The following is a 55,519-nucleotide window of genomic DNA, read 5'->3' as shown; positions in this document are numbered from 1 at the left end:
CTCGTGCGCGCCGACCGTACGCAGAGCCGCCACGCCGTTGGGCGCGAGGGCGAGGGTGCCGCCGATGCCGCTGGCCGTGGTCGGGTACGCCTCGTAGACGGTTGCGGTGATGCCGGCGCGGCGCAGCGCGAGCGCTGTCACCGGCCCGGCGATGCCACCGCCGACGACGATCGCGGTTCGTACCGTGGTCATGCTCTCTCCCTGGTGTGGTCGGTGGTGCGCGGCGCGCGGACCTGTCGTGGTCGGTGCGCGGGCGCGCGGACCTGGGAGGGAGCCCGGTTATCCTCGTGATTGCCGCTTCGGGCCGGGTGCCTTCCCAGGCGTCGGTTCGGGGTCAGGGCCCCGGTGAGGTGTTGGCGCACCTCGCCGGGGCCGCTCTTCAGCCGGTGCTGTCGGCTCTCCGGCTGCTGCTGTCGGGGCGTTCGGTGCTGTCGGGGCTGGCCTCCGGGGTGTGGGTGGTTGGGGTGTCGGGGTTGAACCTCGGGGTGTGCGTTCCCTCGGCCAACTCGGTCAGTTCGGCCGGCATCTCGCCGGTCTCGTGGAAGGCCCGCCAGGTGCTCAACCCGGGGTAGCTCCCCGAGGTCAACTCCGCGAGCAGTGCCCGCAGCCAGTCCGCCTCCGCGTCCCGCATGGCGAGGTCGTACTCCGACTCCACCAGGAACAGCCGCGGGATCTCCCGCAGGTGCGCGTCGAGGGTTTCGCGGTCCTGGCGGATCGCGGCCTCCAGCAGGTCGAGTCGTTGCCGCAGCAGGCCGGTGGCCTCGTCGGGATGCAGCGCGGCGAGCACTGACAACCCGGCCCGGAAACGGGGATGCTCCGCCATCGGGGTGGAGACCAGCTCGCGGGCCCAGTCGACCAGCTCCGCCCGCCCCGCGTCGGTGATCCGGTAGACGGTGCGTTCCGGGCGTCGGCCCTCGCGCACGCTCTCCACCGCCTCGATCAGGTGGTGTTTGTCCAGGTTGCCGATCACCGTGTAGAAGGAGCCCCACTTGAACTCCATGTCCTGGTCCTTGCCCCAGGCCCGCAGTGCGGTGGCGATCTCGTACGGGTGCATCGGCCGCTGGACGAGTGCGGACAGCACGGCCAGCGCCAGCAGGTTGCCGACCTTGCGCCGCTTCGGCACGATGACCCCCTCGCTCGTCGACGGTTACTCGTCGACGAATATACGCCGACGGCGAGAATGCGACGACCCCGCGCGCTGGACCGTGGGCCGGAGTGGGGTGACGTACGGCGGTGCCGGGCCGGGACGGTCGGCCACGGCGCTCGGCCTACGATCATCGGGTGGAGGAAGATATCCGGCGGATCGGGATCATGGGTGGCACCTTCGACCCGATCCACCACGGGCACCTCGTCGCGGCCAGCGAGGTGGCGGACCGGTTCGGCCTGGACGAGGTGGTCTTCGTGCCCACCGGCCAGCCGTGGCAGAAGGCCGACGAGCCGGTCAGCCCGGCCGAGGACCGGTACCTGATGACAGTGATCGCCACCGCCTCCAACCCTCGCTTCCAGGTCAGCCGGGTGGACATCGACCGTAGTGGGCCGACCTACACGGTCGACACGCTGCGTGACCTGCAGGCCGAGTACGGCCCGAAGGTGCAGTTGTTCTTCATCACCGGTGCGGACGCCCTGCAACGCATCCTTTCCTGGAAGGACCTGGACGAGATCTTCGAGTTGGCGCATTTCATCGGCGTGACCCGCCCCGGTTTCCCGCTGAGTGACAAGCACCTCCCGGCGGACACCGTCAGCCTGATCCAGGTGCCCGCGATGTCCATCTCGTCGACCGACTGTCGCGCTCGGGTCGCCCGAGGCGAGCCGGTCTGGTACCTGGTGCCCGACGGTGTGGTGCAGTACATCGCCAAGCGGAGCCTCTATCAGCGCTGAGCGCACCCGTTATGCCCAGGTTCGTGGCGCTAACCGACCAGAACTGGACGATCGGGGTGCCGGCGGGTATGAGACGCTTGGAGGATCGCACGCTTGATCGAAGGAGAACGGTGACGATTTCCGAACGCGCTCACGAGCTGGCTATCGCGGCCGCCCAGGCCGCCGCCGACAAGAAGGCGCAGGACATCACGATCATCGACGTCGGCGACCAGCTCGCCATCACCGACGCGTTCGTGCTCGCCGCTGCCCCCAACGAGCGTCAGGTGCTGGCCATCGTCGACGCCATCGAGGAGAGCCTGCTGGAGCTGCCGGACAAGGCGAAGCCGGTGCGGCGCGAGGGCGAGCGTGGTGGCCGCTGGGTGCTGCTCGACTACGTCGACATCGTGGTGCACGTCCAGCACACCGAGGAGCGCGAGTTCTACGGGCTCGACCGTCTCTGGAAGGACTGCCCCACCATCCCGTTCGTCGATCGCGACCTGGTCGAGGCCGACGCCAGCGGGTCCGCCGCCGCCGAATGACCCGGCTGATCGTCTGGCGGCACGGCAACACCGACTGGAACGCCGCCAACCGCGTCCAGGGGCAGACCGACGTACCCCTCAACGAGCTTGGCCGCGACCAGGCCCGCGCCGCCGCCCCGCTGCTCGCGGGGCTGCGGCCCGACGCCATCGTGGCCAGCGACCTGAGCCGCGCCGCCGACACCGCCGCCGCGCTCGCCGCGCTGACGGGTCTGCCGGTACGCACCGACGCCCGGCTGCGCGAGCGGCACTTCGGCCAGTGGCAGGGTCTGCACCTCACCGAGGTCGCCGAGCGCTTCCCCGAGGAGTACGCGCGCTGGCGGGCCGGCGACCCCGACCCGGGCGCGGATCTGGAACCCCTGCACGACCTCGGCGAGCGGGTCGGCGCCGCACTGCGGGAGGCTGCCGAGGCGGCAGCCGGCGGCACGGTGGTGGTCGCCACCCACGGTGGCGGGTCCCGGCAGGGCATGGGTCATCTGCTCGGCTGGGACACCCGGGTGCTGCGCTCCGTCGGCTCGTTGGCCAACTGCCACTGGAGTGAGCTACGGCACGACGACCGTGCGCCGGCCATCGGGCGTCCGCAGGACGTCAGCGGCTGGCAGTTGCGGGCGCACAACGTCGGCCTGATCACCGCCCCGGTCGCCGTCGACGCGGTCTGAGCACTCGCGCCTCGGCGTTCGCGGCCTCGATCGGCTAGCGTGCCGGGCATGCCCGTCGCGGTTGTCATCGACTCCACCGCCTACCTTCCGCCCGAGCTGGTGCAGGCGCACCGGCTGACCGTCGTGCCGTTGACCGTCGTGCTCAACGGCGCGGAAGGGCTGGAGGGGGTGGAGACCCAGCCGGCCGACGCCACACTGGCGCTGAGCGCCCGCCGGGTCACCGCGACCACCTCCCGCCCGGCACCCGAGCAGTTCGCCCGGACGTACCGCCGACTGCTCGACGCCGGCGCCGACGGGATCGTCTCGGTGCACATCTCCGCCGCGCTGTCCGGCACGGTGGAGGCCGCCCGGCTCGCCGCCGCCGACCTCGACGGCCGGGTCGAGGTCGTGGACAGCCGCTCGGCGGGCATGGGGCTGGGCTTTCCGGCCATCGCCGCCGCCACCGCCGCCGAGGCCGGCGCCGACCTTGCCGCTGTACGCGACGCGGCGCTGGCCGCCACCGCCCGCACCACAGTCTGGTTCTACGTCGACACGCTGGAGTTCCTTCGCCGGGGCGGCCGGATCAACGCGGCCGAGGCGTTGGTCGGCACCGCGCTGTCCGTCAAGCCGATCATGCACATGCCGGACGGGGCGATAGTGCTGCGGGAGAAGGTGCGCACCGCCAGCCGGGGAGTGGCCCGTCTCGTGGACCTGGCCGTCGAGGCGGCCGACGGCGACGACGTGGATCTCGGAGTGCACCACCTGGCCGCGCCGCAACGGGCCGAGGCGTTGCGGGCTGCGCTCACCGAGCGGTTCGGTGACCGGCTGCACGACACGTACGTCTCCGAGGCGGGCGCCGTCGTCGCCGCGCACGCCGGGCCTGGCCTGGCCTGCGTGGTCGTCCACCGCCGACCGGAGGGCTGAGCCGTGCCCACGTCGTGCGTGGTGACCGGAGGCGGTCGCGGTGTCGGCCGGGCCGTGGTGGAACGGCTGCTGGCGACCGGCGCCACCATCGTCGTACTGGAACGCGACGCCGACGCGGTCGACTGGTTGGCCGACCATCCGGCAGCCGATCGGCTCGTCGCGGTGATCGGCGACGCCGCCGACGAGCAGGTGGCCGAGCGCGCCGCCGAGCTGGCGGACCGCGCCGCGCCGCTGACCGGCTGGGTGAACAACGCAGCGGTCTTCCGCGATGCCACGCTGCACACCGCGTCGGCCGACACGGTGCTGGACCTGATCGGGTTGAACCTGCGCCCGGCCGTGGTGGGCGCCGCGGTCGCCGTCCGCCGCTTTCTGGCCCGCGCCGCCGGCGGCGCGATCGTCAACGTCTCGTCGCACCAGGCCCGCCGGCCGGTGTCCGGTGCCCTGCCGTACGCGACGGCTAAGGCCGCCGTGGAGGGGCTGACCCGGGCGCTGGCTGTCGAGTACGGGCGGCACGGCATCCGCGCCAACGCGGTAGCGCTCGGCTCGATCGCCACCGAGCGGCACACCGAATTCCTCGCCACGCAGGAGCCCACCCAGGCCCAGTGGATCGACGCCGAGCTGACCCGGCTGCACCCGGTGGGTCGCATCGGGCGGGCCGAGGAGGTGGCCGAGGCGGTCGCGTACCTGCTGTCGCCCGCAGCGAGCTTCGTCAACGGGGTGACGCTGCCGGTGGACGGCGGACGGGCCGTACTCGGCCTCGACCCAGAGACCCGCTGACCGCCTAGATCGCTCGGCTTCTAGCTGTCGGCGACGAACACGCCCTGCCCCTGCTGACCGTAGATCAGGTTTCGCTCGTGCAGCTCCTTGACGGCTCGATAGGCCGTGGAGCGTGCCACGTTGTACAGCTCGCCGATCTCGGACACCGATGGCAGTTGTTGGCCAGGCGAGTATTCACCTGAGCGAATCTTTTGCTCAATGTCATCCGCCACGCGGCGGTAGTGCGGTGGTCTCGTCGGCATGAGCGGCTCTCCCGGACTTCAGCGGAGATCATGTTTCCAGCCCGGGCGTGATCGAGACAAGGCGGCAACGCAGCAAAGTGGAGATAGTGAGAACTTGACTACACTGAGACAGTGGATACAGTGAGACAGTGACCGGGTGCTCCTGGACTTCAGCACTCCTGAGGTATCCGGTCTGCCCGCCCTGAGGGAGTTCATCGCAAGGTTTCGGCCCCCAGGGCGGGCTACTTCCGATCGCGCGGAGGCGTCGAACATGCCAATCGATGAACCGGTGTCCACGGCGACCGAACTGTTCATGGCCAAGCGGGTGCTGGATGCCCACTGGACCCGGGCGCTGGCGCTCGTGGCAGAAGTCGCCTCGGTCATGCTCCAGAAACGGTGAACGATCGGCTCCGCGCCGCTGTGTTAGCCTCCGTGCGCGCCCCAGATGGGCCTACCCCCGGAGGTTCTGGCTACTTCAGCCACCACGCCGAGATCGATGCGATGTACGCGTCTCTCGTGCGGGATCCGGGGCGTCGGTGCCCTCGGGGCTTCGTCATCTGTGTGGCTGGGTGAACGCTGTGGGCCTCCGGTCGGGTCTTCGGATCGACCGGGAAGAAGACGGTACGGATGACAGTCACGTTCAACCACACCATCATCGCCAGCAAGGACAAGAGCGCCTCGGCCGCGTTCTACCGGGAGCTGTTCGAGCTGCCAGAGGCGCCATCGTGGGGGCCGTTCGCCAACGTCCAACTGGACGAGGGTGTGCTGCTCCAGTTCGCCGAGCCGCCGGTGGACATCCAGATGCAGCACTACGCGTTCCTCGTCGACGACGAGTTGTTCGTGCGCTGCCTGGCGTTCGTCGAGGGACGTGGCATCACGTACTGGGCCGACCCGCAGTTGAAGCGGGAGGGGGAGACCAACACCGAGCACGGTGGCCAGGGCTTCTACTTCTTCGACCCGTCCGGCCACGCGATCGAAATCATCACCCGGCCGTACCTGTAGCAGGCGGCGTCGTTCGTCGAGGACGGTGTCGGCCCCGGCGGGCATCGGCCGGGCGGCGAGTCACGCAGCGGCGATGTCTGACTGAAACGGCGTAGCCGCCGTCTGCGGCCATAGCAGGTCGGGGCATGATCAGGGCGTTGTCCACAGTGGCGTTGGTTGTCCACAGGACGGCGTCGTCCCGCTCCGCCGTTCCGGCCACCGCCATAGCGTCGCGGTGTGTCGCACGACGAGGAGACAGAGGTACGCCAGCGCCTGCGCCGGCTGACCGAGGCGGCTGTCGCACCGCTGCCCCGGCCGGAGGTGCCGCTCGCGGGCGTACCCCAGTCGTCCCTGGTCGGCGCGCTGCCGGCGGACGTGCTGTCCTCCCAGCCCGCCGCGGAACCGTCGTCGGCGGGCCTTGCGGTCCCGCCCGAGTCGCGGTTGCCCGGCCCGTCGGCGTTCGACCCTGGGCGGCGGGGCGTGCGGGCGTTGGCGGTGGTCGCCGTGGTGGTGGTCGTGGGCGCGGCAGGTTGGGCCTGGCAGGCCCGGCCGCAGTCGGAGCCGGTCGTCCCACTGGCCAGCGAGGCCGCGTCGGCCGCGCCGGCCGGTGACCCGAGTGTGTCCAGCTCCGGCGAGTTGGTGGTGGCGGTCGCGGGCAAGGTCCGAAAACCCGGTTTGGTACGCCTGCCGGCCGGGTCCCGTCTCGCCGACGCGGTGCAGGCGGCCGGCGGCGCCCTCCCGGGGGTCGACGTGGCGCTGCTCAACCCCGCCCGCAAGGTCATCGACGGCGAGCTGATCGTGGTCGGGGTGACGCCACCGCCGGTGCCGGGCGGTGCGGCCGGGCCTGCGGCAGGTGGTGCGGCTCCCGTCGCCGGGCCGCTGAACCTCAACACCGCGACGCTGGCGCAGCTCGACGCGCTGCCCGGGGTGGGGCCGGTGCTCGCCCAACGGATCCTCGCCCACCGGGATCAGCACGGCGGGTTCAAATCCGTTGGCGACCTACGCCAGGTCGACGGGATCGGCGATGCCCGCTACGAGCAGCTCAAGGACCTGGTGACGGTGTGAGCGGGTTCTCCGTACCCGCTGACCCACCGGCCGGCGGGGCTCAGCTCGGGCCGCCGGATCTGCGACTGGCCGGGCTCGCCGTGGCGGCCTGGCTCACGGCGCTCGCCGGCCTGCACCTCGGCAGCCGCGCCACGCTGCTGGTGGCCGGCACGGCGGCCGGGCTGACGGCGATTGGTGCCGTACACCTGCTCGGCCGCCTCGGCCGTCCCCGAGCCGTGCTGCGACGCTACGGGTGGGTCGCCGTGGCGGTCGGCCTCGGTGTGGTCTGCGGTGGTGCGGGCACCGCCGCCCAGCTCGCCGTTCGCGACGCGCCGCCGATCCGTGTCCTCGCCGAGCAACGCGCTCCGGTCACCGCCGACCTGGTCGTCCGGGACGATCCGCGCCCGATCCGCAGTGCCGGGCGGCCAGGCATGTTGCTGGTCTCGACCGAGCTGGTCCGGCTCACCGGCCCGGATGGTCGGCGGATCCACGCGTCGGTGCGGCTACTGGTCCTGGCGACCGACCCGGCGTGGCGGGGCCTGTTGCCCGGGCAGCGCCTCACCGCCGACGGCCGGCTCGGCGTACCGCGCGGTGGCGACCTCACCGCGGCGGTGCTCAGCACCAACGGCCCACCGGATCGGCACGGTGCGCCGTCCTGGGCGCAGCGCGCCGCCGGGACGCTGCGTGCCGGCCTGCAACGGGCCTGCGCGCCGCTGCCCGACGACCCCGGTGGGCTGCTGCCCGGTCTGGTGGTGGGCGACACCAGCCGACTGCCACCCGCCGTCGAGGCGGACTTCCAGGCCACCGGGATGACCCACCTCAACGCGGTCTCCGGCTCCAACGTGGCGATCGTGGTGGGTGCGGTGCTGTTGCTGGCCCGGTGGTCGCGCGCCGGCCCGTGGCTCGCCGCCGCGCTGTGTGGGGTGGCGCTGGTGGGGTTCGTCATTCTCGTGCGCCCGTCGCCGAGCGTCGTACGGGCAGCCACGATGGGAGCGATCGGGCTTGCCGCGCTCGCCGCCGGTCGACCTCGGGCGGCGCTGCCCGCGCTGGCCGCCGCCGTGACCGTGCTGGTGCTCGTCGACCCCGAGTTGGCCGGGGACCCCGGGTTCGCCCTCTCCGTGCTGGCCACCGGTGGCCTGCTGCTGCTCGCGCCACGTTGGCGGGACGGGTTGCGTCGGCGAGGCGTCCCGCCCGGGCTGGCCGAGGCGCTGGCCGTGCCGGCGGCTGCCCAACTTGCCTGCGGCCCGGTCGTCGCCGGGATCTCCGGCACGGTGAGCCTGGTGGCGGTGCCGGCAAACCTCCTGGCGGTGCCGGCCATCGCCCCGGCGACCGTGCTGGGCGTGCTGGCGGCCATGGTGTCGCCGATCTGGCCGGCCGGCGCCGAGTTCGTCGCGTGGCTGGCGAGTTGGCCGGCCTGGTGGCTGGTGCTCATCGCCCGCCAGGGTGCTCGACTGCCGGGTGGCACCCTGCCGTGGCCGGGTGGGGTGCCCGGTGCACTGCTGCTGACCGGGCTGACCGTCGCGCTGCTGATCGCGGTGCGCCGGCCACTCGTACGCCGGCTGGTGGCGGTGGTCGGGGTCGCCGCCGTGCTGGGTGCCCTGCCGGTTCGGCTGGTGGCCGCCGGCTGGCCGCCCGCGGGGTGGGTGGTGGTGGCCTGCGCGGTGGGGCAGGGCGACGCCCTGGTGCTCCCGGTCGACCCCGGCCGGGCCGTGGTGGTGGACGCCGGGCCGGAACCGGGTGCGGTGGACGGTTGCCTACGTCGGCTCGGCGTACGGGAGGTGCCCCTGCTGGTGATCAGTCACTTCCACGCGGACCACGTGGGCGGGGTGGCCGGGGTGTTCCGGGGGCGGCGGGTGAGTGCCGTGCTGACGCCGTCGTCCACCGACCCGGAGAGCGGTCGGGACCTGGTTCGGGCGGTGGCCACCGGCGGGCGGGCCGCGCTGCTGACCACAGTGGCCGGCGCTCGCCACCCCGTGGGCGGGGTCGACCTGCTGGTGCTCGGCCCGCCGTACCCGCTGGCCGGGACCAGGTCCGACCCGAACAACAACTCGCTGGTGCTGCGCGCCACGGTGGCCGGGGTACGGATCCTGCTGGCCGGCGACGCGGAGACCGAGGAGCAGCACGCGATGGTGGCGCGGGCGGCCCCCGGCCAGTTACGGGCGGACGTGTTGAAGGTCGCGCACCACGGGTCGGCGTACCAGTACCAGGGCTTCCTCGACGCGGTGCGGCCGGCGGTGGCGCTCGTGCCGGTGGGCACGGGCAACACCTACGGGCACCCGAGTCCGGGACTGCTCGCCCAACTGGGCAGGGACGGCGTGCGGGTGCTGCGTACCGACACGGACGGCGACGTGGCGGCGGTCCGGACGGACGGCGGTCTGGCGGTGGCCCGACGAGGTGTGCCCGCGGGCCGACAGCCCTGAATAGGTCTTCGGTTAATCGAGCCAATTGCGGATTTAGCGAACAATTGAGTTGGATGTCTGGATTTGCGCTGTGTGCGGGCTGCGCCGATCAAGCAGCGAATGAGCAGGCACGATCCCGCCGCAGGCCGTGCGAATATGGGCGGCGTGACCCCCGCCAGCCTCGCCCCCATTCTGCTCGTCCTCGGTGACGAGGAACTGCTCGCCACGCGCGCGGTCACCGAAGCTGTCGCGAAGGTTCGCAGTGTGGACCCCGAGGTGGACGTCCGCGAGTACCAGGCCAGTGCGCTCACCGTCGGCGAGATCGCCGAGATGCTCAGCCCCTCGCTGTTCGGCGGGCGGCGGCTGCTGATCCTGCGTTCCGGCCAGGACGCCCGCAAGGATCTGGTCGCCGCGCTGTTGGCGTATGCGAAGAATCCCGACCCGGAGGTCCAACTGCTGGTGCTGCACCTGGGCGGTGCCAAGGGCAAGGCGTTCGCCGACGGCCTGCGGGCGGCCGGCGCGACGGTGGTCCCGGCCGCCAAGCTCAAGGGGCACCGCGATCGGGTGGCCTTCGTCCGCGACGAGATCCGGCGGGCCGGCGGAAGGTGCACCGACGACGCCGCCGAGGCGCTCATCGCCGCGGTCGGCAACGACCTGCGTGAGCTGGCCGCCGCCTGCTCCCAACTGATCGCCGACACCGATGGGCGGATCAGCGCCGAGGCGGTCTCCCGTTACTACCGGGGCCGGGTCGAGGTGACCGGCTTCACGGTGGCGGACGCCACGATGGTCGGCGACGTGCCGGCGGCGCTCGAGGCACTGCGCTGGGCCCTGCACGTCGGGGTCGACCCGGTGCCCATCGCCGATGCCCTGGCCGACGGGGTGCGCACTGTGGCCCGGGTGGCGTCGGCCGGGCGGGGTAGCCCGTACCAGCTCGCCAGCAGCCTCGGAATGCCCGCCTGGAAGATCGAGCGGGCGCAGCGGCAGGGGCGGGGCTGGACGCCGGAGGGCCTGGTCCGGGCCATGCAGGTCGCCGCCGAGTGCAACGCGGCCGTCAAGGGCGGCTCCGACGACCGGGCGTACGCCCTGGAGCGTGCGGTCTTCTCGGTCGCGGCGGCCCGGCAGGGCAGCGCCAGGTGACGGGGGCGAACCGCCCAGCGTGGGCCACCATTCCCGTGGACGAGGAGCGGTACCGGCCGCTCTACGCCCGGCTCCTCGGCCTGCGGTTCGTCAACCCCGGCGGCGTGCTGTGTTTCCTCTTCTTCGAAGGTGCCATCGCCCTTGCGGTGCTGCTCGCCCTCGCCGAGTTGGTCAGCTGGTGGGCGGTGCTGGTGCTGCCGGTAGTGGTGGCCGCCATGGTGAAGCTCAACGACATGGTGGCCGCGATCGTGGTCCGCTCCGCCGCGCTCGTGCCCGAGCAGGAACGGGACCGGTTTCGCCGGCAGATGGAACCGGTGGTCGGCCGAGCCCGGGTGGAGTGGGTCTCGCACAGCGTTCCCGGCGTCGTGATCACCGCCGACCCGTTGCCGCCGCCCCGGCGGACCAACCCGTCAGACTGAGCGCCGACCCCGTCGGAGCCCACCGCACAGGAACGGCCGGCCGGAGAAACGCGGCCGGCAGCACGCACAGAACGGCCGGCCCGGATAGACCCGGCCGGCCTCTGGACACGCGGAAACCCCGGGCCTGGGGCCCGGGGTTTTCCGAATCAGTCTGACGGTGAAGTCGTCAGGCGGAGAGCGACACCACGCGCTTCGCGATCGCGGACTTGCGGTTCGCGGCCTGGTTGGAGTGGATCACGCCCTTGCTGACGGCCTTGTCCAGCTTGCGCGAGGCGTCCAGCATGAGCGCGGTCGCCTTCTCGACGTCACCGGCCTCGGCAGCCTCGTGGAACTTCCGGACGGCGGTCTTCAGCGACGACTTGACCGACTTGTTGCGCAGCCGGGCCTTCTCGTTCTGCCGGTTGCGCTTGATCTGGGACTTGATGTTCGCCACGCGACAGCCTCGTCTTGATAGCTCGGGTTGGTCAGCTTATTGCGCGTGATGACGAACGTGCGTCATCGCTGCGCGAAGAGCCAGGTTACCAGGTCGCCCGGGACGAGCCAAAACGGCTCGGCCTTCGCGCGAACGGACCCGGCCCGTCGGGGACCAGGTTACGCCCTCGACCACGGTGGCGCCCCACCGCCAGCCCTGGGCAGCCGGTCTGCGTCACCGGGAGTCCAGGCTGCCCCAGGCCGGTCCGCGTCACCGCCAGCCCTGGCGGCGGGCCAGCCAGTCGAGCGACTGCTCGCCGCTCCACCGCTGGTGGGCGGGCAGGTGCGGCGAGGCCGTCGGCGGTGCCGCCGCAGCGCCGGTGAGGTAGTAGCCGGCCAACGCGGCCAGTGTCGCGTCCAGCGCGTCCGGGGGCGCGCCGGCGGTGGTCGGGTGCGCGGCGAAGAGCCGGTCCGCGTCCAGCCCGCTGGCGTACGCGGTGAGCAGCAGGCCGGCCAGGTCGAACCAGGCCGGCCCGGTGCAGACCCAGGTCCAGTCGCAGAACCAGGCTCGACCGTCCGGGCCGATCAGCACGTTGTCGACCCGCAGGTCGCCGTGGATCAGGCCGGTCGCGCCGGCGGCGTACCGGGGGAGGAGGGATTCCAACTCCACCAACTCGGGCAGCCGGTCCAGCAGCGGCGCGGGCAGTGGCGGGGTCGGCTCCCGACCGGCGGCGACCTCCTCCCACCAGAGGATGTCCGACCGGGCCAGATCGGCCAGGTGCGGCAGGCCGAGCGCGGTCAGCTCGGCCGGCGGGTCGGCCAGGGCGGCGGCGATCCGCGCGTACCCGGCGAGGGTGGCGTCCAACTCGGCGGGCACCCAGGGCAGGTGCGGTGTGTGCCCGTCGACGGCGTCGGTGCACAGCACGAACCAGCCGGCCGCGGAGAGGGTCCACCGGGGGCGGGGCGCCGGCAGGTCGGCCGGCAGCCGGTCGAGGATCGCGGCCTCTCGGGCGTACCAGTCGACCAGATGCGGTTGCTCGGCGGCGGGTGCGGCCTTGACGAAGGCCCGACCACCGTCGGCGGTGTCGAGCACGGCGGCGAACCCGCGGGTGAAGCCCGCGCCCGCGACCCGGGCGGTGACCACCGGCGCGCCGAGCCGGTCGGCGACCGCGGCCCGCAGCGCCGCCGGTAACGCCGGCCACGACGGGCGCAGGGCGCTCGCGTGGTACGGCACCGGCGGCAGCAGGGAAGGGGACATCCCACCATGCTGCCCCGGGGTACGTGCGCGACGCACGGCGACACTGCCAGACTGCCAAGCCATGAGGACCGAGGACTTCTGGCAGCTGATCGACGAGGCGCGGGCCGGCGGCGGGGGTGAGCCCGGCCCGGTCGCCGCGCGGGCCGTGGCGCTGCTCGCCGAGCGCGACCCGGAGGACATCATCGGGTACGCGCGGCACCAGACGCGGGTGCTGGCCGCGTCGCACAAGGCGGATCTGTGGGGTGCGGCGTACCTGATCAACGGTGGTGCCTCGGCTGACGGCTTCGAACACTTCCGGGGCTGGCTGATGACCCAGGGCCGGGCCGTCTTCGCCCGCGCGGTCGCCGAACCGGACTCGCTGGCCGAACTGCCCCAGGTGCGGGCGGCCTCGCTCAGCGGCGAGGAGTTCTCCGCCGAGCAGATGCTCTCGGTGCCCTGGGACGCGTACCGCAAGGCCACCGCTACCGAACTGCCGGCGGACCGCGACCCGGTGCGGACGCCGGATCTCAACGACTTCTGGGACTTCGACGACGAGGACGAGGCGCGTCGCCGGCTGCCCCGGCTGGCCGCGCTCTTCGTCGAGCCGCCGATGGAGTGAGGGATCCTCGGGCCGTTCCATCGCCCGCGCAGTGGGCGCACCCCGGCGGCGTGGGAACATAGAGGGGGTCGGCGGCGCGCCGGCCTGTTCACGTCAGCCGACCAGAACGGACCGCTGTGCCACCGAAGCTCGATCCCGGCGCGAACGCCCCTGGTTCCACCGACCCCGGTCGCATCCGGAACTTCGGCATCATCGCCCACATCGACCACGGGAAGTCGACCCTGGCCGACCGGATGTTGCAGCTCACCGGTGTGGTCGACCCCCGGCAGATGCGCGCCCAGTACCTGGACCGGATGGACATCGAGCGCGAGCGCGGCATCACCATCAAGAGCCAGGCCGTTCGCATGCCGTGGACCATCCGTGAGGGTGAGCGGGCTGGCGAGCACGCGGTGCTCAACATGATCGACACTCCGGGGCACGTGGACTTCACGTACGAGGTGTCCCGGTCGCTGGCTGCCTGCGAGGGCGCCGTGCTGCTGGTCGACGCCGCGCAGGGCATCGAGGCGCAGACCCTGGCCAACCTCTACCTGGCTCTCGAGAACGACCTGCGCATCATCCCGGTGCTCAACAAGATCGACCTGCCGGCCGCGCAGCCGGAGAAGTACGCCGAGGAACTGGCCCACCTGATCGGCGGTGACCCCGCCGACTGCATCCGGGTCTCCGGCAAGACCGGCGAGGGCGTTCCGTACCTGCTCGACGAGATCGTCCGGCAGTTCATCCCACCGGTCGGTGACGCCGTGGCGCCCGCCCGGGCGATGATTTTCGATTCGGTGTACGACGTCTACCGCGGCGTCGTCACGTACGTCCGGGTCATCGACGGCCGGATCAGCGCCCGCGACCGGATCAAGATGATGTCCACCGGTGCGGTGCACGAGCTGCTGGAGATCGGTGTCATCTCACCCGAGATGGTCAAGGCCGAGGCGCTCGGCGTCGGTGAGGTCGGCTACCTGATCACCGGTGTGAAGGACGTCCGGCAGTCCCGGGTCGGTGACACGGTCACCATCAACAGTCGGCCGGCGGCCGAGGCGTTGGGTGGGTACAAGGACCCGAAGCCGATGGTCTACTCCGGCCTCTACCCGATCGACGGGTCCGACTACCCCAACCTGCGCGAGGCGTTGGACAAGCTCAAGCTCAACGACGCCGCCCTCGACTACGAGCCGGAGACCTCCGGCGCGCTCGGGTTCGGCTTCCGCTGCGGCTTCCTCGGCCTGCTCCACCTGGAGATCATCCGGGAGCGGCTGGAGCGCGAGTACAACCTCGACCTGATCTCCACCGCGCCCAACGTCGTCTACCGGGCGATCACGGACGACGGCGAGGAGATCGTCGTCACCAACCCGAGCGAGTACCCCACCGGCAAGATCGCCGAGGTGTACGAGCCGGTGGTCCGGGCCACAGTGCTGACGCCCAACGACTACGTGGGCGCGGTCATGGAGCTGTGTCAGGGTCGGCGCGGCAACCTGCTCGGCATGGACTACCTCTCCGCCGACCGGGTGGAGCTGCGCTACACGCTGCCGCTCGCGGAGATCATCTACGACTTCTTCGACCAGTTGAAGAGCCGTACCAAGGGCTACGCCTCACTCGACTACGAGCCCACCACCGAGCAGGCGTCCGACCTGGTGAAGGTGGACATCCTCCTGCACGGCGAGCCGGTGGACGCGTTCAGCGCCATCGTGCACAAGGACAAGGCGTACAACTACGGCGTCACCATCGCCGCCAAGCTGCGCACCCTGATCCCGCGCCAGCAGTTCGAGGTACCGATCCAGGCTGCCATCGGCAGCCGGGTCATCGCCCGGGAGACCATCCGGGCGATCCGCAAGGACGTGCTCGCCAAGTGCTACGGCGGTGACATCAGCCGTAAGCGCAAGCTGCTGGAGAAGCAGAAGGAAGGCAAGAAGCGGATGAAGATGGTCGGCCGGGTCGAGGTGCCGCAGGAGGCGTTCATCGCCGCCCTCTCCTCCGACTCCGGCGACGGCAAGGCCGCCGGCAAGAAGTAGTTCGCGCCGCCGTACGCGCCCGGGTGCCATCCGCACCCGGGCGCGTCGCGTTTCCGGACGCCTCGCCCACAGTGCCTCCGCCGGGTCCCTTGGGCCGCAGAGACTGCCGGCCGAGCGCGCCGGTGGGGGAGTGTGACCGCCCGGTGCGGAAAACTTTTCCGTCGCTCTCGTGGGGCCGACGGGTCGACCAAACGGGCTCCGACCTGTGTGGACGTACTCACGCGTCAACCGACGCACCTCCCGAACATTGACGGTTGACGTTGTCGATTGAGATGAGTCGGTTTGGGCTTTCGGTGGGTCGGGCACTTAGCCGTCACGACAGGAAGCACACGCCTCGTGTGTCAGACATTCTTTGAAGGAGGGCGACCGTGGAGTTCACCGTGTGGGGCATCATCACTGCGATCGTTGTTGGTCTCATCGTCGGCGCGCTCGGCCGTCTGGTCGTCCCGGGCCGGCAGAACATGCCGATCTGGCTGCACATGCTGATCGGTATCGGCGCGGCCCTGCTGGGCACCGTCCTGGCGCGGGCCATCGGCATCGCGACCGAGACGAGCGGTATCGACTGGGGCGAGCTGCTGGTGCAGGTCGTGGTGGCCGCGATCGCTGTCGCGCTGGTGGCCGGTGTGGGTGGCCGCCGCCGCGTGACCCGGTAACACCACAGCACCAACTCGTACCACCGCGACACCCCCGATGGGCGCCCGGCCGACAGGCCGGGCGCCCATCGGCGTTCTGCCCGTCGCGAGGGCCGTCGCCGGTCCTGCTCGACGTCTCCGGCGGGCTGGATCGCGCTGATCGACTCGGCCCGTGCCTGCGACCGACGGGTTTGCCTGCGGTGGAACGTGCTCTTGTCGGCCAAGTCGTGATCGTTTGGTGAGTGAAGTCGGTTTGGATTTTCGGTGGGTAGGGCAATTAACGGTCACGACAGGAAGCACACACATCGTGTGTCAGACATTCTTTGAAGGAGGGTGGCCGTGGAGCTCACCGTGTGGGGCATCATCACTGCGATCGTTGTTGGTCTCATCGTCGGCGCGCTCGGCCGCCTGGTCGTCCCGGGCCGGCAGAACATGCCGATCTGGCTGCACCTGCTGATCGGTGTCGGCGCCGCGCTGCTGGGCACCGTCCTGGCGCGGGCCATCGGCATCGCGACCGAGACGAGCGGTATCGACTGGGCCGAGCTGCTGGTGCAGGTCGTGGTGGCCGCGATCGCTGTCGCGCTGGTGGCCGGTGTTGGTCGCCGCCGCAGCGTCACCCGATAACGACCCGGCATCATCTGGCGACACAGCACCACGGCTGGAACAGCACTACTGGAAAGGGCGCCCGGCCGAGAGCCGGGCGCTCTTTCGTGCTGAAAGGCCCGGCTTTGGCCGGATGTTGGAGTGCCGGTCGTCGGGCCGCTGCGGTACGGTCGCCACGCTTCGGCCAGTTCCGCCCACTGTCGTAAAGGAATTCTCCGTACTAGGGTGCGGCGGAGAAGGTTAGTTCCAGGCGGCGCGAGGGGAGAAGTGGCGTGAACAGGTGGAAGCGGCTGGCCCCGGTCACCGCCATGGTGGCCTCGGCCGCGATGGTGCTGACCGGCTGTGGAGGCTCCAGCGACGACGCGGCTGACGACAGCAAGCTCACGGTCTGGATGATGGGCGAGGGCGGCGACGCGCAGAACTCCTTCCTCGACGGGGTCGAGGCCGAGTTCCGCCAGAAGCACCCCGACACCGACGTGGTCGTGCAGTACATCCCCTGGCTGGAGGCGCCCAAGAAGTTCCAGGCGGCGCTCGCCGGCGGTGAGGGGCCGGACATCACCGAGCTGGGCAACACCGAGACTCAGGGCTGGGCCGCCCAGGAGGCGCTCGCCGACGTGAGTGGCCGGATGGGCGGCTGGGCCGACGGCAAGGATCTGTTGCCCGACCTGGTGCGCAACGCTCAACTCGACGGCAAGCAGTACGGCGTGCCCTGGTACGCCGGTGTGCGCGCCATCTACTACCGCACCGACTGGTTCGCCGAGGCCGGCGTGCAGCCCCCGAAGACCTGGGACGACCTGGTCACCGTGGCCAAGGCCGTGCAGGCGAAGAAGAAGGGCACCTACGGCATCGCCCTGCCCGGCAACTCCGAGCTGCCCTTCTACTCCTTCCTCTGGGGCGCCGGCGGCGAGATCGCCAGCAACCAGGGCGGCACCTGGAAGTCCGGCTACACCACGCCCGAGGCGCAGCGGGCCGTCAAGTTCTGGACCGACCTGGTGACCGTGCACAAGGTCGCCCCGCCGGCCGCGGCGGGTTGGAACGAGATCGACGCGCGTACCCAGTTCGCCACCGGCAAGGCCGCGATGGCCTTCGCCGGCAGCTGGCAGCAGGGCGCCATCAAGAAGGACAACCCCGAGATCGAGAAGGTCTGGGGTACGTTCCCGATCCCCGGCCCGGACGGCAAGGCGGCGCCCGGGTTCGCGGGCGGCTCGGACGTGGCGATCTGGAAGGACAGTGAGCGGCAGGACCTGGCCTGGGACTACCTGACCGTGCTGCTCAACAAGAAGAACGCACAGAGCTTCGCCAGCAGCCTCGGCTTCTTCCCGGTCTACCAGGACCTGGTCTCCGGTGGCGCGTACGCGAACGACAAGGTGATGGCGTCGTTCGCCACCACCATGCAGAACACCAAGCTCACGCCGCTCACCCCGAAGTGGGTGGAGGTCAGCCGGACGAAGACGGTGACCCAGGCGATGAACAGCTCGGTCATGAAGGGTCAGAAGACGGTCGAGAAGGCTACCGCCGACGCGGCCGGTGAGATGGAAGGCATTTTGAACAGCAAGTGAGCTCACAGACAAAAAGCCCGGAGACGGCCGCCGCGCGGGAGACCCCCGCGCGGCGGCGTCGCCGGGTGGACCGCCTGCCCTACCTGCTGCTCCTGCCCGCCCTGCTGATCATCGGGGTGCTGCTGCTCTGGCCGCTCGGCCAGGTGGTGGTGATGTCCTTCTACCGGCTGAACAGCGTCCGGCAACTGCGCGGCGATCGGGACTGGCCGTGGGTGGGGTTCGGCAACTACGTCGACATCCTCTCCGACCCGTTCTTCCTGACCGTGCTGCGCAACACGGTTCTTTTCGCCGCGGCCAACGTGCTGCTCACCATGGTGCTCGGCACCCTGGTGGGGTTGCTGCTCAATCGGCTCGGTCGCAAGATGGCGACGTTCGTGGCCAGCTGCGTGATGCTCGCCTGGGCCACGCCCGCGCTGACCGGCACCATCGTCTGGAAATGGATCTTCGACGACACGAGCGGCCTGGTCACGTGGCTGTTCAACGCGTTGCCGGACGGGCTCTCGAACGGCCTGTTCGGGCGCAGCGACTGGACCGGCTACGGCTGGTTCAACTCGCCGCTGCTCTTCTTCTCCATCCTCACCCTGGTGGTGGTCTGGCACTCGTTCCCGTTCATCGCGGTGAGTGTGCTGGCCGGTCTCAAGAGCGTGCCGAGTGAGCTGCACGAGGCGGCCCGGGTGGACGGCGCCAGCCCGTGGCGGGTCTTCTGGAAGATCACCTTCCCGTTGCTGCGCCCGGTCTTCGGGATCCTGATCGTGCTCTCCACGATCTGGGACTTCAAGGTCTTCACCCAGCAGTTCGTGCTGGCCGGCGGCACCCAGGACCGGCCGACGTTCATGCTCGCCATCTACTCGTACGCCGAGGCATTCTCCCCACCGCCCAAGTACGGGCTCGGCGCGGCGATCGCGGTGATCCTCACGCTGATCCTGCTGGCGGTCACCGGCTTCTACGTACGGATGGTGCTCAGGCAGGAGGACGAGTCGTGAAGAAAATCGCCCTCAACGGCGCCGGGCTGCTGGTCGCGCTCTTCGCGGCGTTCCCGGTCTACTGGATGATCTCCACCTCGCTGAAGCCGAGCAACGAGATCTTCTCGGCAACCCCGCAGCCGGTGCCGACCCACCCGACGTTGGCGCACTACCGGGAGATCCTGATCGGCAACCTGATCCCCGGCGTCAGCTTCCTCGACTTCTTCCTCAACAGCGCGCTGGTAGCCGTCTCCACCGTGGTGCTCAGCGGTCTGGTGGCGTTGCTCGCCGCGACCGCGGTGGCCCGGTTCCGCTTCAAGCTGCGGACCAGCTTCCTGATCATGCTGCTGGTGGTGCAGATGATCCCGCTGGAGGCGTTGGTCATCCCGCTGTTCCTGATGATCCAACGGCTCGGGCTCTACAACACCCTGCCCAGCCTGATCCTCACGTACCTCGGTTTCTCGCTGCCGTTCGCGGTCTGGATGCTGCGTGGCTTCGTCGCCGCGGTGCCCAAGGAGTTGGAGGAGGCGGCGGCGATCGACGGGGCCAGCCGGGCCCAGATCTTCCGCCGGGTGCTCTTCCCGCTGGTCGCGCCCGGCCTGGTGGCAACCAGCATCTTCTCCTTCATCACCGCGTGGAACGAGCTGATCTTCGCGTTGACGTTCATCAACGACCAGGGCAGCTACACGCTGCCGGTGGCGATGACCTTCTTCTTCGGTCGGGACGACACCAACTGGGGGCCGGTGATGGCCGCGTCCACCCTGTTCACCCTGCCGGTCATCATCTTCTTCCTGCTGGTGCAGCGTCGGATGGTCTCCGGCCTGGTGGCCGGCGCCGTCAAGGGCTGACCCCGCGCCGCGAGGGCCGACGCCGGTGTTGACCGCCGTTAGGCTGGCGGTCATGACGGGCAGGGTGGCAGCGGTGAACCTCGGCATCGTGACCGAGGCTGGTTGGGCCGGCGACGCGAGCGGTCGCAGCGGCATCGACAAGCGGCCGGTCGACGGCCCGGTGTCGCTGCTCACCGGCGGCGTGGCGGGCGACTTCATCGGCGAGCGGGCCCATCACGGTGGCCCCGACCAGGCGGTCTACGCCTACGCGGAGGAGGACGCCGCCTGGTGGGTGGCCGAACTGGGCCGCGCCATACCGCCCGGCGGCTTCGGCGAGAACCTGACCACCTACGCGGTCGACGTGACGGGTGCGGTGATCGGCGAGCAGTGGCAGGTCGGCTCCGCCCTGCTCCAGGTCACCAAGCCGCGCACCCCCTGCACGACCTTCGCCGGGTTCTGGGGCGTACCGGATCTGATCAAGCGGTTCACCGTCCGGGCGTCGCCCGGGGCCTATCTACGGGTGCTGCGCGAGGGGGAGGTCGGCGCGGGCGACCCGGTCGAGGTGGTGGACCGGCCGGCGCACGGTGTCACCATCGGCGAGGTGTTCCGGGCGAACAGCCTGGAGCCGGAGTTGCTGCCTCGGCTGCTGGACGCCGAGGATCTGCCGGCGCCGATCCGGGAGAAGGCTCGCCGACGCCTCGCCGCCCGGGGCTGATCGGCCCCGGCGGCATCCCCCACGGCGCCACGGCGCCACGGCGCCGCGACGCCGCGACGCCGCGACGCCGCGACGCCGCGACGCCGCGACGCCGCGACGAGCATCGACGCGCTCGGCGGATTCGACCTGGAAGAACCCCCGATGACGGGCTCAGCGCCGGACTTGCCCGTATTGTCCCCACGGAGGGCGTGCGGCGGGGACCGGGTGGAGCGCGATGTCGATGACGACGGACGGCGGTGTCGCGGCGGCGTCATCCCCCGATCCGGGCCTGGAGCGTCCGGCGTTCCTGGAACTCTTCTTCGACCTCGTCTACGTCTTCGCGCTGGTCACCTTGGCGACCGTGCTGGCCGACGACCTGACCTGGACGGGCGTCGCCGAGACGCTGGTGCTGCTGCTCGGGTTCACGATGATCTGGGCGCTGACCGTGTGGACGGCGGACAGCGTCGACCTGACCCGTCCGGCCGGGCAGGGGCAGTTCATCTGGGTGGCGGCGGCCAGCCTGCTGTTGGCCGCGCTCGCGGCCGACGCGTACGGCGATCACCGGCTGCTCTTCGCCACCACGTACGTGGTCATCCACCTCAGTACCGCGGCCTACTACCTCCTTGTGGTCTCGCTCAGGAGGCCGCCGCGTCGCAGCATCCGGATCCTGATCTGGGAGGCCGTCGCGGGCATCGGCTGGATCGGTGGGGCGCTCGTCGGCGGTTCGGGGCAGCTGGCGATCTGGGTGCTCGCTGTCGTCGTCGAGTATGGCGCGGCGGCGCTGGGCTGGCCGGTGCCTGGGATCGGCCGCTCACGACCGCGCGACTGGCGGCTGGTCGGCGCGCGGGTGGCCGAGCGTTACCGGCAGTTCGTCATCGTCGCGCTCGGTGTCGCGATCTTCGTGACCGGTACGACCTTCAGCATGAGCGAGTACACGCTGGAGCGATCCTGGGCGCTACTGGTGGTGTTCACCACCATCGTGTTGATGTGGCGGATCTACATCTACCGTGCCGGTGAGCTGCTGACCGACGCGATCGGCCGGTCGTCCAACCCGGCGCTGCTCACCCAGTCCGCCGCGGTCACCCATCTGATCATGGTGGCCGGAATTGTCGGTGCGGCGGTCACCAGCCGGCTCGTGGTGAGTCGCCCGTTGGGCGAGACCCCGCCCTCTTGGGCCGCGGTGATCCTCGGCGGACCCGCGTTGTACCTGGTCGGCCGGGGCGTCCTCGACTTCACCGTGTTCGGGCGAATCTCGCGGTCCCGGTTGGCCGGGCTGGTGCTGCTGGCGGGCATGGCACCGACCACGCCCCTGCTGCCGCCGGTGCTGGTCGCTCTGCTCGCCATGACGGTGCTGCTCCTGATCGCCGTGGCGAACCTGGTGAGCACCCGGCGACACGCGCGTACGCCGGCGCCGCCGATGCTGCGCTGACCTCGCACGGCGGTCGCGGACTGCCCTTCATCACGATGGCGCGGCGGCCCCGACCGGGCGTCGGCGCGCGGCCAGCCCTTCGCCGACCAGGGTGATCAGCAGGACCAGGTTCGCCAGCATCAGGGCGGCCAGGGGCGGAAGCATGAGTGTGGCGGGCGCTGTCAGGGCGCACAACACCACGATCGCCAGCACCCGGGACCAGAGGGTCCGCCCGGTCACCACGGCATCGAACAGGACGCTGCCGAGCAGGAACAGGACCGGTCCACCGAGGGTGGCGACGATCAGCTCGACCGGGGCGCGGCCGAACGGCCGGTCGATGACCAGCGAGGTGCTGGTCGAGACCAGCACCACCCCGGCCACCATGACCAGATGGCTGTACGAGGTGGAGGTGCCGGAGCGGACCCGTTCCACGGTTGCGACGCTCGGTGGTGCCAGGATCCGCTGGACCCGCTGGAAGTAGAGCTGGAACAGCAGGACCGCGCTGACGAACGCGACAGCGCCGGTGGCCACCGCGCCGGCCGTGAATCCGCTGCCGGCCAGCCCTGTGCCGGTGCTCAGGATCAACTCGCCGAGCGCGACGATGAAGATCGCCCGATGCCGCTCGGAGAGATGCACCCCGGTGAAGATCTGGCTGGCAAGCTCGGTACGCCCCAGCCTCGGCGTCGGCCAACCGATCCGGGCCGAGCCGAGGTCGACCGCCACCGCGAGAGACCAGAGCACCAGTCGGGCCGTCCCGTCCACGAACACCCCGGCCACCCAGGGCGTCACGGTGACGCCGAACCAGAAGAACACCCGGATGCTCCTGGCCTGGATCGGCTGGTTCACCCGGGTGCCGGGGATCAGGACGGCGTCGCGGACCAGGTGGATGCCGAAGTAGGCCGCGACGAAGAGCCACCCGTACCGACCGAAGGCGTACGGCGTCGCGATCGCCATCAGCAGGGTGCCGAGCATGACCAGCAGGGCGGTCGCCTGGATGATCGGCAGTCGGGGATTGAACAGGTCGGTGAGCCACGCGGTCAGCACCCAGACCCACCAGGCGGCCAGCAGCAGGACGGCGGTCTGCGCCGCACCCCGGACGGTGAGGTTCTCGGCCAGGCTGGCAGCGAGCCGGGAGAACATGAAGATGTAGACGAGATCGAAGAAGAGTTCCAGGAAGGTCGGGTGTTCCGGCTCGCCGCGGCGGCGGAGGATCCGGGGGAGCGGAGCGGATGTCACTGCGCTGCCTCCTGTGCCACCCCACGCCCTGCCCGACCTGCGCACCCGCCACGCTACCGACAGTGCGGTCTCCGGTGGCCGGAACCGGCTCGGCCCGAACGGTCGGGGCCGCGGACGTGAAACGGCCCCCCGCCAACGCTGAGCGTCGGCAGGGGGCCGTCCTACGAGCAGTGGATCAGCGGAGCCAGGGGATGTTGCGGTCGAGCAGACCGCGCTCCTTGAGCTCCTTGCGCAGCGGGATCTCGTCGTCGACGTACCCGTCCCAGTTGATGCCCCAGTAGTTGGCGGTGTGGGTGCCCTCGCCGATCAGCTGGCGCTGAACGGGGGTGCGGTTGCGGTACCACTCGCCGTTCACGTCGGGGTGCAGCTCGTCCAGCGGACGGATCCACCGGTAGGTGTAGCCGACGAAGAGCATCTTGCGGGTGATGGTCGACAGGTTCGTCGACCGCGAGTGCCACTGCCGGCGGTCGAAGATGAAGGCGTCGCCCGGGTTGGCGGTGATCTCCACCGTGCCCTCCGGGTCGGGGTTCTGCACTGTGAGGTCCGCCGGCCGGGGCAGCGAGTTCTTCAGGTGGCTGCCCGGGATGACCTTGGTGGCGCCGCGGCCGGTCTCGGAGAGGTCCGACAGCACGTACGCGACCTTCAGCGAGAACATCGGCCGAGGCAGGTTCGGGTCCATCGTCTCCGGGTCGGAGTTCTGCCGGTACCCGTCCTGGTGCCAACCCCAGTACGGCTTCTCCGGCTCGGCGGCCGGCGGGGTGACGTCCAGGTGGTTGTGGTGGGTGTAGATGTTCCAGCCGGCCAGCCCCCACATGTACGGGAAGGCGATCGGGTGGGTCAGCAGCTCACCGAAGAGCTCGTCGCGCTCCAGGAAGCCCAGCAGGTGCAGGGTGCCGTCCTTCTTGGTGGTGCCCTTGGCCTGCTCCTCCGCGTAGACGCGGTCGACCGCCGCCTCCAGCGCCGCCCGGTGGTCCTCCGTCAGGACGTTGCGCAGCAGGAGGAAACCCTGCTCGTGGAACTCCTTGCGGTCAATGTCGCTGATCGGTTCGTAACCGGTCCGGTCGCCGTAATCGAACACCGCGTCGTACCCCTCCCCATGAGGTGAAACCTTTTCTGGCACAGGCCGCCGATCGTAACGCGGCGGCCCAGGCATCGGGGAGGGTGTGGTGCGGGATTGGGCCACGGCGGGACCCCACGCAGCGAGAGAAACGCACAGAGTGAGATCGGAGTGATCAATAGTGCGATTCGGTGGGCATTGCCCGATTGTGCGGTGACTGCCGGTTAAGAGATCCGGGTCGGTCAACCCTCGTTGAACACCTCGGCGACCACCTGGCCGGCGGGGTTCTGCCGGCCGTCCACCCGGCCCCACGAGCCGTCGCGGGCCGTCCACTCCAGGTCGCCGAAGCGGACCCGCTTCACACCGTGGTCCTGGGCGTGCGAGACCAACCAGTGCGCGTACCGCCAGCCGTCACGCTGGTCGCCCGGAGTCACCGCCAGCCCGGTCGGGTCGGTCGGGTCGGTGCCCTTGAGCCCCCAGTCGAGCACCAGGTTGCGGGTCAGTTGCGCGGCCGCCGCCGCGCCGTGCATCGCCGGGGTGCGTCCCACCGAGCAGGCGACCGCGCCGCTGGCGTCGCCGAGCAGGGCCCGGCTGAGCACCTCGGAGTCGTCTGCCCACTTCTGGTACGCCTCGGGGAACGCCGAGCGCTGCACCCGCTGGGCGGCGTCGGTGACCCGCATCTCCTCCCAGCCGCGCACCTTCTTGAGGGCCGCGTAGAACCGGTTGGCCGCGTAACGCGGGTCGCGGATCTGCGCCGGAGTGCCCCAGCCCTGGCTTGGCCGCTGCTGGAACAGGCCGATCGAGTCGCGGTCGCCGTTGGCGAGGTTGCGCAGCCCGGACTCCTGGTACGCGGTGGCGAGCGCGACCACGACGGCCCGCTCGGGCATTCCACGCTTCGCGCCGATCGCGGCGATGGTCGCCGCGTTGGCCATCTGGTCGGCGTCCAGGGCGACCCGTCCGTCGGCCTGCACTGTGCACTTCCGCGTCACCAGCGGCAACGTGAGGTTGTCGCCGACCTGCCGTACGACGAGCCAGATCGCGATCACGGCGACGAGGATGAGCACCACTCCACCCGCCACGGTTGCCCGAGTTCGCACCCACACCCCCAGATCGACAGTTCGCCAAGCGTACGTCCCCGCAGGCCCTTCCCGGGTCGTCCGAGTGGTTCGGGCCCAACCTGGCCGACTCCGACCGGTTCGGGGTCGGCTCCGCTGTCGCGTACCGGTTGGCGACGTTCCCGCTCCGGTGGCGATCTCACCTGCCAGTCGTTCTGTCGCCCTTCCCGGTGCGGGCTGTCGTGACGGGGGCGCCGCCGAACGACGGTGGCACCCCGATCATCAGTCGTCGAGAGCGGGCACCCAGCGCGCCGGTCGCTTCTCGCGGAACGCGGTGACCCCCTCGCGCCCCTCGTCGGAGAGGAAGAAACCGGTCGAGACGGCGGAGAGTCGGGCCAGGTCGGCGCGCAGCTCGGCGGTACCCGGTCGGCGCAGCAGCTCCTTGGCGCCGGCCAGCGCCCCGGGCGCGCCGCGCACCAGCGAGTCGCAGTAGCCCCGTACCGCGCCGTCCAACCCGTCCGCCGGGACCGAGGCCGTCACCAGGCCGATCTCGGCGGCCCGGCGACCGTCGAAGGTGTCGCCGGTCAGGTACAGCTCGGCGGCGGCGCGGGGGTGCAGCCGGGGCAGCACTGTCGCCGAGATGACCGCCGGGATCACCCCGATGCGTACCTCGGTGAACGCGAACGTCGCCTCGTCGGCGCAGACCGCCAGGTCGGCGGCGGCGATCAGGCCCAGCCCACCGGCCCGCGCCGGCCCGCCGACCCGAGCCAGCACCGGCTTCGGGCACTCCCACAGCGCCGCGAGCACGTCACCCAGCATTCCGGCCGGCACAGTCCCGCTGGCGTACGCCGCGGCGGTCTCCTTCAGGTCCGCGCCGGAGCAGAAGACCGGGCCGGTGTGGTCGAGCACGATCACGCGGACCGCCTCGTCGGCGACCGCGTCCGCCAGCCCGGCCAGCAGTTGGGTCATCAGGCCGGTGGAGAGCGCGTTGCGGTTGTGCGGGCTGTCCAGGGTGAGGGTGGTCACCCCACGGGCCGTGGCGACCCGCACGAGGACGTCGGGAGAGGTCATGCCGGGCACACTAGTGGCCATGCCCGGCGTCCTTCCAGATGGTGAGACCGTCCCCGTCGACGGATCGTTGCCCGCCACCGCCACCGCGGCGGTCGGCGCGCGCGGCTTCGGCGTGTACGTGCACGTGCCGTTCTGCGCCAGTCGCTGCGGATACTGCGACTTCAACACCTACACCGCCGCCGAACTGGGCGGCGGTGCCAGCCGCGAGGGGTACGCGGACACGGTGCTGGCCGAGCTGAGGCTCGCCGCCCGGGTGCTCGGCGACACCCCGCCGCCCCGGGTCGACACCGTCTTCGTCGGTGGCGGCACGCCCACCCTGCTCCCCGCCGACGACCTGGCCCGCATCCTCGACGGCATCGACCGCACCTGGGGGCTGGCCGCCGACGCCGAGGTGACCACCGAGGCCAACCCCGAGTCGGTCACGCCGGAATCGTTGAAGCTGCTGCGGGCCGCCGGCTACACCCGGATCTCGCTGGGCATGCAGTCCGCCTCCCCGGGGGTGCTGGCGATCCTGGACCGCAAACACAGCGCCGGCCGGGCCACCGCCGCCGCCCTGGAGGCGCGCGACGCCGGGTTCGAGCACGTCAACCTGGACCTGATCTACGGCACCCCGGGGGAGCGGGCCGAGGACTTCGCCGCCTCGCTGGAGCAGGTCGTCGCCGCCGGGGTGGACCACGTCAGCGCCTACGCCCTGATCGTCGAGGACGGCACCCGGCTCGCCGCCCGGATGCGACGCGGCGAGCTGGCGTACCCCAGTGACGACGTGGCCGCGGACCGCTACCTGGCCGCGGAGGCCGCGCTCGACGCGGCCGGTCTCTCCTGGTACGAGGTCTCCAACTGGGCCCGCACCGAGGAGGCCCGCTGCCGGCACAACCTGCTCTACTGGACCGGCGCGGACTGGTGGGGGCTGGGGCCGGGGGCGCACAGCCACGTGGGTGGGGTGCGCTGGTGGAACGTGAAACACCCCTCGGCGTACGCCCAGCGGTTGGCCGCCGGCGCGTCTCCCGGCCTGGCCCGGGAGGTGCTGACTGTCGACGAGGCGCACATGGAGGACGTGATGCTCCGGCTGCGGCTGGCCAGCGGCCTCCCGTTGGCGGTGCTCGATGCCACCGGCCGGGCCGGCGCCGAGCGGGCGCTGGCCGGCGGTCTACTGGCCGCCGACGAGTACGCCGCCGGCCGGGCGGTGCTCACACTGCGCGGGCGGCTGCTCGCCGACGCGGTCGTCCGCGATCTGCTGCCCTGAGTGGCCCACCGCCCCCGGGGCCGGGACAGCGGCGAACCGGTCCGGCCGGGGGAGCGGCCGGCCCGGTTCACTTGATGAAGTTGGCAGTCATCGGGTAGCGGTACGGGGTGCCCTCGTTGGCCTTGATGCCGGCGATGATCCCGAACAGGATCTGGATCACCACGACGGCGATGCTGGGCAGGAAGAGCAGGCACCAGCTCACGAAGAGCAGCACGAACGCGATGATCGACCAGAGGATCTGGAAGTTCAGGGCGGCGAGGGCGTGCGCCCGGACGGTCGGCGACTGCTGGCCGCGGGCCAGGTAGGCGATCAGCGGGGCGACGAAGCCCAGCGGACCGAAGCTGACCAGCGCGCCGAGAGCGCCGCCGAAGTGCGCGACCAACGCCCAGGTCTTGTCCTCGTTGTTGGCGTAGCCGCCGCCGGGGCCGCCGTAGGCCCCACCGGCCGGATAGCCGCCGGGCGGTGGGTAGCCCCCGGGCGGGGGGTAGCCGCCTGCCGGAGGGTAGCCGCCTGACGGCGGTTGGTCACCGGTGGGCGGCGGATAGCCACCGGCCGGGGGATAGCCGGCCGGGCCGGGCGCCCCGGACAGTGGTGCGGTGGGTGGCTCGGCCGACGGGGACGGGCCTGGGGAGGTGGGCTCCGGCGGGTAGTTGCCGGGGTCGCCCGACCCGGGAGGGCGAGGAGGTTCAGTCATGGATGTCACGGTAGGTGCCAGTGGCAACGCCGCACCAGAGCGACACCGCCCGGCAGTGTGGGCCGATCGGCCCAACGCCGGTGGCGTGGGCCGCACCGACGGGTGGCCGTTGATCATCGCGTCGGGGGGCCCGCCGACGTAGACTGGCACTCGTTACAGTCGAGTGCCAGGACGGCTCGGCCGGCCCAGAGCGCCGGCGGCCGACGTGCGACAGGAGGTGCGGAGGATGGGTCTCGACGACCGGAAACTCGCAGTGCTCCGCGCCATCGTCGAAGACTACGTCTCCACCCAGGAGCCGGTCGGCAGCAAGGCGCTGGTCGAGCGGCACCAGCTCGGGGTCTCCCCGGCCACGGTCCGCAACGACATGGCCGTGCTGGAGGAGGAGGGCTACATCCGGCAGCCGCACACCAGTGCCGGCCGGGTGCCCACCGACCGCGGCTACCGCCTCTTCGTCGACCGGTTGTCCCGGGTCAAGCCGCTCAGCCCGGCCGAGCGCCGGGCCATCGAGCGATTCCTGGTCGGCGCTGTCGACCTCGACGACGTGGTGCACCGCACAGTGCGGTTGCTCGCCCAGCTGACCCGGCAGGTCGCCGTCGTGCAGTACCCGAGCCTGGCCCGCTCCTCGGTGCGTCACCTGGAGCTGGTGCCGATCTCCACCACCCGGCTGATGCTCGTCATGATCGCCGACACCGGGCGGGTGGAGCAGCGACTCGTGGAGCTGCCCGGGCCGGTGCCCGCCGCCGACGTCACCGACCTGCGCCGCCTGATCAACGAGAAGCTCGCCAACGCCCGGCTGTCCGAGACGCCACCGCTGGTGCAGGCGCTGGTCGAGGAAGCGCCGACCGGCCTGCGTCCGACAATGACCACGCTCGCCACCGTCCTGCTGGAGACGCTCGTCGAGCGGCACGAGGAGCGGATCGCGCTCGCCGGCACCGCGAACCTCACCCGGGGTGGCCTGCTCGACTTCCAGGGCTCCCTGCGGCCGATCCTCGAGGCTCTGGAGGAGGAGGTCGTGCTGCTCAAGCTCATCGGTGAGACCGAGCCGAGCACGACCCGGGTGCTGATCGGCGACGAGAACGAGTTCGACAACCTGCGCGCCGCCTCGGTGGTCAGCACCGGGTACGGCCCGGGCACCACCATCGTGGGCGGCCTGGGGGTGCTGGGGCCCACCCGGATGGACTACCCCGGCAACATCGCCACGGTACGCGCCGTGGCACGCTACGTGGGCGAGTTGCTGGCCCAGAACTGATTGGTCAGGGCCGATGCGGCCGGCTGCGGCCGCCGACCGGCGCAACGCGAGACGAACATGAGGACACGGAACGCAGTGGCCAGGGACTACTACGGCATTCTCGGTGTGAGCCGGGAAGCCTCCGACGACGAGATCAAGCGCGCCTACCGCAAGCTGGCGCGTCAGTTCCACCCGGACGTCAATCCGGACCCGGAGGCTCAGGAGAAGTTCAAGGACATCAACGCCGCGTACGAGGTCCTCTCGGACGACCGTAAGCGGCAGATCGTCGACCTGGGTGGCGACCCGCTCGCCCCGGGTGGCGGCGGCGCCGGCGGCCCGGGTGGCCCCGGAGGCGCCGGCCCGTTCGTCGGTTTCCAGGACATCATGGACGCGTTCTTCGGCGGTGCCGGAGGTGGCGCCCGTGGCCCACGGCCGCGTACCCGCCCGGGCGCCGACGCGATCCTGCGGCTCGAACTCGACCTGCACGAGACGGCCTTCGGCGTCGAGGCTCCGATCACCGTCGACACCGCAGTGCTCTGCACCACCTGCTCCGGCGCTGGCACGGCCGCCGGCACGCACCTGGCGACCTGCGAGGCGTGCGGCGGTCGGGGCGAGGTGCAGTCGGTGCAGCGCACCTTCCTCGGCCAGGTGGTCTCCGCCCGGCCGTGCACCGTGTGCCAGGGCTACGGCACCACCATCCCGCACCCCTGCCCCACCTGCGCCGGCGACGGCCGGGTGCGGACCCGCCGTTCGCTGACCGTCAAGATCCCGGCCGGCGTCGAGGACGGCATGCGGATCCGGCTGGCCCAGCAGGGCGAGGTGGGCCCCGGCGGCGGCACCGCCGGCGACCTCTACGTGGAGATCCACGAGCGGCCGCACGACGTGTACTCCCGCAAGGGCGACGACCTGCACTGCCGGGTCACAGTGCCGATGACGGCGGCGGCGCTGGGCACCCGGCTGACCATCAAGACGCTGGACAGCGAAGAAACCGTCGACGTCAAGGCCGGCACCCAGCCGGCCAGCACGCTGCGACTGCGCGCCCGGGGCGTGCCGCACCTGCGCGGCACCGGCCGAGGCGACCTCTACGTGCACCTGGACGTGCGGACGCCGACCAAGCTCGACCCGGACCAGGAGAAGATGCTGCGCGACTTCGCCAAGACCCGTGGTGAGGAGGTCGCCGAGCTGTCCAAGCAGGGCGGCTTCTTCTCCCGGATGCGCGACGCGTTCAACGGGCACGCCTGAGGTGTCCGCACCGCTGTTCCTGGTGGAGGCGCTGCCCACCGGCGACGCGCTGACCCTGGACGGCCCGGAGGGGCACCACGCCGCCACCGTGCAGCGGTTGCGCGTCGGCGAGGAGCTGCTGCTCGCCGACGGCCGGGGCGGCACCTCCGCCGCCGTGGTCACGGCCGTCGGCCGGGGCAGCCTGGAGGTCACCATCACCTCCCGGGGGTACGCGGACGCGCCCGTACCCCGTCTGGTGACAGTGCAGGGCATCGCCAAGGGCGACCGGGGTGAACTGGCCGTGCAGGCGATGACCGAGGTCGGGGTGGACGAGATCGTGCCCTGGGCGGCCTCGCGTTCGGTGACCCAGTGGCGCGGCGACCGGGGCGTACGCGCCCGGGAGAAGTGGGTGGCCACCGCCCGGGAGGCGGCCAAGCAGGCCCGCCGGCCGTGGCTGCCGGTGGTGGCCGGTGCGCCGGACGAGTCCACTGCCACTGTGGCCCGTCGGATCGCCGGTGCCGCCGCCGCGTTCGTGCTGCACGAGGAGGCCGAAGACCGGCTCACCACCGCCGAGCTGCCCTCCACCGGAGAGATCGTGCTGGTGGTCGGCCCGGAGGGTGGCATCGCCCCGGCCGAGCTGACCGCCTTCGCCGAGGCCGGCGGGCGACCCGTACGCCTCGGACCGGCCGTGCTGCGCACCTCCACCGCCGGGGTGGCGGCCCTCAGCGTGCTCGCCGCCCGCCTCGGCCGCTGGTGACAGCGGGCTTTGGCTGGGTTCAGGGCCGGGGAAACGCTGGCACCACCTCTTCCTCCGGCCCCAGGTTCAGCCCGGCCGGCCCGATGATCTGCGGGTCCGGTGCGCCGACCTCGCCTGGAGCAGCCGCTTGTCGCGGTCGTACTCTTCGCGGTCCAGTCGCTCGTCGTACGGGTAGTCCTCGCGCCAGGTCTCGACGGGGGTGCCGTCGGGGCGGAGCAGGACAGGATCGTCGTCGTGGCCATCGGCCACCCGGTAGTCGGCGGTGAGGTCCAGCAGCGCGAGGTCGGCCATGTCGGTGGGACTTACCCTCCCGCGAACCGCCAACCACCTCCCCGGCCGGGTGATCCGCCGGCGGTCGCACGAGAGCCCGCCGCGGACGGTCCAATGGCTGACAATCGATCAACCCTTGTGGATGGTCGCGCGTACCCTGGCGCGGTGCTCGCTGCCGAGGCTCCGAAGATCACCGACTGGATGCAGGCGTGGGGAAGTGTCGTCGGCCTGCTGCTGTCGGGTCTTGCCGCAATGGCCACCTGGCTGCTCTTTCGCCATGAGATCCAGGTGCGGCGAGAAGAACAACGCGACAATGAGGCAGCTCAGGCGCGGCTGATCGTTCCGGTGTTGAACGACCTGCCTCGGGGTCTTGATGAGGTGCGAAGCTTCACGATTGCAAATTACAGTGGCGTGCCGTTCTATGACCTTCGGGTCATGCTCCTCTGGAGGGAGCGGTTGATAGGCAAATATCCGTCCGCTCTCCACGTCCTGATGGAAGAGGTCGCGGGGAGCTTCTCCTATCTGGCGGTGCCAGGGGTTGACGTCGCGGGGATCGCCAAGACCGGCGATCTGGCCATCGGAGTCTATTTCACCGACGCTTCTGGTTTGCGCTGGAGCAAACTCAACCGTGAGCCACCGACTCGGGTGCAAAGCCATGACCGCTGGAGCCAAATTACTGGTCGTGAACAGCAACGTGCAGCGGCGAGAGCGAGGCTGGAAAAGGAGATGACGCTGCGGGCGATGGCCCGTCGAAACAAATCAAGGTTCCGGTTTGCAGCCTCGATCGCCGCAGTTGTTGCTGTGGCGGTCTTCCTGGCCATCCTCATCTACAGGTAGGCACGCCTACCACGTCACTGTCACCCGCTTCGCGTTGTCGGGTCAGCTGCGCAGGTAGGACGCCCCGTTGAGGTCGACGATCGTGCCGGAGGCCCACTCGGCCTGCGGCGAGGCCAGCCAGTGGACGGCGGCGGCGATCTCCTCCGGTTGGCCCACCCGGTCGAACGGGCTCTGTGCCCGGATGGCCGCGCCCCGCTCGCCGCGCAGGTGTTCGGTGGTCATGTCGGTCGCCACGAAGCCCGGCGCGACGGTGGCGACAGTGATGCCGTACGGCGCGAGCGCCACGGCGAGGGACTGGCCCAGCGCGTTCAGCCCCGCCTTGCTGGCGCCGTACGCCGGCTGCTCCGGCTCGCCGCGGAACGCGCCACGGGACGAGACGTTGACGATCCGCCCGCCGCGTTCGCGCATGTGCTGGGCGGCGCACCAGGTGGCGTTACCGGCGCCGGTCAGGTTGGTCTCCAGCACCTGCCGCCAGCGCTGCTGCCACTCCTCGTACGAGGCGCCGAAGATCGGGTGCGGGTCGTCGCGGTCGCCGTACGTCCCGGCGTTGTTGACAAGCACGTCCAGCCCGCCGAGCAGTTCGGCGGCCCGGTCGACCATGACCCGGACCGCGTCCGGATCGGTGAGGTCGGCGCGGACCACCACGTGCCCGGTGCCCGGCAGCTGCGCGCGCAGTTCCTCGGCCGCGTCGGCGGAGTCGCGGTGGTGGATGGCCACCCTGTCGCCGCCGGCCGCGAACGCCTTCGCCACCGCGCGGCCGATCCCGCGCGAGGCCCCGGTCACGAGTACCGCCCGATCCGTCATGCCGGCCATCCTGCCTCAGCCGTGCCTCCCCTGCTAACGGGCCGGCGGCGCATGCTGCACCGGAGCACCCCCGGCCCGTTAGTCCTTACACTGCCCCGATGGAATCCGACTGCCTGTTCTGCCGCATCGTCGCCGGGGAGATCCCGGCCACCGTGGTCCGGGAGACCGACACCACGCTCGCCTTCCGCGACATCGACCCGAAGGCGCCGGTGCACGTCCTGGTCATTCCGAAGGAGCACTACGCCGACGTCGCCACGCTCGCCCAGGGCGACCCGGCGCTGGCCGCCGACGTGCTGGCGACGTCCGCCGCCGTGGCCGAGGACGAGGGACTGCTCGGCGACGGCTTCCGGCTGATGTTCAACACCGGCGCGTACGGCGGGCAGGAGGTGTTCCACGTGCACGCGCACCTGCTCGGTGGTGCGCCGCTCGGCCCGATGCTCGCCCGGGACCTGGCGTGACCCCAGGTGCGGCGCCTGGCTCTCGGGTGAACGAGCACCTGGACCGGTTGGTCCGGCGGGTGCAGGCCGACGCCCGGGTGCCCGCGGTGTCGGCGGCACTGCACCGGGCAGACCGACCGCTCTGGAGCCGCACCGTCGGCGAGACCGGCACCGACAGCCCCCTGGGCGTGGGCACCCAGTTCCGGATCGGCTCGATCACCAAGACGTTCACCGCGGTGCTGGTCCTGCAGTGCCGCGACGACGGGTTGCTGGACCTGGACGACCCGGTGGGCCGGCACCTGGACCTCCCGGCGCACGGCGAGCTGACCGTACGCCGGTTGCTGTCGCACACCGGTGGGCTGCAACGCGAGCCGTTCGGTGATGTGTGGGACAGCCTGCGCGCGCCGGACGACCACCAACTGGTCGCCGAGCTGGATCGGGCCGAGCGGGTGCTGCCGGCCGGCCGGCGGTTCCACTACTCCAACCTGGGCGTGGCCGTGCTCGGCCAACTCGTCGCCCGGCTCCGGGGCGGCAGCTGGGCGCAGGCGCTCGCCGAGCGGATCCTGACGCCGTTGGGGCTGACCGACACCACTGTGACCCCACGGCCGACGGCGGCCACCGGGTTCCTGGTCGACGCGTACTCCGACGAGGCGCACCCGGAACCGCCGACCGACTTCGGCGCGGTCGGCCCGGCCGCCCAGCTCTGGAGCACCGCTACCGACATGGCCCGCTGGGCGGCGTTCCTGGCCGACCCGGTGGCGCTGGACCCGGCCGGCGCGGTCCTCGCCCCGGCCACCCTGGACGAGATGCGCTGGCCGCTGACCACCACCGACGAGACGCTCTGGGGCGCGGGCTTCGGGCTCGGGCTGATCCTGATCCCGCAGGGGGAACGGGTGATGCACGTGGGGCACGACGGGGCGATGCCCGGGTTCCTCGCCGGGGCGTACGGCCGCCGCGGCGGTGACGGCACACCCGGCGCGATGGGCGCCGCGGTGCTCGGCTCGTCCGGCACGGCGAGCGAACTGTTCGACCTGTCGCACCGGCTGCTCGCCGCCGCGGTCGAGCACGACCCGGCCGAGATCGAGCCCTGGCGGCCCGGCGCACCCGCGCCGGCGGCCCTGCGGGGTGTGCTCGGTCGCTGGTGGGGCGAGGGCTCCGAGTACGTCTTCTCCTGGCACGACGGCACCCTCCGAGCGCGTGGGGTCGGTGACCCGGCCGGACGTCCGCCGGCGATCTTCACGCCGCTGGCGGACCAGCCGGACGTGTTCCGGGTGGTCTCCGGTCGGGAGGTCGGTGAGCTGCTGCGGCTGACCCGGGACGGGGCCGGCGCGGTGGTCCGGATGCACTGGGCGACCTACCGGTTCACCCGCCACCAGGAGACCTTCGACAGGTACGACTTCCGGGCCGGGAGTTGATCGCGGCCAGCGGAAATGGGCGCGATGCGGCCCGCGTTGAACCGATACGATGGGTGTAACGTCCGCACGCCAGGCCAGGAGGCCGGCGCCGAGATCGAGAGCAGGTGGCGCAGGGCCCTTCGGCCCAACCTATGACCGGCACCCCACCTCCCGGCCCGCCCCGGGTGCAGACCAGGATCACCGTGCCCGACCCGAAGATCATGGTCAATCTGCTCGGCGCAGGCGACGAGATCCTCAGACTCGTCGAACGCTCGGTCACCAGTGACGTGCACGTCCGCGGCAACGAGATCACCATCACCGGTGACCCTGCGGACAACGCCCTCGCCGAGCGGGTCTTCAGCGAGCTCCTCGAACTCATCGAGAAAGGCGAGACCCTGACCACTGACGCCGTCCGGCGTACCGTCGGCATGCTCGAGCAGGGCAGCGCCGAGCGGCCCGCCGAGGTCCTGACACTCAACATCCTCTCCCGGCGCGGGCGCACCATCCGCCCCAAGACGCTCGGGCAGAAGAAGTACGTCGACGCGATCGACACCCACACCATCGTCTTCGGCATCGGCCCGGCCGGCACCGGAAAGACCTACCTGGCGATGGCGAAGGCAGTCCAGGCGTTGCAGGCCAAGCAGGTCAACCGGATCATCCTCACCCGGCCGGCGGTCGAGGCGGGCGAGCGACTGGGCTTCCTGCCCGGCACGCTCAACGAGAAGATCGACCCGTACCTGCGCCCGCTCTACGACGCGCTGCACGAGATGCTCGACCCGGAGACGATCCCGAAGCTGATGGCCCAGGGCACGATCGAGGTCGCCCCGCTGGCCTACATGCGGGGTCGTACGCTCTCTGACGCGTTCATCATCCTGGACGAGGCGCAGAACACGACGCCCGAGCAGATGAAGATGTTCCTCACCCGACTCGGCTTCAACTCCAAGATCGTCGTGACCGGTGACATCACCCAGGTGGACCTTCCCGGCGGGACGAGCAGCGGCCTGCGGGTGGTTCGGGAGATCCTGGAAAACGTCGATGACGTGCACTTTTCCCAGTTGTCCAGCTCCGACGTGGTCCGCCACCAGCTGGTCGGGGAGATCGTCGACGCGTACGCCCGCTGGGACGCCGAGCGGGAGAACCAGCAGGCGCAGGGCGTTCACGCCGTGCCTGGGCGACCCGCCCAGGGCGGCCGGGCCGGCCGCCGCCGCTAAAGCAGAGGAAAGCAGTTGTCCATCGAGATCGCCAACGAGTCCGGCGTCGACGTCGACACCGACGCCGTGCTCGCCGTCGCCCGGCACGCCCTCGACGAGATGGGGGTCAACCCCCTCGCCGAGCTGTCAGTGCTGCTTGTCGACATCGACTACATGACCGAGCTGAACCACCGCTGGATGGGTGGCGACGGCCCGACCGACGTGCTCGCCTTCCCCATGGACGAGGGCAGCGTCGACCACGGCCCGGGTGAGTCCGCACCGGCCGGCGGCGAGCCCGCACTGCTCGGCGACATCGTGCTCTGCCCGGAGGTGGCGGCCAAGCAGGCGGCGACCGCCGGGCACGCACCGGCCGACGAGCTGCACCTGCTCACCGTGCACGGTGTGCTGCACCTGCTCGGCTACGACCACGCCGAGCCGGAGGAGGAGCGGGAGATGTTCGCACTCCAGGCTCGGCTGCTGGCGAGCTGGCGGTCGACCCGCACCCAGTGATGTCCACTCCTCCGTTACTCGCGGCCGGCGCCACCGCCGGCCTTCCCGACTTTCAGCTGATCGTCTTCGCGGCCGGTCTGGTGGTGCTGGCCGGCCTGATCGCGATGACCGAGGCGGCCCTCGCCGCGGTCTCACCGGCCCGAGCCGCCGAGCTGGCCCGCGACGGCGTGCGCGGCGCCCGTACCCTCCAGGTCGTGGCCGGCGACGTCGTCCGGCACCTCAACCTGCTCCTGCTGTTGCGGCTGCTCGCCGAGCTGACCGCCACCACACTGGTGGCGCTCGTGGCGGTGGACAGCTTCGGCGCCGGCTGGCGGGCCGCGCTGGTGACCGCCGGCGCGATGACAGTGGTCAGCTTCGTGGTGGTGGGCGTCGCACCACGCACCATCGGCCGGCAGCACGCCTACGCCGTGGGTCGTGCGGTGGCGCCGCTGGTCCGCTGGCTGGGCCGGGCGCTCAACCCGCTCGCGTCGCTGCTGATCCTGATCGGCAACGCGGTCACCCCGGGGCGCGGCTTCCGGGAGGGTCCGTTCGCCACCCAGGTGGAGCTGCGGGAGCTGGTCGACCTCGCCGAGCAGCGCGGCGTGGTCGAGCACGGCGAACGCCAGATGATCCACTCCGTCTTCGCGCTCGGCGACACCATCGCCCGTGAGGTGATGGTGCCGCGTACCGAGATGGTGTGGATCGAGGAGGGCAAGACGCTCGCGCAGGCGCTGGCGCTCTTCCTGCGCTCCGGTTTCTCCCGCATCCCGGTGATCGGCGAGAGCGTCGACGACGTGCTGGGGGTGCTCTACCTCAAGGATCTGATCCGGCGCTCCCGTGGCGGGGACCCGGGGGCCGAGCAGTTGCCGGTGGCCGAGCTGATGCGCCCGGCGACCTTCGTACCGGAGTCCAAGCCGGTCGACGACCTGCTGTCCGAGATGCAGGCGGCCCGCAACCACCTGGTCATCGTGGTCGACGAGTACGGCGGCACCGGCGGTCTGGTCACCATCGAGGACATCCTCGAGGAGATCGTCGGCGAGATCACCGACGAGTACGATGTCGAGCGCCCGCCCGTCGAACGTCTGGCGGACTCCTCGGTGCGGGTGACCGCTCGCCTGCCGGTGGAGAATCTCGGCGAGATGTTCGACGCCGACCTGCCCACCGACGAGGTGGAGACGGTCGGCGGTCTGCTCGCCCAGTCGCTGGGGCGGGTGCCGATCCCGGGTGCCGAGGCCGAGGTCGCCGGTCTCCGCCTGGTCGCCGAGGGCACCACCGGCCGGCGCAACCGGATCGACACCGTCCTGGTCAGTCGGGTGGAGCCGGGCGATGAGCAGGACACCGCGGGGCGCGGCGAGCACACCGGCCCCGGGGACGACACTGACAACTATCGAGACGACGAGAGGCAACCCGCCGATGCCTGACACACCCGCCGCGCCTGCCGCCCGGCCCACCCCCACCGCGTCGGGCGCGCTGAGCGCCGAGGACGGCAAGCTCGTCGTCCTGGCCCGGGGAGCCCGCGCGCGGGTCGGCGCCGTCGAGGGCGCCGCGGTCCGCGACCAGGACGGCCGGACGTACGCGGCGGCCAGTGTCGCGCTGCCGTCGCTGACGCTCACCGCGTTGCAGCTGGCGGTCGCTTCGGCAGTGGCGGCCGGGGCGAGTCGGCTGGAGGCGGCGGTGGTGGTGACCGAGGCGTCGACGCTGGATGGTGCCGGGCACGCTGCGGTACGGGACCTCGCGGTGGACGCACCGGTCCACGTGGCCGCTCCGGACGGCACGGTCCTCGGCACGGTGACCCAGTGAGCCCGGTGCAGGATCCGCAGGCGCGTCCGTACCGGGCCGGGTTCGGCTGCTTCGTCGGTCGCCCCAACGCCGGCAAGTCGACGCTGACGAACGCCATCGTCGGCACCAAGATCGCCATCACCTCGAACAAGCCGCAGACCACCCGGCACGTCATCCGGGCGGTGCTGCACCGACCGGAGTCGCAGCTGGTCCTCGTCGACACGCCGGGCCTGCACCGCCCCCGTACGCTGCTCGGCGAACGCCTCAACGACCTGGTCCGGTCCACCTGGACCGAGGTCGATGTGATCGGCCTGTGCATCCCCGCCGACGAGCCGGTCGGGCGCGGTGACCGGTTCATCACCGGCGAGTTGGCCGAGTTGAAGGCGACAGTGCTGGCGGTGGTCACCAAGACCGACCTGGTGGACAAGCGTCGCCTGGCGGAGCAGCTGCTGGCGGTCAGCAAGATGGGGGAGTTCGCCGAGATCGTGCCGGTGAGCGCGGTGTCCGGGCACCAGGTGGACACCCTCGTCGACGTGATGACCAAGTACCTGCCGCCGTCGCCGCAGCTCTACCCGGACGACATGCTCACCGACGATCCCGAGCAGGTGCTGGTCGCCGAGCTGATCCGGGAGGCCGCCTTGGAGGGGGTCCGCGACGAGCTGCCGCACTCCATCGCCGTGGTGGTGGAGGAGATGATCCCCGAGGGTCAGGTCATGAAGATCTACGCCGACCTGTACGTGGAGCGGCCCAGCCAGAAGGCCATCGTGCTCGGGCACAAGGCGAGCCGGCTCAAGGAGGTCGGCACCAACGCCCGCAAGCAGATCGAGGAGCTGCTCGGCGGTCGGGTCTACCTCGACCTGCACGTACGGGTGGCGAAGGATTGGCAGCGCGACCCGAGGCAACTGCGCAAGCTGGGCTTCTGACCCACCTCGTCTGCGGTGCCCGACCGGCGGCACTATCGCCTTCGGTCGGGCAGCCGGGGATGTTCACGCCCGGTCGAGGTAGCTGTCGTCTGGTGCGGGTGCCACGCAGGGTCGGGCCGACCGGGCGGTTGCCCTGCTCAACCGGCGGGCGCTCACCGTCCACCTCTGGCACATGCCGTTCGTGGTGGCGCTCACTCCGCTGGTCGACGTGGTGGGCTGGTCCCACCAGGACCCGGTGGGCCTGGCCATCCGGGTACTGCTGGTCTTCGCCCTGGTCGGGGCCAGCGTCGAGATCAACGCTCGCTGATCGTGAGGTTGCCGCTGTTGGCCGAACCGTCGAGCACCAGGGACGCCGCCGGGTTGTCGGCGACGGTGACGGTCTCGTCGCCGGAGTCGGCGTTGGACCGGACCCGGTAGCTGCCCTCCGGCACCACCAGCGTGACGTCACCGCTGGAGGCGTGGACCCGGGCCGAGGCGGGCTTGTCCAGCTCCACGTTGACATTGCCCGAGCTGGCCTCGGCGTCGACGGTGCCGCCCAGCCGGCGTGCCGTGATGTCTCCCGACGAGGCGCGCAGCCGTACCGCCGCGGTGGCCTCGTTCACCTCGATGTTGCCCGAGCGTGCCTCCACCCCGACCGCGCCCGACGCACCCGAGATCCGCACGTCGCCCGAGCTCACCTGCAGCTCCACGGTGCCGACCCGGCTCAGCTCGACGTTGCCGGAGCTGGTCTCGCCCTGCACCGCCACACCCTCCGGCACCGTCACCTCGTAGGAGATGCTGCACCGCGAGCCACAGTCGGTGTCCAGCACCAGCTCGCTGCCCTTGATCTCGTAGCGGGTGTTGTCCGGTTCACCGCCCTGGTAGCGAACCACTCGCTTGATCCGCACCTCGGACGCCGGGCCGGTGCCGCGGACCACCACGTCGCCCGAGCCCCCGGAGACCCGCACCGTGGTGATCCGGACCGCCTCGGTGTTGTCGTAGTCGAGCCGACGGAACGACAGGTTGTCGCACCCGGCGAGCACGATGAGGGTGGTGGCGAGCCCTAGCGCGACGGGAGCGGCGACGCGACGGCGGCGGGGGGTGGTGGTCGGGTGCAGTGCCATGACCAGCACGCTACGGCCGAGCACGAGGTGGCCGCATCGGGGTTCATCCGCGCTTGCACCCCGAACCAACCCTGATTTCACACCCCGAGGGAGAATGGCCCGATGGCCGGGTATCGCCGACAGCTCTACCGCGACGACGCGGTGGTGTTGCGTGTGCAGAAGCTCGGCGAGTCCGACCGGATCATCACCCTGCTCACCCGCCGGCACGGCCGGCTGCGCGCGGTGGCTCGAGGGATCCGCCGCACCACCAGCAAGTTCGGTGCCCGCCTGGAGCCGTTCGGCCACGTCGACCTCCAGCTCGCCGGTGACCCGAAGGGCAACCACGGCAGTTCTCTGCACACAGTGAGCCAGGTCGAGGGCATCGAGCTGTACGGCAAACGGTTCCTGGGCGACTATCCGCGCTACACGGCGGCCAGCGCGATCGCCGAGACCGCCGAGCGGCTGACCCCGGTGGAACGGGAGCCGTCGCTGCGGCTGTTCCAGCTCACCATCGGCGCGCTGAAGGCGCTGTCCCGGGGCGAGCACGCCACCACCCTGGTGCTCGACGCGTACCTGCTGCGCGGAATGTCCCTGGCCGGCTGGGCGCCGGCGCTGGTCGCCTGCGCGGTCTGCGGCACGCCCGGGCGGCACCGGGCGTTCTCGGTGCCGGCCGGCGGCGCGGTCTGCCCGGATTGTCGGCCTCCCGGGGCGGCTCATCCCGCCCCCGCCACCATCGATCTGATGTCCGCGCTGACCTCCGGCGACTGGGTGATCGCCGACGCCACCGACACCGCCGTACGTCGGGAGTGCAGCGGGCTTGTCGCGGCTCACCTGCAGTGGCACCTGGAGCGCGCGCTACGCTCGCTGCCGCTGGTCGACCGGGGTTCCTCGGCGGCCGGCACGGCCCCGCCGCCGGAGGGCACCGGGGCCGTGGTGCTCCGGCCACGTGGCGACGTCGAGGCTGGGGCGGACGGCGCGAACAGGGAGTGACCGAGTGATTCGATCGAAGAAGGCCGGCCGGCGCGAGCCGACGCCGCCGGTGCCACACCCGTCCGGGGCCCGCCCCCCGGCGCTGCCCACCGATGCGGTGCCGAAGCACGTGGCGGTGGTGATGGACGGCAACGGCCGCTGGGCCAAGGACCGCGGGCTGCCCCGCACCAAGGGGCACGAGGCGGGGGAGCACAGCCTCTTCGACACCATCGAGGGCGCCATCGAGATGGGCATCCCGTACCTGTCTGCGTACGCGTTCTCCACCGAGAACTGGCGGCGCTCGCCCGACGAGGTCCGGTTCCTGATGGGGTTCAACCGGGACGTGATCCGTCGCCGCCGTGACCAGTTGGTCGACCTGGGCGTACGGGTGGTGTGGTCGGGCCGGCCCGGTCGGCTGTGGAAGAGCGTCATCTCCGAGTTGCAGACCGCCGAGGAGATGTCCCGCGACAACTCGACGCTGACCCTGCAGTTCTGCGTCAACTACGGCGGGCAGGCCGAGATCGGTGACGCCGCCGCCGCGATCGCGCGGGACGTGGCGGCCGGCCGGCTGGATCCGGCGAAGGTCACCGAGAAGACCGTGGCGAAGTACCTCTACCACCCTGAGATCCCGGAGGTGGACCTGTTCCTGCGCCCCTCCGGGGAGGAGCGGATCTCCAACTTCCTGCTCTGGCAGACCGCGTACGCCGAGTTGGTCTTCCTGGACACGCTCTGGCCCGACTTCGACCGCCGCCACCTGTGGTACGCGTGTGAGTTGTACGCCCAGCGGGACCGACGCTTCGGCGGCGCGTTGCCCAACCCGGTCGCTCCGGTTATCTGAGCCGACGCGCTTACCCGCACGTCACTCTGGGTATCAGAGACGTCAGAAGCCACTGACGGAGGTGAACCCACATGATCCAGAAGCGCATTGCCCAGTGGGCGGTGATGGCTATCGCGGTGCCGCTGGCCGCGGCCGGCGCCCGCCGGCTCAGCCACACCCTGGAGGCCCGGCGTGGTCCCTCCGGGGCGACCCGGTTGCTGACCAAGGGTGCGGACCTGATCCGTCCCCAGAAGGCCAAGCGCCGCCGCTTCTTCTGACCAACCCACCCCAACTGTCTCCGGCGCCCCCCGCACCCTCGTGCGTGGGGCGCCGCCGCATCCCCGCCCCCGCCCCGCCCCCGCCCCGCCCATCGATCATGGAGTTGTGGTGGCCGGGTTAGGTGCTTTTGCGACTTATGTTCACCACCACAACTCCATGATCGACGCGACCCGGGGGCGGGTGCGCGGCCGGTGGGGCGGGTTGGGGTGAGTGTGCTCGTTTCGGGGTCCTGCGCAAGGGTGGCGGGTAGGGTCCGGAGGTGGTGGGACGACGGCGGTTGGGGGGCAGATGCGCGATCTCCGCTTTAAGATGATCATGGCGTTGAACGCCGCCGACCTGGGCGACCCGATGTGCGAGCAGGCGGCCGAAATCTGTGCCGAGATCGCCGAGCAGCACTGCGCCGAGTTCGGCCACACACCGCAGTTGCGCACCGGTGAGATCGCCGAACTGGCCACCGGCGAGCCGGCCCTGACCTGGGCGCCGTCGACCCCCGACGCCGGGCAGCGTGCCTGGTGACCGCGCCCGCACCTGCTGTTGACATCCGTCGTGCCGATGATCGCTTCGCCACCCGGATCTCCTGGCTGGACTCCAAGCACTCCTTCTCGTTCTCCCGGCACTACGACCCGGACAACACCCACCACGGCCTGCTGCTGGTCAACAACGACGACGTGGTCCGACCGGGCGCTGGCTTCGAGACCCACCCGCACCAGGACATGGAGATCGTGACCTGGGTGCTGCGTGGTTCCCTGGTGCACCAGGACTCCACCGGGCACTCCGGGGTGATCTACCCGGGTCTGGCCCAGCGGATGAGCGCCGGCACCGGCATCCTGCACTCGGAGAAGAACGACGCCTGGCGGCTCAACAACCAGGAGCCGCACACCGACCCGGTGCACTTCGTGCAGATGTGGGTGCTCCCCGACGAGCAGGGCGTCGACCCCGGCTACGAGCAGTTGGAGATCGAGGACGAGCTGCTCCGCGGGGGCCTGGTCCCGATCGCCTCCGGGATGGACCGTTACGACGGCGCGTCAGCGATCCGGATCCGCAACCGGTACGCGACACTGCACGCCGCCCGTCTCGCCCCCGGCGACGAGGTCACCATCCCGGACGCGCCCTACGTGCACCTCTACGTGCCCGACGGCACGGTGACCCTGGAGGGCAGCGGCCCGCTCGGCAGCGGCGACGCGGCCCGGCTCACCATGACCGGTGGCCGGCGGGTGACCGCCGACGAACCGGCCGAGATCCTCGTCTGGGAGATGCACGCCACTGTTGCCTGACCGTCACCCGCGCGGCCTACCCCCATGATCTCGCCCGAACATGGATGTGGTGGCCTCCCAGCCGGGGGAGACCACCACATCAAGGATCGAGCTACGCCGGCGACTCGGTGCGGTCGGCGGCCCAGGTGGTGTGGAACGAGCCCTCACGGTCCACCCGCTGGTAGGTGTGCGCGCCGAAGTTGTCCCGCAGACCCTGGATCAGCGCGGCGGGCAGCCGCTCCGCGCGCAACGCGTCGAAGTACGCCAGCGACGACGAGAACGCGGGCGTCGGCACGCCGGCCCGGGTCGCGTCGGCCACCACCCGCCGCCAGCTCGGCACGCCAGCGCTGACCGCCTCGGCGAAGTAGGGCGCCACCAGCAGCGTCGGCAGGTCGGGCTGCTCGTCGTACGCCTCACGGATCCGGTTCAGGAAGCGGGCCCGGATGATGCAGCCACCCCGCCAGATCGTCGCGGTGCCGCCCAGGTCGATGTCCCAGTTGTATTCCTGGCTGCCCGCGCGGATGTGGTCGAAGCCCTGCGCGTACGCAACGATCTTGGAAGCGAGCAGCGCCCGGCGGACATCCTCGACGAACGTGTCCCGGTCGGTGACCTGCCACTTGTCACCCGCGTCGGGGAACGCCCGGCGGGCCGCCTCACGCTGGTCGACGTGCCCGGAGAGCGAACGGGCGAAGGTCGCCTCGGCGATCCCGGTGATCGGGATGCCAAGGTCCAGGGCACTCTGTACGGTCCACCGACCGGTGCCCTTCTGCTCGGCCCGGTCCTGCACGATGTCCACGAACGACCGGCCGGTCGCCGCGTCGGTGTGCGCGAGCACGTCGGCGGTGATCTCGATGAGGAACGACTCCAGCTCGCCGTTGTTCCACTCCCGGAAGATCTCCGCGATCTCGGCCGGCGTCGCGTCCAGGCCGGCCCGGAGCAGGTCGTACGCCTCGGCGATGAGCTGCATGTCGGCGTACTCGATGCCGTTGTGCACCATCTTGACGAAGTGCCCGGCGCCGTCCGGCCCGACGTGCGTGCAGCACGGCACGCCGTCCACCTGGGCGGCGATCTTCTCGAACATCGGCCCGAGCTTCGCGTACGACTCGGCGGAGCCGCCCGGCATGATGCTCGGCCCGAGCAGCGCGCCCTCCTCGCCGCCGGAGACGCCGGTGCCGCTGAAGTGCAGCCCCTGCGCCCGCAGCGCCTCCTCGCGGCGACGGGTGTCGGCGAAGTGGGCGTTGCCACAGTCGACGATGATGTCGCCCTCGTCGAGCAGCGGCACCAACTCGTCGATCACCGCGTCGGTGGGAGCGCCGGCCTTCACCATGACGATGACCGCACGGGGTCGTTCCAGTGACGCCACGAAATCGGCCATCGTCTCGCCCGGCAGGAACGTGCCCTCGTCGCCGTGCTCGGCGACCAGGCTGCGGGTGCGCTCCGGCGAGCGGTTGTGCACTGCCACCGTGAAGCCGTTGCGGGCCAGGTTGCGGGCCACATTGCGACCCATCACCGCCAGCCCGGTCACACCGATTTGTGCCCTCGCCTGATCAGCCATTCGTGCCGCCACCTCTCGTCACACCACTATCAGCGCTTGGAAACTTACCGTGGTGTGAGCCGATACGGACCAGTGATCGACGTCCCTTTACTGCACGTGATGTGGACGTTGCCCCTGGCCGCTCGGGCCCTCGACAACGGTCGGTGTGCCCCGCGCAGGGAAACGTGTCGTCATCCCGCGCCGGGCGCGTCAGCCTTCGGCGAGACGGGCTTCGATTCGGGCGATCTTCCCGGTCAGCGCGTCGGTGACCCCGGGCCGGACGTCGGCCTTGATCACCACACTCACCCGGGGCGCCCGCGCGCCGACCACCTCGACCGCCTGCTTCACCACCGCCATCACCTCGTCCCACTCACCCTCGATGGTGGTGAACATGGCGTCGGTCCGGTTGGGCAGACCGGACGCACGGACCACCCGCACCGCCTCGGCGACCAGGTCACCCACGGAGTCGTCACCGCCGAGCGGGGTGATCGAGAACGCGATCAGCATGTGCCGATCGTGCCAGGAAAACCGGATGCGCGTCGGTCCGGCGGTGGCTACGGTACGAACATGCGTAACTGACGCCCCACTTCCGAGCCGGCCCGCCGTCCCGCGTCGCGGTCCGTGCGCTCCCGGGCGTCCCGCATCCCCTCCCCGCCGTTGGGCGGCGATGGCCCTGCCTGGCCCCGGTGAGCAGTCCCTTCCCCACTCGACCCGTCGCGCAACGGCGGTCACCAGCCGATCCGACCGACCGCCGCAGCGCGGGACCGGCCGTGCCGGTCGGCATTGAAGGAGGCCCGGATGCCTGCCAGGCGTAATCCGAAGAAGACCCGTACCCCGCTCGGCGTCGACCGGGCGGCCGGCCACGGCCCGCTCCCACCCACCCTCCCGGCCCTCGACCTCGCTGTCGAACCGCCCCTGCCGGCGCTGCTAGTGGAGCCGGCGCTGCCGGCGGCACTGGTGGAGCCTGCGCTGGCGGCGGCGCTGGTGGAGCCGGAGCTGCCTGTGGCCGCCCCGGACGAGGTGGCGCTGCCGGACGAGATGGCGGTGCCGGCAGCGGTCGATGTGCCGGCGGTTGTCGACGCGCCGACGATGCGAGATCTGCCGAAGCCGATTGGCCGACCGAAGGCGCCCACGGCCGGGCCACCGCAGGGCGGCGGCAACCGCTCCGGCGGCGGCCGCAGCCAGCAGGCCGGCCAGGCCCGCCGCTACGCCTTCCGTCGCAGCTGACCAAGCCACCCCCACCCCACCCCCACCCCACCCCAGCCCCGCCCCGCGTGGTCCAGCCCCGCCCCCGCCCAGCCCCGTCCCCGCCCCGCGCCGCCCCCGGCCCGCGCCGCCCCCCGCCCCGTCGATCTTGCACTTTCTGTCGTCGCATCACCGGCATACCGGGATGAATCAACGACAGGAACCGCAAGATCGGCGGCGCGGGGCGCGGGGCGCGGGGCGCGTGGCGCGGGGCGCGGGTCGGCGGCGCGTGGCGCGGGGCGCGGGGCGCTGTGTGGCGACAGCAACACCAGGGATGTAGTGGCGGATCTTGCCGGCGGGCGGCTGGCAGCGGGCAGCAGGCCGGCTCGGTTCAGCTGATGAGGGGGCGGAAGGTGCCCAGGGCGAGGCTCGTGGTCAGGGCGGCTGCGGCGAGTACGACGGCCCCGGCGATGAGAAGGACGTCGGCGCGGGTGAAGTGCTGGTGGCGGGCGACGGTACGGGGTGTGCCGGCGTCGAAGCCACGCGCGTCCATCGCCACCGCCAGCCTGGTGCCTCGGCGGATCGCCCCCACCAGCAGCGCGAACGCGGTGGAGGCGAAGAGCCGCAGCTTCGCCACCGGGTTGCGTCCCGCGTCGACGCCCCGGGCGCGTCGAGCCATGCTGATCATCTGCCACTCCTGACCGAGCAGGGGCACCAGCCGGAACGCGGCCAGCGCCCCGATGGCGAACCGGGCCGGCGCCTTCGCGTTCTGGATCAACGCGTCGGCCAGGTCGGTGGGGTCGGTGGTCGCGAAGACGATCACACCGGGCAGGGCCACCGCGAACACCCGCAGGACCAGACCGAGCGCGGTGAGCAGGACGCCGGTGCTCACCAGCACCGGTCCCACGTCCAGCAGGACCCGACCGGACCGGTCGGCGGCGAACAGCACCAGGGTGACCAGGATGCCGGCGGCACTGAGCAGCAGTGGCCAGGCCCGCCGGGCCAGCACCCGGTAGCGGATGCCGAACAGCGGCAGGACGGCCAGTTCGAGGGCGATGGCGATCGCCGGGGCCACCGGGTCCAGGGTCGCCAGCAGGGTGAACGAGAAGACCAGTGCGGCGGCGACCTTCGCCACCGGGTTGCGGCGGGCCAACGGCGCGTCCGGCGCGGCGACCGGCTCGATGCTGATCATCGGTGGTCGTCCGGTGCACGGTGCAGGGTGACGGTGCGGTCGGCGAGCGCGGCGACGAAGTCCGCGTCGTGGGTGACAGTGACCACGCCGTGCCCGGCGTCGCGCAGGTCGGCGAAGAGGTCGACCAGCTCCCGCCAGGTCCGCCGGTCCTGACTGAAGGTGGGTTCGTCGCAGATCAGCAGGCGTGGCGCGGTGGCCAGGGCGGTCGCCACGCTCAGCCGTCGCGCCTCGCCGCCGGAGAGGGTGTACGGGTTGGCGGCGGCGAGCCGGGCCAGCCGCAGCCGGTCCAGCAGCCCGGCCACTGTCTCCTTGACGGCGGCCTCGGGTTGACCGGTGCGGCGCGGGCCGAGCGCCAGCTCGTCGAAGACCGTGCTGGTGACGAACTGGTGCTCCGGATCCTGGAAGACCGACCCGATTCGTCGGGCCAGCGCGGGCGCCCGCCACCGGTGCGGGGGAGTGCGGTGGTCCGCGCCGGCCAACTCGGCGGACGCGGTGACCCGCCCGCTGCCGGGCCGGAGCAGACCGCCGAGCAGCAACGCGAGGGTGGACTTGCCGGCGCCGTTGGGTCCGCGTACGGCGAGTGCCTCACCGGCGCGTACCGCCAGGTCGGTGGAGCCCAGCCGGGGTGGCAGGCCGAGCCGGTCGGCGGTGAGCAACAGATCCCCGGGGCCGGCGGTGGCCGGCCGGGGCGCGATGGGGTGGCCGGGCACCCAGACCCCCTCGGCGGCCAGGGCGGCGCCGTGGGCGGCGAAGACCGCCTCTGGTGTGCCGTCCGCGCGGACGCCGCCACCCGGTTCCAGGACGACCACCCGGTCGACCAGCGGCAGTGCCTCGGCGACCCGGTGCTCGACCAGGATCAGCGTGGTGTCGGCGTCCAGCGCCCCGGCCACCGCGTGTCGGACCAGTTCGGCCCCGGCCGGGTCGAGGTTGGCGGTCGGCTCGTCGAGCAGCAGCAGGGCGGGGCGCAGGGCCAGCGCGCCGGCCAGGGCGAGGCGTTGCTGCTCGCCGCCGGAGAGCGCCGCGGTGTGGCGGTCGCGGGGGTACGGGAAGCCGACCCGGTGCAGCGCCTCGTCCACCCGGGGCCAGATCTCGTCGGCCGGTACTCCCCGGTTCTCCAGCCCGAACGCGACGTCGTCGCCGCAGCGCGCCATCACCAGTTGGGTCTCCGGATCCTGGAAGACGATGCCGACCCTTTCCCGCCCCTTGCGTGGGTCGAGCCCGTCGATCTCGACGGTGCCCTCCTGCTCGCCGGAGTCCTCGGGGAGCAGCCCGGCCAACGCGCTGAGCAAAGTGCTCTTGCCAGCCCCGGAGGGCCCAAGAAGCAGAACCCGCTCCCCAGCCTCGACCCGCAGGTCAACCCCGCGCACGGCCCAGGCGCGCCGCCCAGCGTGCCGCCACCCGAACCCCCGCAGCAGTACCCCGCCCACCAACCCACCCCCTCCAGGCTGCGCGCCCGCCTATCCCCGGTGATCAAGAGGTTTGCGTCAGGAAATCGCCTTCCGTTGACGCAAACCTCTTGATCAACATCGTCGACCAGGGGGTTAGATCAGGGCTCGGTCTCGGCCTGCTGGGAAGCGGTCCAGGACGCCGGTGTTGGCCAGGGCGTTCGTCAGCAGCCAGCCGCCCAGGCCGGCGATCACTGTGGCGCTGACGATGGTGAGCAGCGCGTACGGGATGCGGTAGTCGGTCAGCGCGTAGTCGACGTTCCAGACGAAGAAGTCGAACAACGCGGCGCTGAGGCCGGTCAGTGCGCCCGCGAACACAGCGGTCGGCAGCCGGAACGACCGGTACCGGAAGGCGGCGAAGGCCAGCTCGGCGCCGATGCCCTGCACGATGCCCTGCGGGATGACCGTGCCGGCCCACTGGCTGCCCAGCAGCGCGGACAGGACCGCGGCCACGGTCTCGCAGTAGAGCGCGGCGCCGGGCTTGCGGATGACCAGCCCACCGATCACCGCCGGCATCAGCCAGACGCCGTAGAGCAGCGTCTGCGCCGGCGGGAAGAAGGCGAACGCGCCCTCGGTGGCGCTCCAGACCAGGCCCCAGGCCCAGAAGATGACGCCGAAGGCGACAGCGATCACCGAGGCGACCACGATGTCGATGGTGCGCCAACGGTGTGTGTCGGTGGTGGATGTCATGTGTTGCTCCCAGTTCGTGAGTGCGAACCAGGAGAAGACGCACGCCGCGTCCGGTGGCACCGGACTGCGGCGCGGCTGGAGGTCGACCGAACTCCCTGCGCTGGCATTACCCAGATCAGGTTCGAGGGTCTGCGGGCGTGCCCGCACTCTCAGCGCTGTGCGCTCCCCTGTCGGATATGAAGTTGTCTCGCTGACGCTAACACCGACCAGGGGCGCGGGCCCAGCAGGGCACCCGCCTGACCTGCGGGAGCGACCGGCGCACCGCCGGCTGGGTACGCTTCCGATCATGCGGGTTGACGCGCGAGGCTTCACGTTCGAGGTGACCGTCGGCGGTCCGACGGACGGCGTACCCGTCCTGCTGCTGCACGGTTTTCCACAGCACAGCGGCGAGTGGGACGACGTGGTGCCGGCGCTGCACGCGGGTGGGCTGCGCACGTACGCGCTGGACCAGCGCGGCTACTCACCCGGTGCCCGGCCCACGGCGGTGGCCGACTACCGGATCCCCGAACTCGTCACCGACGTGGTGGCGGTGCTCGACGCGCTCGGGCTGGACGCCGTGCACCTGGTCGGCCACGACTGGGGCGCCGTCGTGGCCTGGGCGGTTGCCGCCCGGCACCCCGAGCGGGTCCACACGCTGACCGCGGTGTCCGTACCGCATCCGGCGGCCATGGCGCACGCCCTGAGCACCGACGCCCAACAGAAGGCCCGCTCGTCGTACATCGCGCTGTTCCGCAAGCCCGACAAGGCGGAGAAGGTGCTGCTGGCGTGGCACGCCACCGCGTTGCGCAAGCTGCTCGGCGGGGTGGGCGACACGTCCCGGGTGAACCGGTACGCCGACCCGATGCGGGAGCCGGGTGTGCTCACGGCCGCGCTGAACTGGTACCGGGCGATGTCCCGCGCCGACCTGGCCGGCGTCGGCCCGGTCGCGGTGCCCACCACGTACGTCTGGAGTGACCGGGACGTCGCCATCGGCCGGACCGCCGCCGAGGCGTGCGCGCAGAACGTCACAGGCGACTACCGCTTCGTGCAGCTGCCCGGGGTGAGTCACTGGATCCCGGACGCGGCGCCGGCCCCGCTCGCCGAGGCGATCCTGGCCCGAGCCGGCGGGACGTCCTGAGCCGTGCGGGTCCGCGAGGGAGAGCCAACGTGACGACGGACGCCAGCGGGCCGGGCAGCCGTCGCTCGATCGCCGCGCAGCTGCGCGTGCTGGGCGTACGCCCCGGCGCGACGCTGCTGGTGCACGCCGCGCTGCGTCCGCTGGGCTTCGTCAGCGGCGGCCCGCACGCGATGGTGCTCGCCCTGCGCGACGCGCTCGGCCCCGACGGCACGATCGTCGTGCCCACCCACACGCCCGACAACAGCGACCCCGCGCAGTGGCGCAACCCGCCGGTGCCGGCGGGCTGGTGGCCGCTGATCCGCTCGGAGATGCCGGGCTTCGACCCGGTGATCACGCCGAGCCGGTTCATGGGTGCGCTCGCCGAGACGGTCCGCGGTTGGCCCGGCGCGCTGCGCAGCGCCCATCCGCAGGTGTCGTTCGCCGCGCTCGGGCCGGCCGCCGAGCAGGTGGTCGCCGGGCACACCCTGGCCGACTCCCTTGGCGAGGGCTCCCCGCTGGCTCGCCTCTACGACCTGGACGCCGACGTGTTGCTGCTCGGCGTGGACCACTCGGTGAGCACCTCGCTGCACCTGGCCGAGTACCGCTGCCCCGGCTCGCCGCGGGAGCGGCTCGGTGCCGCAGTGCGTACCGCCGACGGGGGTCGGGAGTGGGTGTGGTGGCAGGACGTACGACTCGACGCGGACGACTTCGCCGCGTTGGGCGAGGACCTGGAGGCCACCGGCGCGGTACGCACCGCACCGGTCGGCACCGGGACCGGCAGGTTGATGCGCCAGCGGGCGGCGGTCGACTTCGCGGTTCGCTGGCTGGCCCGTAATCGAACGACGGAGGACGCATGACGGTGAGTGCCGAGGACTACCTGGCCGTGGTGACCGAGACGATCGGCCGGGTGGCCGCCAGTCAGCGGGAGGCGGTGGGGCGGGCCGCCGACCTGATCGCCGAGGCCGTCCGAGCCGACGGCGTGGTGCACGCGTTCGGCACCGGGCACTCGGAGGCCCTCGCCATGGAGATCGCCGGACGGGCTGGCGGTCTGGTGCCGACCAACCGGATCGCGCTACGCGACCTGGTGCTGCTCGGCGGCGAACCGGCCGACCGGCTCGGGCCGCTGCTGGAACGGGACCCGGCCGTCGCGCACCGCCTCTACGAGCTGGCCCCGGTGCGTCCCACCGACGTCTTCGTGCTCGCCTCGAACTCCGGGGTCAACGGCGCCATGGTGGAGTTCGCCACGCTGGTGAAGGAACACGGTCATGGGCTGGTGGCGATCACCTCGGCGCAGCACTCCGGCCGAATGACCTCCCGGCACCCGTCCGGGCGCAAGCTGAGCGACCTCGCCGACGTGGTGCTCGACAACGGCGCGCCGTACGGCGACGCGACGTTGCCCCTGCCCGGTGGCGGCGCCGTCGGCGCGGTCTCCTCGATCACCGCGGCGCTGCTGGCGCAGCAGGTGACAGTGGAGGTGGTGGCGCGGTTGCTGGCGGCGGGGGAGCGGCCCCCCGTCTACCTGTCGGCGAACATCCCGGACGGCGACGCTCACAACAACGAGCTGGAAGCTCGGTACGCGGGGCGGATCCGACGCGGGTCCTGACCCGGTGCTGGCGGCCGACTTGCGTCGCCGAGATGAACGGCAGATGTCGTGAACCTGTTTCGCGCTCGGCCGGGTGGGGCATTGGCGTTGCTGCCGGCGGCCAGGACCGCCGGCAGTAGCGTCTCACCGGAGGTAGCGCGTGTCCAAGGAGACCGAGAAGCAGCGCTGGCAGCGCAACTTCGCCGACCTGCTGCAGGAGTTGCGGGTCGCCCAGACCGGCGTGCAGATTCTCTTCGCCTTCCTGCTCACCCTGCCGTTCAGTAACGGGTTCACCGAGACCACGGAGTTCCAGCGCGACGTCTACATCGTGGCGTTGCTCGCGGCGGCCGCCGCCACCGCGATGATCATCTCGCCGGTGGCGTTCCACCGGGCGCTGTTCCGGCAGGGGCGCAAGCCGGAGTTGGTCCGCTTCGCCCACCGGATGGCCAGCGGCGGTCTCGCCTTCATGCTGATCGCGATGGTCAGCGCGGTGCTGCTGATCACCGACTTCGTGCTGGACCGGCCGATCGCCTTCGTGCTCAGCGCCCTGACCGGGCTCTGGTTCCTCACCTTCTGGATGCTGCTGCCGTTCGCCCGGCGCAACTGGGGTGAGGACGAGATCGACGACGAGGACGACGACCCGGACACGATCAACAGCCGCTGATCGCGCCGATCTTCACGCAGCGCTACCCCTGAGTAACAACCGGGGGTAGCGTGGCGGTAGTCGCGCACGTCGACGCAGCCGCACCGAGCTTCGAGGGGGCAGCCGTGACCACGACGCAGAATGGCCGACCGGCACCGGACGGCCCCGACTCCGAAACCACCGCCGGTGCCGCCGCGCCGCTGCCCGCAGAAGCCGGGCAGGTCACCGAGAAGGAGGCCCGGCAGGTCGCCGAGGCCGCCCGCGAATCCACCTGGGACCGACCCAGCTTCGGCAAGGAGTTGTTCCTCGGCCGGTTCCGGCTCGACCTGATCGACCCGTGGCCCCGATCCGATCCGGACGACGTGGCTCGGGCGGAGGAGTTCCTTGGTCGGTTCCGCGCCTTCCTGGCCTCCGAGGTGGACGGCGCGGCCATCGAGCGGGACGGGTCCATACCCGACTCGGTCTTCCACGGCCTGGCCGACCTCGGCGCGTTCGGCATGAAGATCGACCGGAAGTACGGCGGGCTCGGGCTGAGCAACCTGCACTACTGCCGGGCGCTCATGCTGGCCGGCTCGGTGAGCCCGGCCATCGGCGCGCTGCTCTCGGCACACCAGTCGATCGGCGTGCCGCAGCCCTTGAAGATGTTCGGCACCGCCGAGCAGAAGCAACGCTTCCTGCCCCGGCTCGCCGCCGGCGAGGTGTCCGCGTTCCTGCTCACCGAGCCCGACGTCGGCTCCGACCCGGCCCGGCTGGCCACCATCGCCGAACCGACCGAGGACGGCACCGGTTACCGGCTCAACGGTGTGAAGCTCTGGGCCACCAACGGCATCGTGGCCACCCTGCTGGTGGTGATGGCCCGGGTGCCGGCCACGGAGGGACGTCGGGGCGGGATCACCGCGTTCGTGGTGGACGGCGACAGCCCCGGCATCACCGTCGAGCGGCGCAACGAGTTCGTCGGCCTGCGCGGCCTGGAGAACAGCCTGACCCGGTTCCACGACGTGATCGTCCCCGCCGAGAACGTCATCGGCGGTGAGGGCAAGGGGCTGAAGATCGCCCTGACCACTCTGAACACCGGCCGGCTCTCACTGCCGGCCATGTGCGTGGGCGCCGGCAAGTGGGCGCTGAACGTGGCCCGGGGGTGGGCCGCCGACCGGGTCCAGTGGGGACGACCGGTGGGCGAGCACGAGGCGGTCGCGCAGAAGCTCTCCTTCATCGCCGCCACCACGTACGGCATGGAGACCATGCTCGACCTCTGCTGCCTGCTCGCCGACGACGACCGCAACGACATCCGGATCGAGGCGGCGCTGGTCAAGCTGTACGCCAGCGAGATGGCCTGGAAGATCGCCGACGAGCTGATCCAGATCCGGGGCGGGCGCGGCTACGAGACGGCCGACTCACTGGCCGCCCGCGGCGAACGCCCGGCCGCCGTCGAGCAGATGCTGCGCGACCTGCGGATCAACCGGATCTTCGAGGGCTCCACCGAGATCATGCACCTGCTGATCGCGCGGGAGGCGGTCGACGCCCACCTGTCGGTGGCCGGCGACATCATCGACCCGGACGCGGGGCTGGGCCGCAAGGCCCGAGCCGGCGCGCGAGCGGGCGCCTTCTACGCGAAGTGGCTGCCCACCCTCGCCGTCGGTCGGGGGCAGAGCCCTTCGGCGTACGCCGAGTTCGGCCCGCTCGCCGCGCACCTGCGCCAGGTGGAGCGTTCGTCGCGCAAGCTGGCCCGGTCGACGTTCTACGCGATGTCGCGCTGGCAGGGAAAGATGGAGCGTAAGCAGGCGTTTCTCGGTCGGGTGGTGGACATCGGCGCCGAGTTGTTCGCGATGTCCGCGGTCTGCGTCCGGGCCTCCGCCGAACGGGACAGCCGCCCGGAGAACGTCGAGCTGGCCGACCTTTTCTGCCGGCAGGCGCGGGTGCGGGTGGCCGCCCTGTTCGCCGCGCTCTGGGACAACACCGACTCGGTCGACACCGCCGCGGCGAAGCGCATCCTCGCCGGCCGCTACGCGGGGCTGGAGGAGGGCGTGCTCACCCCATCGGAGGAGCTGCCCTGGGTGGCTCGCTGGTCGCCCGGCCCGTCCACCTCCGAGGACGTCCGCCGCCGCATCCCCCCGAAGCCGTGAACCGCGCCGACCGGCCTGCCGCCACGCGGGCTGGCCGCCACGCGGGCTGGGCGGTGCGCGGGCCG

The 55,519-nt window shown here is 71.4% G+C and carries 61 protein-coding genes, 1 pseudogene and 1 riboswitch (1 of these 63 cut by a window edge); of the genes and pseudogenes, 44 read left to right on the top strand and 18 right to left on the bottom strand.

Annotated features, from left to right (window positions below):
- Both ABZ794_RS28810 and ABZ794_RS28805 read right to left on the bottom strand, forming a co-directional pair.
- Positions 1-192, bottom strand: the beginning of a protein-coding gene (locus ABZ794_RS28810; protein WP_210785343.1) for an NAD(P)/FAD-dependent oxidoreductase. 1,014 nt of this gene lie to the left of the window's left edge; only the first 192 of its 1,206 coding nucleotides appear in the window; the start codon lies at positions 190-192; the stop codon falls past the left edge of the window.
- 187 nt (positions 193-379) lie between these two features.
- Entirely contained in the window at positions 380-1,123 is a 744-nt protein-coding gene (locus ABZ794_RS28805; protein ID WP_238690193.1) for a PadR family transcriptional regulator, read from the bottom strand.
- A gap of 158 nt (positions 1,124-1,281) precedes the next feature.
- On the opposite strand from ABZ794_RS28805, the gene nadD reads away from it, so the two are divergent.
- The 5 genes from nadD (at position 1,282) to ABZ794_RS28780 (ending at position 4,732) form a co-directional block, all read left to right on the top strand.
- Complete coding sequence (gene nadD / locus ABZ794_RS28800; RefSeq protein ID WP_030336528.1) at positions 1,282-1,878, top strand: nicotinate-nucleotide adenylyltransferase; 597 nt, start codon at positions 1,282-1,284, stop codon at positions 1,876-1,878.
- A gap of 110 nt (positions 1,879-1,988) precedes the next feature.
- Positions 1,989-2,396 (top strand): ribosome silencing factor, encoded by a 408-nt coding sequence (gene rsfS, locus ABZ794_RS28795; RefSeq protein WP_210785344.1) that lies wholly within the window; start codon positions 1,989-1,991, stop codon positions 2,394-2,396.
- Positions 2,393-3,052 (top strand): histidine phosphatase family protein, encoded by a 660-nt coding sequence (locus ABZ794_RS28790; protein WP_210785345.1) that lies wholly within the window; start codon positions 2,393-2,395, stop codon positions 3,050-3,052. Before rsfS ends, ABZ794_RS28790 begins: the two co-directional genes overlap by 4 nt.
- Before the next feature lie 48 nt (positions 3,053-3,100).
- Positions 3,101-3,955 (top strand): DegV family protein, encoded by an 855-nt coding sequence (locus tag ABZ794_RS28785; RefSeq protein ID WP_210785346.1) that lies wholly within the window; start codon positions 3,101-3,103, stop codon positions 3,953-3,955.
- 3 nt (positions 3,956-3,958) lie between these two features.
- The gene (locus ABZ794_RS28780) at positions 3,959-4,732 is read left to right on the top strand and encodes an SDR family oxidoreductase (RefSeq protein WP_210785347.1); all 774 of its coding nucleotides are present in this window, start codon (positions 3,959-3,961) and stop codon (positions 4,730-4,732) included.
- 20 nt (positions 4,733-4,752) lie between these two features.
- Here the strand turns inward: ABZ794_RS28780 and ABZ794_RS28775 are convergent, their stop codons facing one another.
- Positions 4,753-4,944: a GntR family transcriptional regulator gene (locus ABZ794_RS28775; RefSeq protein WP_244236754.1), complete on the bottom strand. Its 192-nt coding sequence runs from the start codon at positions 4,942-4,944 to the stop codon at positions 4,753-4,755.
- Positions 4,945-5,224: 280 nt separating this feature from the next.
- Here ABZ794_RS28775 and ABZ794_RS28770 point away from each other — a divergent pair, with 280 nt between their 5' ends.
- The 6 genes from ABZ794_RS28770 (at position 5,225) to ABZ794_RS28745 (ending at position 10,933) form a co-directional block, all read left to right on the top strand.
- Positions 5,225-5,353 carry a hypothetical protein gene (locus ABZ794_RS28770; RefSeq protein ID WP_357518467.1) on the top strand — a complete coding sequence of 43 codons (129 nt, stop codon included), beginning with the start codon at positions 5,225-5,227 and terminating at the stop codon, positions 5,351-5,353.
- Positions 5,354-5,580: 227 nt separating this feature from the next.
- Positions 5,581-5,955 carry a VOC family protein gene (locus ABZ794_RS28765; RefSeq protein WP_210785349.1) on the top strand — a complete coding sequence of 125 codons (375 nt, stop codon included), beginning with the start codon at positions 5,581-5,583 and terminating at the stop codon, positions 5,953-5,955.
- Positions 5,956-6,171: 216 nt separating this feature from the next.
- Positions 6,172-6,999, top strand: coding sequence for a ComEA family DNA-binding protein (locus ABZ794_RS28760; protein WP_238690188.1), 828 nt, complete (start codon positions 6,172-6,174; stop codon positions 6,997-6,999).
- A complete protein-coding gene (locus tag ABZ794_RS28755; protein WP_357518464.1) occupies positions 6,996-9,398 on the top strand; it encodes a ComEC/Rec2 family competence protein in 2,403 nt (800 codons plus the stop codon). Before ABZ794_RS28760 ends, ABZ794_RS28755 begins: the two co-directional genes overlap by 4 nt.
- Before the next feature lie 135 nt (positions 9,399-9,533).
- Positions 9,534-10,514 carry a DNA polymerase III subunit delta gene (holA, locus tag ABZ794_RS28750; protein WP_210786071.1) on the top strand — a complete coding sequence of 327 codons (981 nt, stop codon included), beginning with the start codon at positions 9,534-9,536 and terminating at the stop codon, positions 10,512-10,514.
- Positions 10,511-10,933: a hypothetical protein gene (locus tag ABZ794_RS28745; protein ID WP_210786072.1), complete on the top strand. Its 423-nt coding sequence runs from the start codon at positions 10,511-10,513 to the stop codon at positions 10,931-10,933. Before holA ends, ABZ794_RS28745 begins: the two co-directional genes overlap by 4 nt.
- Before the next feature lie 166 nt (positions 10,934-11,099).
- On the opposite strand, the gene rpsT is transcribed toward ABZ794_RS28745, so the two are convergent.
- Both rpsT and ABZ794_RS28735 read right to left on the bottom strand, forming a co-directional pair.
- Positions 11,100-11,366 carry a 30S ribosomal protein S20 gene (rpsT, locus tag ABZ794_RS28740; RefSeq protein WP_030491765.1) on the bottom strand — a complete coding sequence of 89 codons (267 nt, stop codon included), beginning with the start codon at positions 11,364-11,366 and terminating at the stop codon, positions 11,100-11,102.
- A 249-nt stretch (positions 11,367-11,615) separates the two neighbouring features.
- Positions 11,616-12,602: a phosphotransferase gene (locus ABZ794_RS28735; protein ID WP_210786073.1), complete on the bottom strand. Its 987-nt coding sequence runs from the start codon at positions 12,600-12,602 to the stop codon at positions 11,616-11,618.
- 61 nt (positions 12,603-12,663) lie between these two features.
- Between ABZ794_RS28735 and ABZ794_RS28730 the strand changes: the two genes are divergently transcribed.
- The 9 genes from ABZ794_RS28730 to ABZ794_RS28690 all read left to right on the top strand — a co-directional run bounded on the left by ABZ794_RS28730 (position 12,664) and on the right by ABZ794_RS28690 (position 21,900).
- On the top strand, positions 12,664-13,200 hold the full coding sequence (locus ABZ794_RS28730; RefSeq protein WP_112588292.1) for a DUF4240 domain-containing protein: 537 nt from the start codon (positions 12,664-12,666) through the stop codon (positions 13,198-13,200).
- Positions 13,201-13,316: 116 nt separating this feature from the next.
- The gene (lepA, locus tag ABZ794_RS28725) at positions 13,317-15,194 is read left to right on the top strand and encodes a translation elongation factor 4 (RefSeq protein WP_145792555.1); all 1,878 of its coding nucleotides are present in this window, start codon (positions 13,317-13,319) and stop codon (positions 15,192-15,194) included.
- Between the two features lie 368 nt (positions 15,195-15,562).
- Complete coding sequence (locus ABZ794_RS28720; RefSeq protein ID WP_091409827.1) at positions 15,563-15,847, top strand: GlsB/YeaQ/YmgE family stress response membrane protein; 285 nt, start codon at positions 15,563-15,565, stop codon at positions 15,845-15,847.
- A 318-nt stretch (positions 15,848-16,165) separates the two neighbouring features.
- A complete protein-coding gene (locus ABZ794_RS28715) occupies positions 16,166-16,450 on the top strand; it encodes a GlsB/YeaQ/YmgE family stress response membrane protein (protein WP_091410004.1) in 285 nt (94 codons plus the stop codon).
- Between the two features lie 251 nt (positions 16,451-16,701).
- On the top strand, positions 16,702-17,988 hold the full coding sequence (locus ABZ794_RS28710; RefSeq protein WP_210786075.1) for a sugar ABC transporter substrate-binding protein: 1,287 nt from the start codon (positions 16,702-16,704) through the stop codon (positions 17,986-17,988).
- Positions 17,985-18,971 (top strand): sugar ABC transporter permease, encoded by a 987-nt coding sequence (locus ABZ794_RS28705; RefSeq protein WP_210786076.1) that lies wholly within the window; start codon positions 17,985-17,987, stop codon positions 18,969-18,971. Before ABZ794_RS28710 ends, ABZ794_RS28705 begins: the two co-directional genes overlap by 4 nt.
- Positions 18,968-19,798, top strand: coding sequence for a carbohydrate ABC transporter permease (locus tag ABZ794_RS28700; RefSeq protein ID WP_210786077.1), 831 nt, complete (start codon positions 18,968-18,970; stop codon positions 19,796-19,798). The genes ABZ794_RS28705 and ABZ794_RS28700 overlap by 4 nt, the downstream gene beginning before the upstream one ends.
- Positions 19,799-19,850: 52 nt before the next feature.
- The gene (locus ABZ794_RS28695; protein ID WP_210786078.1) at positions 19,851-20,492 is read left to right on the top strand and encodes an MOSC domain-containing protein; all 642 of its coding nucleotides are present in this window, start codon (positions 19,851-19,853) and stop codon (positions 20,490-20,492) included.
- Positions 20,493-20,706: 214 nt separating this feature from the next.
- On the top strand, positions 20,707-21,900 hold the full coding sequence (locus ABZ794_RS28690; RefSeq protein ID WP_210786079.1) for a low temperature requirement protein A: 1,194 nt from the start codon (positions 20,707-20,709) through the stop codon (positions 21,898-21,900).
- Positions 21,901-21,930: 30 nt separating this feature from the next.
- On the opposite strand, the gene ABZ794_RS28685 is transcribed toward ABZ794_RS28690, so the two are convergent.
- From ABZ794_RS28685 to ABZ794_RS28670, 4 genes are all read right to left on the bottom strand, one after another.
- Complete coding sequence (locus tag ABZ794_RS28685) at positions 21,931-23,115, bottom strand: low temperature requirement protein A (protein ID WP_210786080.1); 1,185 nt, start codon at positions 23,113-23,115, stop codon at positions 21,931-21,933.
- 175 nt (positions 23,116-23,290) lie between these two features.
- A complete protein-coding gene (locus ABZ794_RS28680; RefSeq protein WP_112604298.1) occupies positions 23,291-24,193 on the bottom strand; it encodes a phytanoyl-CoA dioxygenase family protein in 903 nt (300 codons plus the stop codon).
- A 221-nt stretch (positions 24,194-24,414) separates the two neighbouring features.
- On the bottom strand, positions 24,415-25,275 hold the full coding sequence (locus ABZ794_RS28675) for a hypothetical protein (RefSeq protein ID WP_238690180.1): 861 nt from the start codon (positions 25,273-25,275) through the stop codon (positions 24,415-24,417).
- Positions 25,276-25,509: 234 nt separating this feature from the next.
- Positions 25,510-26,298: an enoyl-CoA hydratase-related protein gene (locus ABZ794_RS28670; protein WP_210786082.1), complete on the bottom strand. Its 789-nt coding sequence runs from the start codon at positions 26,296-26,298 to the stop codon at positions 25,510-25,512.
- A gap of 19 nt (positions 26,299-26,317) precedes the next feature.
- Here ABZ794_RS28670 and hemW point away from each other — a divergent pair, with 19 nt between their 5' ends.
- On the top strand, positions 26,318-27,541 hold the full coding sequence (gene hemW / locus ABZ794_RS28665) for a radical SAM family heme chaperone HemW (protein ID WP_210786092.1): 1,224 nt from the start codon (positions 26,318-26,320) through the stop codon (positions 27,539-27,541).
- A gap of 67 nt (positions 27,542-27,608) precedes the next feature.
- Here hemW and ABZ794_RS28660 read toward each other — a convergent pair whose 3' ends face one another.
- Positions 27,609-28,235, bottom strand: coding sequence for a DUF4870 domain-containing protein (locus tag ABZ794_RS28660; RefSeq protein WP_112677223.1), 627 nt, complete (start codon positions 28,233-28,235; stop codon positions 27,609-27,611).
- 226 nt (positions 28,236-28,461) lie between these two features.
- On the opposite strand from ABZ794_RS28660, the gene hrcA reads away from it, so the two are divergent.
- The 3 genes from hrcA (at position 28,462) to ABZ794_RS28645 (ending at position 31,441) form a co-directional block, all read left to right on the top strand.
- Positions 28,462-29,484: a heat-inducible transcriptional repressor HrcA gene (gene hrcA / locus ABZ794_RS28655; RefSeq protein WP_203124700.1), complete on the top strand. Its 1,023-nt coding sequence runs from the start codon at positions 28,462-28,464 to the stop codon at positions 29,482-29,484.
- 75 nt (positions 29,485-29,559) lie between these two features.
- The gene (dnaJ, locus tag ABZ794_RS28650) at positions 29,560-30,705 is read left to right on the top strand and encodes a molecular chaperone DnaJ (protein WP_181518639.1); all 1,146 of its coding nucleotides are present in this window, start codon (positions 29,560-29,562) and stop codon (positions 30,703-30,705) included.
- Position 30,706: 1 nt separating this feature from the next.
- Positions 30,707-31,441, top strand: coding sequence for a 16S rRNA (uracil(1498)-N(3))-methyltransferase (locus ABZ794_RS28645; RefSeq protein ID WP_210786083.1), 735 nt, complete (start codon positions 30,707-30,709; stop codon positions 31,439-31,441).
- A gap of 66 nt (positions 31,442-31,507) precedes the next feature.
- Here ABZ794_RS28645 and ABZ794_RS28640 read toward each other — a convergent pair whose 3' ends face one another.
- On the bottom strand, positions 31,508-31,732 hold the full coding sequence (locus ABZ794_RS28640) for a hypothetical protein (protein ID WP_238690176.1): 225 nt from the start codon (positions 31,730-31,732) through the stop codon (positions 31,508-31,510).
- Positions 31,733-31,876: 144 nt separating this feature from the next.
- Between ABZ794_RS28640 and ABZ794_RS28635 the strand changes: the two genes are divergently transcribed.
- Positions 31,877-32,548 carry a hypothetical protein gene (locus ABZ794_RS28635; protein WP_357518455.1) on the top strand — a complete coding sequence of 224 codons (672 nt, stop codon included), beginning with the start codon at positions 31,877-31,879 and terminating at the stop codon, positions 32,546-32,548.
- Between the two features lie 42 nt (positions 32,549-32,590).
- Here the strand turns inward: ABZ794_RS28635 and ABZ794_RS28630 are convergent, their stop codons facing one another.
- Positions 32,591-33,352 carry an SDR family oxidoreductase gene (locus tag ABZ794_RS28630; protein WP_238690174.1) on the bottom strand — a complete coding sequence of 254 codons (762 nt, stop codon included), beginning with the start codon at positions 33,350-33,352 and terminating at the stop codon, positions 32,591-32,593.
- A gap of 98 nt (positions 33,353-33,450) precedes the next feature.
- On the opposite strand from ABZ794_RS28630, the gene ABZ794_RS28625 reads away from it, so the two are divergent.
- The 8 genes and pseudogenes from ABZ794_RS28625 to ABZ794_RS28590 form a co-directional block, all read left to right on the top strand.
- Positions 33,451-33,810, top strand: coding sequence for a histidine triad nucleotide-binding protein (locus ABZ794_RS28625; protein WP_357518453.1), 360 nt, complete (start codon positions 33,451-33,453; stop codon positions 33,808-33,810).
- Between the two features lie 26 nt (positions 33,811-33,836).
- Positions 33,837-35,204 carry a serine hydrolase domain-containing protein gene (locus ABZ794_RS28620; RefSeq protein ID WP_357518451.1) on the top strand — a complete coding sequence of 456 codons (1,368 nt, stop codon included), beginning with the start codon at positions 33,837-33,839 and terminating at the stop codon, positions 35,202-35,204.
- A 131-nt stretch (positions 35,205-35,335) separates the two neighbouring features.
- Entirely contained in the window at positions 35,336-36,394 is a 1,059-nt protein-coding gene (locus tag ABZ794_RS28615) for a PhoH family protein (RefSeq protein WP_210786087.1), read from the top strand.
- A 15-nt stretch (positions 36,395-36,409) separates the two neighbouring features.
- Entirely contained in the window at positions 36,410-36,883 is a 474-nt protein-coding gene (gene ybeY, locus ABZ794_RS28610) for an rRNA maturation RNase YbeY (RefSeq protein WP_030491788.1), read from the top strand.
- Entirely contained in the window at positions 36,859-38,283 is a 1,425-nt protein-coding gene (locus tag ABZ794_RS28605; RefSeq protein WP_238690212.1) for a hemolysin family protein, read from the top strand. Before ybeY ends, ABZ794_RS28605 begins: the two co-directional genes overlap by 25 nt.
- Entirely contained in the window at positions 38,276-38,662 is a 387-nt protein-coding gene (locus ABZ794_RS28600; protein WP_238690172.1) for a cytidine deaminase, read from the top strand. Before ABZ794_RS28605 ends, ABZ794_RS28600 begins: the two co-directional genes overlap by 8 nt.
- Entirely contained in the window at positions 38,659-39,564 is a 906-nt protein-coding gene (gene era, locus ABZ794_RS28595) for a GTPase Era (RefSeq protein WP_210786088.1), read from the top strand. Before ABZ794_RS28600 ends, era begins: the two co-directional genes overlap by 4 nt.
- A 121-nt stretch (positions 39,565-39,685) precedes the next feature.
- Positions 39,686-39,844, top strand: a pseudogene (locus ABZ794_RS28590) (acyltransferase); the annotation flags it as partial.
- Between the two features lie 13 nt (positions 39,845-39,857).
- On the opposite strand, the gene ABZ794_RS28585 reads toward ABZ794_RS28590, so the two are convergent.
- Entirely contained in the window at positions 39,858-40,667 is an 810-nt protein-coding gene (locus ABZ794_RS28585) for a DUF4097 family beta strand repeat-containing protein (protein ID WP_210786089.1), read from the bottom strand.
- A 102-nt stretch (positions 40,668-40,769) separates the two neighbouring features.
- On the opposite strand from ABZ794_RS28585, the gene recO reads away from it, so the two are divergent.
- The 5 genes from recO (at position 40,770) to ABZ794_RS28560 (ending at position 43,985) form a co-directional block, all read left to right on the top strand.
- Positions 40,770-41,636, top strand: coding sequence for a DNA repair protein RecO (gene recO / locus ABZ794_RS28580; protein WP_210786090.1), 867 nt, complete (start codon positions 40,770-40,772; stop codon positions 41,634-41,636).
- A gap of 4 nt (positions 41,637-41,640) precedes the next feature.
- Entirely contained in the window at positions 41,641-42,453 is an 813-nt protein-coding gene (locus ABZ794_RS28575) for an isoprenyl transferase (protein ID WP_210786091.1), read from the top strand.
- Positions 42,454-42,524: 71 nt separating this feature from the next.
- Positions 42,525-42,710: a hypothetical protein gene (locus ABZ794_RS28570; RefSeq protein ID WP_030336441.1), complete on the top strand. Its 186-nt coding sequence runs from the start codon at positions 42,525-42,527 to the stop codon at positions 42,708-42,710.
- Between the two features lie 316 nt (positions 42,711-43,026).
- Positions 43,027-43,227: a thioredoxin reductase gene (locus tag ABZ794_RS28565; RefSeq protein ID WP_357518447.1), complete on the top strand. Its 201-nt coding sequence runs from the start codon at positions 43,027-43,029 to the stop codon at positions 43,225-43,227.
- The gene (locus ABZ794_RS28560; RefSeq protein WP_210787594.1) at positions 43,224-43,985 is read left to right on the top strand and encodes a pirin-like bicupin family protein; all 762 of its coding nucleotides are present in this window, start codon (positions 43,224-43,226) and stop codon (positions 43,983-43,985) included. The genes ABZ794_RS28565 and ABZ794_RS28560 overlap by 4 nt, the downstream gene beginning before the upstream one ends.
- A gap of 91 nt (positions 43,986-44,076) precedes the next feature.
- Here ABZ794_RS28560 and gndA read toward each other — a convergent pair whose 3' ends face one another.
- The gene (gene gndA, locus ABZ794_RS28555) at positions 44,077-45,519 is read right to left on the bottom strand and encodes an NADP-dependent phosphogluconate dehydrogenase (protein ID WP_210787592.1); all 1,443 of its coding nucleotides are present in this window, start codon (positions 45,517-45,519) and stop codon (positions 44,077-44,079) included.
- Positions 45,520-45,708: 189 nt separating this feature from the next.
- Complete coding sequence (locus tag ABZ794_RS28550; protein WP_210787591.1) at positions 45,709-46,005, bottom strand: thiamine-binding protein; 297 nt, start codon at positions 46,003-46,005, stop codon at positions 45,709-45,711.
- A 291-nt stretch (positions 46,006-46,296) separates the two neighbouring features.
- Between ABZ794_RS28550 and ABZ794_RS28545 the strand changes: the two genes are divergently transcribed.
- On the top strand, positions 46,297-46,725 hold the full coding sequence (locus ABZ794_RS28545; protein WP_357518444.1) for a hypothetical protein: 429 nt from the start codon (positions 46,297-46,299) through the stop codon (positions 46,723-46,725).
- A gap of 349 nt (positions 46,726-47,074) precedes the next feature.
- On the opposite strand, the gene ABZ794_RS28540 is transcribed toward ABZ794_RS28545, so the two are convergent.
- The 3 genes from ABZ794_RS28540 to ABZ794_RS28530 all read right to left on the bottom strand — a co-directional run bounded on the left by ABZ794_RS28540 (position 47,075) and on the right by ABZ794_RS28530 (position 50,010).
- On the bottom strand, positions 47,075-47,875 hold the full coding sequence (locus ABZ794_RS28540; RefSeq protein ID WP_210787651.1) for an energy-coupling factor transporter transmembrane component T: 801 nt from the start codon (positions 47,873-47,875) through the stop codon (positions 47,075-47,077).
- The gene (locus ABZ794_RS28535; protein WP_357518442.1) at positions 47,872-49,302 is read right to left on the bottom strand and encodes an ABC transporter ATP-binding protein; all 1,431 of its coding nucleotides are present in this window, start codon (positions 49,300-49,302) and stop codon (positions 47,872-47,874) included. Before ABZ794_RS28535 ends, ABZ794_RS28540 begins: the two co-directional genes overlap by 4 nt.
- Positions 49,303-49,416: 114 nt before the next feature.
- Positions 49,417-50,010 (bottom strand): ECF transporter S component, encoded by a 594-nt coding sequence (locus ABZ794_RS28530; RefSeq protein ID WP_357518440.1) that lies wholly within the window; start codon positions 50,008-50,010, stop codon positions 49,417-49,419.
- A 74-nt stretch (positions 50,011-50,084) separates the two neighbouring features.
- Positions 50,085-50,189: riboswitch (TPP riboswitch) on the bottom strand.
- Positions 50,190-50,296: 107 nt separating this feature from the next.
- Between ABZ794_RS28530 and ABZ794_RS28525 the strand changes: the two genes are divergently transcribed.
- The 5 genes from ABZ794_RS28525 to ABZ794_RS28505 all read left to right on the top strand — a co-directional run bounded on the left by ABZ794_RS28525 (position 50,297) and on the right by ABZ794_RS28505 (position 55,454).
- Positions 50,297-51,127, top strand: a complete 831-nt coding sequence (locus ABZ794_RS28525) for an alpha/beta fold hydrolase (protein ID WP_357518438.1) — start codon at positions 50,297-50,299, stop codon at positions 51,125-51,127.
- 29 nt (positions 51,128-51,156) lie between these two features.
- A complete protein-coding gene (locus ABZ794_RS28520; RefSeq protein WP_238690361.1) occupies positions 51,157-51,963 on the top strand; it encodes an AAC(3) family N-acetyltransferase in 807 nt (268 codons plus the stop codon).
- A complete protein-coding gene (locus tag ABZ794_RS28515; RefSeq protein ID WP_112584644.1) occupies positions 51,960-52,709 on the top strand; it encodes an SIS domain-containing protein in 750 nt (249 codons plus the stop codon). The genes ABZ794_RS28520 and ABZ794_RS28515 overlap by 4 nt, the downstream gene beginning before the upstream one ends.
- 139 nt (positions 52,710-52,848) lie before the next feature.
- Positions 52,849-53,352: a DUF6328 family protein gene (locus tag ABZ794_RS28510; protein ID WP_210786976.1), complete on the top strand. Its 504-nt coding sequence runs from the start codon at positions 52,849-52,851 to the stop codon at positions 53,350-53,352.
- Between the two features lie 104 nt (positions 53,353-53,456).
- Positions 53,457-55,454, top strand: a complete 1,998-nt coding sequence (locus tag ABZ794_RS28505; protein ID WP_238690360.1) for an acyl-CoA dehydrogenase family protein — start codon at positions 53,457-53,459, stop codon at positions 55,452-55,454.
- The last annotated feature ends 65 nt before the right edge of the window (positions 55,455-55,519 follow it).

The sequence above is a fragment of the Micromonospora sp. NPDC047187 genome (genome assembly GCF_040643355.1).
GTDB classification, from domain to species: Bacteria; Actinomycetota; Actinomycetes; order Mycobacteriales; family Micromonosporaceae; genus Micromonospora; species Micromonospora salmantinae.
The sequence above is the reverse complement of the archived record's forward strand: the minus strand, read 5'-3'. Positions and strand labels throughout refer to the sequence as shown.

Excerpts from the sequence above, each read along its gene's own strand:
- ABZ794_RS28730 (WP_112588292.1), top strand. The coding sequence starts at position 12,664 with ATGAGGACCGAGGACTTCTGGCAGCTGATCGACGAGGCGCGGGCCGGC.
- ABZ794_RS28615 (WP_210786087.1), top strand. The coding sequence starts at position 35,336 with ATGACCGGCACCCCACCTCCCGGCCCGCCCCGGGTGCAGACCAGGATC.
- ABZ794_RS28765 (WP_210785349.1), top strand. The coding sequence starts at position 5,581 with ATGACAGTCACGTTCAACCACACCATCATCGCCAGCAAGGACAAGAGC.
- ABZ794_RS28515 (WP_112584644.1), top strand. The coding sequence starts at position 51,960 with ATGACGGTGAGTGCCGAGGACTACCTGGCCGTGGTGACCGAGACGATC.
- ABZ794_RS28790 (WP_210785345.1), top strand. The coding sequence starts at position 2,393 with ATGACCCGGCTGATCGTCTGGCGGCACGGCAACACCGACTGGAACGCC.
- ABZ794_RS28735 (WP_210786073.1), bottom strand. The coding sequence starts at position 12,602 with ATGTCCCCTTCCCTGCTGCCGCCGGTGCCGTACCACGCGAGCGCCCTG.
- ABZ794_RS28525 (WP_357518438.1), top strand. The coding sequence starts at position 50,297 with ATGCGGGTTGACGCGCGAGGCTTCACGTTCGAGGTGACCGTCGGCGGT.
- hemW (WP_210786092.1), top strand. The coding sequence starts at position 26,318 with ATGCCCGGCGTCCTTCCAGATGGTGAGACCGTCCCCGTCGACGGATCG.
- ABZ794_RS28600 (WP_238690172.1), top strand. The coding sequence starts at position 38,276 with ATGCCTGACACACCCGCCGCGCCTGCCGCCCGGCCCACCCCCACCGCG.
- recO (WP_210786090.1), top strand. The coding sequence starts at position 40,770 with ATGGCCGGGTATCGCCGACAGCTCTACCGCGACGACGCGGTGGTGTTG.
- ABZ794_RS28640 (WP_238690176.1), bottom strand. The coding sequence starts at position 31,732 with ATGGCCGACCTCGCGCTGCTGGACCTCACCGCCGACTACCGGGTGGCC.
- hrcA (WP_203124700.1), top strand. The coding sequence starts at position 28,462 with ATGGGTCTCGACGACCGGAAACTCGCAGTGCTCCGCGCCATCGTCGAA.
- ABZ794_RS28785 (WP_210785346.1), top strand. The coding sequence starts at position 3,101 with ATGCCCGTCGCGGTTGTCATCGACTCCACCGCCTACCTTCCGCCCGAG.
- ABZ794_RS28545 (WP_357518444.1), top strand. The coding sequence starts at position 46,297 with ATGCCTGCCAGGCGTAATCCGAAGAAGACCCGTACCCCGCTCGGCGTC.
- ABZ794_RS28550 (WP_210787591.1), bottom strand. The coding sequence starts at position 46,005 with ATGCTGATCGCGTTCTCGATCACCCCGCTCGGCGGTGACGACTCCGTG.
- ABZ794_RS28690 (WP_210786079.1), top strand. The coding sequence starts at position 20,707 with ATGTCGATGACGACGGACGGCGGTGTCGCGGCGGCGTCATCCCCCGAT.
- ABZ794_RS28585 (WP_210786089.1), bottom strand. The coding sequence starts at position 40,667 with ATGGCACTGCACCCGACCACCACCCCCCGCCGCCGTCGCGTCGCCGCT.
- ABZ794_RS28565 (WP_357518447.1), top strand. The coding sequence starts at position 43,027 with ATGGCGTTGAACGCCGCCGACCTGGGCGACCCGATGTGCGAGCAGGCG.
- ABZ794_RS28660 (WP_112677223.1), bottom strand. The coding sequence starts at position 28,235 with ATGACTGAACCTCCTCGCCCTCCCGGGTCGGGCGACCCCGGCAACTAC.
- holA (WP_210786071.1), top strand. The coding sequence starts at position 9,534 with ATGGGCGGCGTGACCCCCGCCAGCCTCGCCCCCATTCTGCTCGTCCTC.
- ABZ794_RS28695 (WP_210786078.1), top strand. The coding sequence starts at position 19,851 with ATGACGGGCAGGGTGGCAGCGGTGAACCTCGGCATCGTGACCGAGGCT.
- gndA (WP_210787592.1), bottom strand. The coding sequence starts at position 45,519 with ATGGCTGATCAGGCGAGGGCACAAATCGGTGTGACCGGGCTGGCGGTG.
- ABZ794_RS28770 (WP_357518467.1), top strand. The coding sequence starts at position 5,225 with ATGCCAATCGATGAACCGGTGTCCACGGCGACCGAACTGTTCATGGCC.
- ABZ794_RS28625 (WP_357518453.1), top strand. The coding sequence starts at position 33,451 with ATGGAATCCGACTGCCTGTTCTGCCGCATCGTCGCCGGGGAGATCCCG.
- ABZ794_RS28540 (WP_210787651.1), bottom strand. The coding sequence starts at position 47,875 with ATGATCAGCATCGAGCCGGTCGCCGCGCCGGACGCGCCGTTGGCCCGC.
- ABZ794_RS28570 (WP_030336441.1), top strand. The coding sequence starts at position 42,525 with ATGATCCAGAAGCGCATTGCCCAGTGGGCGGTGATGGCTATCGCGGTG.
- ABZ794_RS28530 (WP_357518440.1), bottom strand. The coding sequence starts at position 50,010 with ATGACATCCACCACCGACACACACCGTTGGCGCACCATCGACATCGTG.
- ABZ794_RS28670 (WP_210786082.1), bottom strand. The coding sequence starts at position 26,298 with ATGACCTCTCCCGACGTCCTCGTGCGGGTCGCCACGGCCCGTGGGGTG.
- ABZ794_RS28630 (WP_238690174.1), bottom strand. The coding sequence starts at position 33,352 with ATGACGGATCGGGCGGTACTCGTGACCGGGGCCTCGCGCGGGATCGGC.